General features: G+C 47.9%; 60 protein-coding genes and 2 pseudogenes (2 of these 62 only partly in view). 39 read left to right on the top strand and 23 right to left on the bottom strand.

The features are described 5' to 3' along the window. The 8 genes from hcaF to JZ784_RS11020 all read left to right on the top strand — a co-directional run. On the top strand, positions 1-504 hold the 3' portion of the coding sequence (gene hcaF / locus JZ784_RS10985) for a 3-phenylpropionate/cinnamic acid dioxygenase subunit beta (protein WP_346314902.1). 15 nt of this gene lie to the left of the window's left edge; the window shows 504 of its 519 coding nt (coding positions 16-519); its start codon lies off the left edge, out of view; the stop codon is at positions 502-504. Further along, positions 504-830, top strand: a complete 327-nt coding sequence (gene hcaC, locus JZ784_RS10990) for a 3-phenylpropionate/cinnamic acid dioxygenase ferredoxin subunit (RefSeq protein ID WP_219190199.1) — start codon at positions 504-506, stop codon at positions 828-830. Before hcaF ends, hcaC begins: the two co-directional genes overlap by 1 nt. 2 nt (positions 831-832) lie before the next feature. Then, positions 833-1,651: a 3-phenylpropionate-dihydrodiol/cinnamic acid-dihydrodiol dehydrogenase gene (gene hcaB / locus JZ784_RS10995; protein WP_346314903.1), complete on the top strand. Its 819-nt coding sequence runs from the start codon at positions 833-835 to the stop codon at positions 1,649-1,651. 65 nt (positions 1,652-1,716) lie between these two features. Further along, positions 1,717-2,679 (top strand): 3-carboxyethylcatechol 2,3-dioxygenase, encoded by a 963-nt coding sequence (locus tag JZ784_RS11000; RefSeq protein WP_346314904.1) that lies wholly within the window; start codon positions 1,717-1,719, stop codon positions 2,677-2,679. Between the two features lie 18 nt (positions 2,680-2,697). Then, positions 2,698-3,927 carry a 3-phenylpropionate/cinnamic acid dioxygenase ferredoxin--NAD(+) reductase subunit gene (hcaD, locus tag JZ784_RS11005; protein WP_346314905.1) on the top strand — a complete coding sequence of 410 codons (1,230 nt, stop codon included), beginning with the start codon at positions 2,698-2,700 and terminating at the stop codon, positions 3,925-3,927. Positions 3,928-4,238: 311 nt separating this feature from the next. Continuing rightward, positions 4,239-5,153 (top strand): EamA family transporter, encoded by a 915-nt coding sequence (locus JZ784_RS11010; protein ID WP_346314906.1) that lies wholly within the window; start codon positions 4,239-4,241, stop codon positions 5,151-5,153. 327 nt (positions 5,154-5,480) lie between these two features. Then, the gene (locus JZ784_RS11015; protein ID WP_346314907.1) at positions 5,481-6,419 is read left to right on the top strand and encodes a cation diffusion facilitator family transporter; all 939 of its coding nucleotides are present in this window, start codon (positions 5,481-5,483) and stop codon (positions 6,417-6,419) included. Between the two features lie 62 nt (positions 6,420-6,481). Further along, on the top strand, positions 6,482-7,537 hold the full coding sequence (locus JZ784_RS11020; protein WP_346315043.1) for an MBL fold metallo-hydrolase: 1,056 nt from the start codon (positions 6,482-6,484) through the stop codon (positions 7,535-7,537). Positions 7,538-7,685: 148 nt separating this feature from the next. On the opposite strand, the pseudogene JZ784_RS11025 reads toward JZ784_RS11020, so the two are convergent. Beyond that, positions 7,686-7,933: pseudogene (locus JZ784_RS11025) on the bottom strand (thiol-disulfide oxidoreductase); the annotation flags it as partial. A gap of 360 nt (positions 7,934-8,293) precedes the next feature. Between JZ784_RS11025 and katG the strand changes: the two are divergent. Next, positions 8,294-10,480 carry a catalase/peroxidase HPI gene (gene katG / locus JZ784_RS11030; RefSeq protein ID WP_346314908.1) on the top strand — a complete coding sequence of 729 codons (2,187 nt, stop codon included), beginning with the start codon at positions 8,294-8,296 and terminating at the stop codon, positions 10,478-10,480. A gap of 184 nt (positions 10,481-10,664) precedes the next feature. Then, entirely contained in the window at positions 10,665-11,114 is a 450-nt protein-coding gene (locus JZ784_RS11035; RefSeq protein WP_346314909.1) for a hypothetical protein, read from the top strand. A 252-nt stretch (positions 11,115-11,366) separates the two neighbouring features. Here JZ784_RS11035 and JZ784_RS11040 read toward each other — a convergent pair whose 3' ends face one another. Continuing rightward, a complete protein-coding gene (locus JZ784_RS11040; RefSeq protein ID WP_346314910.1) occupies positions 11,367-11,990 on the bottom strand; it encodes a TetR/AcrR family transcriptional regulator in 624 nt (207 codons plus the stop codon). A gap of 91 nt (positions 11,991-12,081) precedes the next feature. Here JZ784_RS11040 and JZ784_RS11045 point away from each other — a divergent pair, with 91 nt between their 5' ends. Continuing rightward, positions 12,082-13,743, top strand: coding sequence for an acyl-CoA dehydrogenase family protein (locus JZ784_RS11045; RefSeq protein WP_346314911.1), 1,662 nt, complete (start codon positions 12,082-12,084; stop codon positions 13,741-13,743). Between the two features lie 9 nt (positions 13,744-13,752). On the opposite strand, the gene JZ784_RS11050 is transcribed toward JZ784_RS11045, so the two are convergent. Next, positions 13,753-14,658, bottom strand: coding sequence for a LysR family transcriptional regulator (locus tag JZ784_RS11050; RefSeq protein ID WP_346314912.1), 906 nt, complete (start codon positions 14,656-14,658; stop codon positions 13,753-13,755). Between the two features lie 101 nt (positions 14,659-14,759). On the opposite strand from JZ784_RS11050, the gene JZ784_RS11055 reads away from it, so the two are divergent. After that, entirely contained in the window at positions 14,760-14,897 is a 138-nt protein-coding gene (locus JZ784_RS11055; RefSeq protein ID WP_346314913.1) for a hypothetical protein, read from the top strand. 145 nt (positions 14,898-15,042) lie between these two features. Further along, entirely contained in the window at positions 15,043-15,222 is a 180-nt protein-coding gene (locus JZ784_RS11060) for a hypothetical protein (protein WP_005007205.1), read from the top strand. Positions 15,223-15,234: 12 nt separating this feature from the next. Here JZ784_RS11060 and JZ784_RS11065 read toward each other — a convergent pair whose 3' ends face one another. The 3 genes from JZ784_RS11065 to JZ784_RS11075 form a co-directional block, all read right to left on the bottom strand. Beyond that, positions 15,235-15,687, bottom strand: a complete 453-nt coding sequence (locus tag JZ784_RS11065; RefSeq protein ID WP_346314914.1) for a hypothetical protein — start codon at positions 15,685-15,687, stop codon at positions 15,235-15,237. An 81-nt stretch (positions 15,688-15,768) separates the two neighbouring features. Then, positions 15,769-18,066 (bottom strand): phosphoenolpyruvate--protein phosphotransferase, encoded by a 2,298-nt coding sequence (gene ptsP / locus JZ784_RS11070; protein WP_005007207.1) that lies wholly within the window; start codon positions 18,064-18,066, stop codon positions 15,769-15,771. Positions 18,067-18,150: 84 nt separating this feature from the next. Then, the gene (locus JZ784_RS11075) at positions 18,151-18,630 is read right to left on the bottom strand and encodes an RNA pyrophosphohydrolase (RefSeq protein ID WP_005007208.1); all 480 of its coding nucleotides are present in this window, start codon (positions 18,628-18,630) and stop codon (positions 18,151-18,153) included. 182 nt (positions 18,631-18,812) lie between these two features. Here JZ784_RS11075 and JZ784_RS11080 point away from each other — a divergent pair, with 182 nt between their 5' ends. The 3 genes from JZ784_RS11080 (at position 18,813) to JZ784_RS11090 (ending at position 20,370) form a co-directional block, all read left to right on the top strand. Beyond that, the gene (locus tag JZ784_RS11080) at positions 18,813-19,463 is read left to right on the top strand and encodes an HAD family hydrolase (RefSeq protein ID WP_130143758.1); all 651 of its coding nucleotides are present in this window, start codon (positions 18,813-18,815) and stop codon (positions 19,461-19,463) included. Positions 19,464-19,555: 92 nt separating this feature from the next. After that, positions 19,556-20,026 carry a DUF2628 domain-containing protein gene (locus JZ784_RS11085; protein ID WP_005007210.1) on the top strand — a complete coding sequence of 157 codons (471 nt, stop codon included), beginning with the start codon at positions 19,556-19,558 and terminating at the stop codon, positions 20,024-20,026. Positions 20,027-20,127: 101 nt separating this feature from the next. Then, positions 20,128-20,370 carry a DUF2789 family protein gene (locus tag JZ784_RS11090; protein WP_005007213.1) on the top strand — a complete coding sequence of 81 codons (243 nt, stop codon included), beginning with the start codon at positions 20,128-20,130 and terminating at the stop codon, positions 20,368-20,370. 106 nt (positions 20,371-20,476) lie between these two features. On the opposite strand, the gene JZ784_RS11095 is transcribed toward JZ784_RS11090, so the two are convergent. The 3 genes from JZ784_RS11095 to JZ784_RS11105 all read right to left on the bottom strand — a co-directional run bounded on the left by JZ784_RS11095 (position 20,477) and on the right by JZ784_RS11105 (position 21,924). Next, a complete protein-coding gene (locus tag JZ784_RS11095; RefSeq protein ID WP_346314915.1) occupies positions 20,477-21,343 on the bottom strand; it encodes a LysR family transcriptional regulator in 867 nt (288 codons plus the stop codon). Between the two features lie 79 nt (positions 21,344-21,422). Further along, positions 21,423-21,593, bottom strand: coding sequence for a hypothetical protein (locus JZ784_RS11100; RefSeq protein ID WP_346314916.1), 171 nt, complete (start codon positions 21,591-21,593; stop codon positions 21,423-21,425). 115 nt (positions 21,594-21,708) lie between these two features. Further along, positions 21,709-21,924 carry a DUF2061 domain-containing protein gene (locus tag JZ784_RS11105; RefSeq protein ID WP_005007218.1) on the bottom strand — a complete coding sequence of 72 codons (216 nt, stop codon included), beginning with the start codon at positions 21,922-21,924 and terminating at the stop codon, positions 21,709-21,711. A 173-nt stretch (positions 21,925-22,097) separates the two neighbouring features. Between JZ784_RS11105 and JZ784_RS11110 the strand changes: the two genes are divergently transcribed. The 5 genes from JZ784_RS11110 to leuB all read left to right on the top strand — a co-directional run bounded on the left by JZ784_RS11110 (position 22,098) and on the right by leuB (position 26,775). Continuing rightward, complete coding sequence (locus tag JZ784_RS11110) at positions 22,098-22,289, top strand: hypothetical protein (RefSeq protein ID WP_005007222.1); 192 nt, start codon at positions 22,098-22,100, stop codon at positions 22,287-22,289. Positions 22,290-22,884: 595 nt separating this feature from the next. Next, entirely contained in the window at positions 22,885-24,318 is a 1,434-nt protein-coding gene (gene leuC, locus JZ784_RS11115) for a 3-isopropylmalate dehydratase large subunit (RefSeq protein WP_346314917.1), read from the top strand. 14 nt (positions 24,319-24,332) lie between these two features. Further along, positions 24,333-24,983, top strand: coding sequence for a 3-isopropylmalate dehydratase small subunit (gene leuD, locus JZ784_RS11120; protein WP_130143755.1), 651 nt, complete (start codon positions 24,333-24,335; stop codon positions 24,981-24,983). A 103-nt stretch (positions 24,984-25,086) separates the two neighbouring features. Then, on the top strand, positions 25,087-25,650 hold the full coding sequence (locus JZ784_RS11125) for a hypothetical protein (protein ID WP_346314918.1): 564 nt from the start codon (positions 25,087-25,089) through the stop codon (positions 25,648-25,650). A 45-nt stretch (positions 25,651-25,695) separates the two neighbouring features. Beyond that, entirely contained in the window at positions 25,696-26,775 is a 1,080-nt protein-coding gene (gene leuB / locus JZ784_RS11130; protein WP_346314919.1) for a 3-isopropylmalate dehydrogenase, read from the top strand. A 130-nt stretch (positions 26,776-26,905) separates the two neighbouring features. Here the strand turns inward: leuB and JZ784_RS11135 are convergent, their stop codons facing one another. After that, positions 26,906-27,310, bottom strand: coding sequence for a hypothetical protein (locus JZ784_RS11135; protein ID WP_005007231.1), 405 nt, complete (start codon positions 27,308-27,310; stop codon positions 26,906-26,908). A 264-nt stretch (positions 27,311-27,574) separates the two neighbouring features. On the opposite strand from JZ784_RS11135, the gene JZ784_RS11140 reads away from it, so the two are divergent. Continuing rightward, positions 27,575-27,937, top strand: coding sequence for a lysozyme inhibitor LprI family protein (locus JZ784_RS11140; RefSeq protein WP_346314920.1), 363 nt, complete (start codon positions 27,575-27,577; stop codon positions 27,935-27,937). Positions 27,938-27,999: 62 nt separating this feature from the next. On the opposite strand, the gene infA is transcribed toward JZ784_RS11140, so the two are convergent. Further along, positions 28,000-28,221: a translation initiation factor IF-1 gene (infA, locus tag JZ784_RS11145; protein ID WP_001284370.1), complete on the bottom strand. Its 222-nt coding sequence runs from the start codon at positions 28,219-28,221 to the stop codon at positions 28,000-28,002. A 231-nt stretch (positions 28,222-28,452) separates the two neighbouring features. Here infA and JZ784_RS11150 point away from each other — a divergent pair, with 231 nt between their 5' ends. After that, a complete protein-coding gene (locus JZ784_RS11150) occupies positions 28,453-29,460 on the top strand; it encodes an AraC family transcriptional regulator (protein ID WP_005007236.1) in 1,008 nt (335 codons plus the stop codon). 75 nt (positions 29,461-29,535) lie between these two features. Here the strand turns inward: JZ784_RS11150 and truA are convergent, their stop codons facing one another. The 5 genes from truA to asd form a co-directional block, all read right to left on the bottom strand. Beyond that, on the bottom strand, positions 29,536-30,333 hold the full coding sequence (truA, locus tag JZ784_RS11155; RefSeq protein WP_346314921.1) for a tRNA pseudouridine(38-40) synthase TruA: 798 nt from the start codon (positions 30,331-30,333) through the stop codon (positions 29,536-29,538). Positions 30,334-30,352: 19 nt separating this feature from the next. Then, the gene (locus tag JZ784_RS11160) at positions 30,353-31,318 is read right to left on the bottom strand and encodes an asparaginase domain-containing protein (RefSeq protein ID WP_346314922.1); all 966 of its coding nucleotides are present in this window, start codon (positions 31,316-31,318) and stop codon (positions 30,353-30,355) included. Positions 31,319-31,365: 47 nt separating this feature from the next. After that, entirely contained in the window at positions 31,366-32,676 is a 1,311-nt protein-coding gene (locus JZ784_RS11165; protein ID WP_346314923.1) for a fimbrial protein FimV, read from the bottom strand. A gap of 69 nt (positions 32,677-32,745) precedes the next feature. Then, positions 32,746-34,149: a hypothetical protein gene (locus JZ784_RS11170; RefSeq protein WP_346314924.1), complete on the bottom strand. Its 1,404-nt coding sequence runs from the start codon at positions 34,147-34,149 to the stop codon at positions 32,746-32,748. A 161-nt stretch (positions 34,150-34,310) separates the two neighbouring features. After that, positions 34,311-35,429: an aspartate-semialdehyde dehydrogenase gene (gene asd, locus JZ784_RS11175; protein ID WP_219190177.1), complete on the bottom strand. Its 1,119-nt coding sequence runs from the start codon at positions 35,427-35,429 to the stop codon at positions 34,311-34,313. Between the two features lie 186 nt (positions 35,430-35,615). Between asd and JZ784_RS11180 the strand changes: the two are divergent. The 3 genes and pseudogenes from JZ784_RS11180 to JZ784_RS11190 all read left to right on the top strand — a co-directional run bounded on the left by JZ784_RS11180 (position 35,616) and on the right by JZ784_RS11190 (position 37,423). After that, positions 35,616-36,743: pseudogene (locus tag JZ784_RS11180) on the top strand (endonuclease/exonuclease/phosphatase family protein). Positions 36,744-36,851: 108 nt separating this feature from the next. Then, positions 36,852-37,067 carry a hypothetical protein gene (locus JZ784_RS11185; protein ID WP_228128329.1) on the top strand — a complete coding sequence of 72 codons (216 nt, stop codon included), beginning with the start codon at positions 36,852-36,854 and terminating at the stop codon, positions 37,065-37,067. 38 nt (positions 37,068-37,105) lie between these two features. Further along, positions 37,106-37,423, top strand: coding sequence for a hypothetical protein (locus tag JZ784_RS11190; RefSeq protein ID WP_346314925.1), 318 nt, complete (start codon positions 37,106-37,108; stop codon positions 37,421-37,423). Between the two features lie 106 nt (positions 37,424-37,529). Here the strand turns inward: JZ784_RS11190 and JZ784_RS11195 are convergent, their stop codons facing one another. The 4 genes from JZ784_RS11195 to JZ784_RS11210 form a co-directional block, all read right to left on the bottom strand. After that, positions 37,530-38,636: a glycosyltransferase family 4 protein gene (locus JZ784_RS11195; protein ID WP_346314926.1), complete on the bottom strand. Its 1,107-nt coding sequence runs from the start codon at positions 38,634-38,636 to the stop codon at positions 37,530-37,532. Between the two features lie 51 nt (positions 38,637-38,687). Further along, positions 38,688-39,623 carry a lauroyl acyltransferase gene (locus tag JZ784_RS11200; protein ID WP_346314927.1) on the bottom strand — a complete coding sequence of 312 codons (936 nt, stop codon included), beginning with the start codon at positions 39,621-39,623 and terminating at the stop codon, positions 38,688-38,690. 89 nt (positions 39,624-39,712) lie between these two features. Next, on the bottom strand, positions 39,713-40,474 hold the full coding sequence (locus tag JZ784_RS11205; RefSeq protein WP_346314928.1) for a 3-oxoacyl-ACP reductase: 762 nt from the start codon (positions 40,472-40,474) through the stop codon (positions 39,713-39,715). Positions 40,475-40,685: 211 nt separating this feature from the next. Further along, on the bottom strand, positions 40,686-42,584 hold the full coding sequence (locus JZ784_RS11210) for an ATP-binding cassette domain-containing protein (RefSeq protein ID WP_346314929.1): 1,899 nt from the start codon (positions 42,582-42,584) through the stop codon (positions 40,686-40,688). 35 nt (positions 42,585-42,619) lie between these two features. On the opposite strand from JZ784_RS11210, the gene JZ784_RS11215 reads away from it, so the two are divergent. From JZ784_RS11215 to JZ784_RS11245, 7 genes are all read left to right on the top strand, one after another. Beyond that, positions 42,620-42,865, top strand: coding sequence for a SlyX family protein (locus tag JZ784_RS11215; protein ID WP_005007264.1), 246 nt, complete (start codon positions 42,620-42,622; stop codon positions 42,863-42,865). Positions 42,866-42,980: 115 nt separating this feature from the next. After that, a complete protein-coding gene (locus JZ784_RS11220; RefSeq protein ID WP_346315044.1) occupies positions 42,981-43,976 on the top strand; it encodes a hypothetical protein in 996 nt (331 codons plus the stop codon). A gap of 71 nt (positions 43,977-44,047) precedes the next feature. Beyond that, positions 44,048-44,497 (top strand): ammonium transporter, encoded by a 450-nt coding sequence (locus JZ784_RS11225; RefSeq protein WP_005007266.1) that lies wholly within the window; start codon positions 44,048-44,050, stop codon positions 44,495-44,497. A 37-nt stretch (positions 44,498-44,534) separates the two neighbouring features. After that, positions 44,535-47,174, top strand: a complete 2,640-nt coding sequence (gene topA / locus JZ784_RS11230) for a type I DNA topoisomerase (protein WP_346314930.1) — start codon at positions 44,535-44,537, stop codon at positions 47,172-47,174. 99 nt (positions 47,175-47,273) lie between these two features. Then, complete coding sequence (locus JZ784_RS11235) at positions 47,274-47,726, top strand: NUDIX domain-containing protein (RefSeq protein WP_005007268.1); 453 nt, start codon at positions 47,274-47,276, stop codon at positions 47,724-47,726. 23 nt (positions 47,727-47,749) lie between these two features. Next, positions 47,750-48,508, top strand: a complete 759-nt coding sequence (locus tag JZ784_RS11240) for a hypothetical protein (protein ID WP_130143736.1) — start codon at positions 47,750-47,752, stop codon at positions 48,506-48,508. 140 nt (positions 48,509-48,648) lie between these two features. Further along, positions 48,649-49,218 carry an HdeD family acid-resistance protein gene (locus tag JZ784_RS11245; protein ID WP_346314931.1) on the top strand — a complete coding sequence of 190 codons (570 nt, stop codon included), beginning with the start codon at positions 48,649-48,651 and terminating at the stop codon, positions 49,216-49,218. A 69-nt stretch (positions 49,219-49,287) separates the two neighbouring features. Here the strand turns inward: JZ784_RS11245 and JZ784_RS11250 are convergent, their stop codons facing one another. Continuing rightward, positions 49,288-49,737 carry a carboxymuconolactone decarboxylase family protein gene (locus JZ784_RS11250; protein ID WP_005007275.1) on the bottom strand — a complete coding sequence of 150 codons (450 nt, stop codon included), beginning with the start codon at positions 49,735-49,737 and terminating at the stop codon, positions 49,288-49,290. A 91-nt stretch (positions 49,738-49,828) separates the two neighbouring features. On the opposite strand from JZ784_RS11250, the gene JZ784_RS11255 reads away from it, so the two are divergent. The 6 genes from JZ784_RS11255 to JZ784_RS11280 all read left to right on the top strand — a co-directional run bounded on the left by JZ784_RS11255 (position 49,829) and on the right by JZ784_RS11280 (position 55,108). Further along, positions 49,829-50,980, top strand: a complete 1,152-nt coding sequence (locus JZ784_RS11255; protein WP_346315045.1) for a glycerate kinase — start codon at positions 49,829-49,831, stop codon at positions 50,978-50,980. 376 nt (positions 50,981-51,356) lie between these two features. Beyond that, entirely contained in the window at positions 51,357-53,345 is a 1,989-nt protein-coding gene (locus tag JZ784_RS11260) for an ATP-dependent helicase (protein WP_346314932.1), read from the top strand. 90 nt (positions 53,346-53,435) lie between these two features. Then, a complete protein-coding gene (locus tag JZ784_RS11265; RefSeq protein WP_005007281.1) occupies positions 53,436-53,687 on the top strand; it encodes an RNA-binding protein in 252 nt (83 codons plus the stop codon). 96 nt (positions 53,688-53,783) lie between these two features. Then, on the top strand, positions 53,784-54,146 hold the full coding sequence (locus tag JZ784_RS11270; RefSeq protein ID WP_346314933.1) for an ASCH domain-containing protein: 363 nt from the start codon (positions 53,784-53,786) through the stop codon (positions 54,144-54,146). Positions 54,147-54,221: 75 nt separating this feature from the next. Continuing rightward, complete coding sequence (locus JZ784_RS11275) at positions 54,222-54,725, top strand: DUF6586 family protein (RefSeq protein WP_005007284.1); 504 nt, start codon at positions 54,222-54,224, stop codon at positions 54,723-54,725. 104 nt (positions 54,726-54,829) lie between these two features. Further along, positions 54,830-55,108 carry a hypothetical protein gene (locus JZ784_RS11280; protein WP_005007287.1) on the top strand — a complete coding sequence of 93 codons (279 nt, stop codon included), beginning with the start codon at positions 54,830-54,832 and terminating at the stop codon, positions 55,106-55,108. Positions 55,109-55,181: 73 nt separating this feature from the next. Here JZ784_RS11280 and JZ784_RS11285 read toward each other — a convergent pair whose 3' ends face one another. Continuing rightward, positions 55,182-55,424 carry a hypothetical protein gene (locus JZ784_RS11285; RefSeq protein ID WP_346314934.1) on the bottom strand — a complete coding sequence of 81 codons (243 nt, stop codon included), beginning with the start codon at positions 55,422-55,424 and terminating at the stop codon, positions 55,182-55,184. A 199-nt stretch (positions 55,425-55,623) separates the two neighbouring features. Then, a protein-coding gene (locus tag JZ784_RS11290; RefSeq protein ID WP_219190160.1) for a cation:proton antiporter crosses the window boundary here: on the bottom strand, positions 55,624-56,031 show its 3' portion. Its footprint extends 1,311 nt past the window's final position; only the last 408 of its 1,719 coding nucleotides appear in the window; its start codon lies off the right edge, out of view; the stop codon is at positions 55,624-55,626.

The raw sequence follows: 56,031 nt of genomic DNA on the forward strand, positions 1-56,031 counted from the left end.
TTAGAACTTCAGCATCAAATCAGTCAGTTCCTATATCGCGAAGCAAAATTGCTTGACGATTGGAAGTTCCGCGATTGGTTAGATACGCTGGCAGAAGATATTTCTTATACGCTGCGTACAACACCAAACGCTCAAACGCGTGACCGCCGCCGTTCAGTTGAACCGCCAACCACTTGGGTATTCAACGATACGAAAGATCTTTTAGAGCGCCGTGTTGCCCGCCTTGAGACAGGTATGGCATGGGCTGAAGAGCCTCCGTCTCGCACAACGCACATGGTTTCCAATGTGATTGTTGAAGCGTCGGAAGTGGAAGGCGAGTATGACGTATATGTCACTTACCTGCTGTACCGCACTCAAAAAGAGAAAGATGTCACGATCTATTGCGGCAAGCGTCACGACAAAATCCGTAAAGTTGACTCTGAGCTAGGCTTCCAGATCTTTAACCGTAAGATCATCCTTGATCAGGTGACTTATAACTCACACAACCTGAGCGTGTTCTTCTAATGAATAAGATTTTTGTTTGCCAAGTTGACGATTTAGACGAAGGCGAAGCATTGAAAGTGGACTGCGGCGTAAACGGTATCGAAGCGCTTGCAGTATTCAACAACGGCGGTGAGTTCTTTGCAATGAACGACCGCTGCTCACACGGCAACGCGTCTATGTCCGAAGGCTACCTTGAAGACGACGGCACAGTTGAATGCCCATTGCATTCAGCGCGGTTCTGTTTGAAAACTGGCGAAGCGCTTTGCTTGCCAGCAACTGATCCAATCAAAACTTTCCCCGTGATTGTGGAAGATGGTCAGTTATTTGTTGAAATGGCAGGAGAGTAATCATGGGTTGGCTGCAAGGCGAAGTTGCGCTAATTACTGGCGGCGGTTCTGGCTTAGGCTGGGCGCTGGTTGAACGTTTTATTGAAGAAGGCGCGCAAGTTGCGGTGCTTCAGCGTTCTAAAGCAAAAGTGGATGCATTAAATGAACACTTTGGCGGTAAAGTTCTTGCGATCGAAGGCGATGTAGCCAGCTATGAAGACAATGTCCGCGCTGTGAATGCGACTGTTGAGCGTTTTGGCAAGCTGGATTGCTTTGTCGGCAATGCCGGCATTTGGGATCATTACGCAGATATCGTCAATACGTCAGGCGAGCAATTGGAAAAAGCCTTTGATGAAATCATGGGCATTAATACCAAATCCCTCATCCTTGGCGCTAAAGCTGCGCTGGATGCATTGATAGCTTCTGAAGGTTCTATCATATTTACTTTGTCTAATTCCGCGCTGTACTCTGCTGGCGGAGGCCCTGTATATACTGCATCTAAGCATGCAGGGGTCGGCATTATGAAAGAATTGGCGTATGAGCTTGCGCCTAAAGTACGAGTGAATGCTGTTGCACCGTCGGGTATGAATGTCAACATCAAAGGCGCTGCGTCTTTAGGTCAAGAAAACCTTGGTCTACTCGATGCGCGTGATCCTGAGAAGATTGCCCGCGGTATGCCGCTCAACTTCTTACCAGAACCCGAAGATATGACTGGTTCTTATGTGTTATTGGCTTCTCGTCAAAATAACCGTCCATTAACAGGCGTTTTAATTAACGCGGAATGTGGTCTAGGTATCCGTGGTTTACGTCAACCACGTGCTGGCTTCTTTGACGAGATCTAAATCGCCAAAAACGTAAAGGACTTACTCGGCAGCCGTTTTGGCTGCCTTCCGTTTAGGAGTCACCCATGGCCGTTAAACTTATTTGTGCATCGCACAGTCCCCTGATGGAATTTGCTTCTCCGCAAGAGGAATATAAAGAGGAAAAAGTTCGTGAAACTTTTGCCAAACTTGCGAAAGAAGTTGAAGACTATAATCCAACATTGATCATTACTTTCGGTCCAGACCATTTCAATGGCTTCTTCTATGACCTGATGCCAAGCTTTTGCGTGGGCATCCGTGCGAAAGCGGCAGGCGACTGGGACTACGGCAAAGACAATGATCGCATTGATGTGCCGGAAGACACTGTGCTGAATCTGGTTCGCCGTGTACTGGATGAAGGGGTGGATGTTGCATACTCATACCGTATGCAGGCGGATCATGGCGTGACTCAGCCTTTGCATTTTTTATGCAATGGCAAGCTGGACCGTTATCCAACCATTCCAATTTTCATCAATGGCGCAGCGGTGCCGATGCCAACCACCAAGCGCACTGTGGCTTTAGGCCGCGCAGTCGGTCAGTTCATTCAATCATTGAACTTGGAAAATGAACGCGTGCTTATTTTAGGCACAGGCGGCCTTTCTCATGATCCGCCGACACCGCAAATGGGCGCTGTGCCGCCAGAAGTGGAAGAGTTCCTCATCTGCGGCCGCAACCCAAGTGAAGAATCACGCAATAACCGTCAGTCTAAAATTATTGCGGTGGGTCAAAAGCTGGCCGCTGGCGACAAATCTGTCGCTGTTCCACTCAACCCTGAGTGGGACCGCGCACTGCTGCAGACTTTTGCCAAAGCAGATTTTGCAGCCATTGAAGCGATGACTGAAGATGAAATCCGCCGTGACGGCGGACGCGGCGGTCAAGAAGTGCGTTCGTGGATGGCGGCATTTGCTGCATTGCATGAAGTGGGCGAGTATGAAATGACAACGCACTGCTACGAAGATATTAGCGAGTGGATTGCGGGCTTCGGCATCGTATCTGCTGAATTGAAATAATTGTAAGAGTTTAAGCACATGAGCAACATCGAAACCATCGTCATTGTAGGTGCGGGTCAAGCAGGCGCAAGTGCAGTTTTAGAGCTTCGCGGCAACAAATATGCAGGCAAAATCATCTTAATCGGTGATGAGGCGCATCTTCCGTATGAACGTCCGCCGCTCTCTAAAGATGTGATTTTGAAGCCTGAAGAAACCAAGATAGAAATTCTGTCCGAACAAAAACTGGCAGAACTTGGGGTGGAAACCATTCGCGGCAACGGTGCGGTGAAAATCAATCCGGATGCGAAAACGGTTGAACTTCAAAACGGTGATGTTGTTGCTTATGACAAATTGCTGCTTGCCACAGGCGGTGCAGCGCGCCGTTTGCCAAACTTTGATGCCTTGGGCAAGCACGTGTACACCTTGCGCAATCTTGAAGATTCTCAAGCTTTAGTTCCTGTATTGCAGGCTGGCCGCCGCTTAATTTTAATTGGCGGCGGGGTGATCGGTCTAGAGCTTGCGTCATCGGCACGTTTCAAAGACTGCCAAGTAACTGTGATTGAAATGGGTCCAATGGTCATGGGCCGTTCATCGCCGCGTATTTTGAGCGAATTCCTGCTTGAACAGCAGCGTCTCGCCGGTGTGGATGTGCGTCTTTCAACCTCTATTGCAGACTGCCAGCTGGATGGTGAAGAAATCGTTGTGACTTTGGGTGATGGCGAAGAGTTGCGTGCAGATGCCGTGGTTTACGGCATTGGTATTGTGCCGAATGCACAGCTTGCAGTAGATGCAGGGCTAGATGTTGATGTTGCCATTAAAGTCAACGATAACTGCCAAACCTCAAATGCAGACATTTATGCGGCAGGGGACGTGGCAACGCAGCTACGTGACTGCGGCAATCACCGCCGCGTAGAAACGTGGGAAAATGCGAATCTGCAAGCAGGTATTTTCGCGCGTCACGTGATGGGTGCAGAACACCCTGCGCCAAACCCAGCGTGGTTCTGGACGGATCAATTAAATATCAATTACCAGTTTGTCGGCGATATGGCGGCGGCTGAATGGATTGTCCGCGGTGAAATTGCCCCTGAACAGCGTGCGGAATCATCTTTTGTCTTGTTTGGCGTAACGGATGGTGTAATCGTCGGCGGCATCACGGTAAACGCGGCCAAAGAAATGCGTCATTTGAAAAAATTGATCAGCAAGAATGCAGTTTTTGAAGCAGACAAATATTTAGATTTGAGCCAAGAGCTTCGCAAGCTGGTGAAGTAATCTGAGTTTGCAAGAGGGCAGACCTTGGGCAACCTGGGTCTGCTTTTTTATGTCTTTGGCTTTGTTGCCACTGCCCTAAATTTCAGTTTTGGTTATATGTCTTTGCGGAGGCTATGCCTGACTTTTCAAAGATGATGAGAACCTCAAAAATATATTTTTGGGTTCGCAAGGCAAAAATCTTCTGCTTATCTGAGGGTACATCCCTATACCCCAGATAAGCAGGCGACATTCATGTCGCCCCCCGCATAGTGAATGATGGGGAGGACTCGATTTTAGTCTTATCCCTAATTTAAATTACGATTGATGAGCTTATGAATTCCAACTCCTCGCCACTTTTTGTCACGGCAAGTATCTATGCTTTGCTGGTTTTGATTTGGGCCGCGACGCCGCTGGCGATTGTCTGGAGCGTGGCGGAAGTGCATCCGATGTGGGTGCTGATCATCCGCTATTTTGGCGCGTCCATCATTGCGCTGTTGGTATTGAAGCTGATGCGCGGCCCGCTGCCTTTTGACAAAGTATCGGTGCAAAGCTATATCGCAGGCAGCCTGAATTTAATCGGCGCGCAGTTGTTTATTTATCTGGCAGCCAATTATTTAACCTCGGGCTTAATGGCGCTGATTTTTGGTTTTTCGCCGCTGATTGCAGGCTTGATTGGCCACGTGATTTTAAAAACTCAAAAGCTGGTTGGACTGCAATGGCTGGGCATGGCCATTGCGGTCAGCGGCCTAAGCTTTGTCTTTATTGCTTCTGCTGACAGCAAAGTCAACCCATGGGGCGTTGTGCTGATGCTGATCAGCATGGTGTCTTATATCAGCTCCATCTTTTGGGTTAAACAGATTAATGCGCCGCTGAAGCCGATGTCGCAGGCCACAGGTTCGCTTATGGTGTCAGCACTGGGTTCATTGCTGCTGATGCCATTTATTTGGCAGCATTTCCCAACGCAGATGCCCAGCACGAATGCTATCATTGGCTTTCTGTTTACCATGATTTTGTCTTCGATTGTGGCGATGCTGTGTTACTTCTGGCTGATTCGTCGTTTGGCGGCGTCTACCGTCTCTTTAAGCAATGTGATGACGCCTATTATTGCCCTTGTGCTGGGTGCGGCGCTGAATAATGAACACATCAGCGGTCATGCTGTTTTAGGTATTGCTGTGGTCCTGTTCGGGATAGTGCTGTACTTTTGGAAAGAGTGGCGCATGCAATATTTTGCCAAAGCCAAAACATGAAAACTCAGGTAAAAAGGGAAGCAGGGCTTCCCTTTTTTATGCGCATTTGTCAGCCAGCAGATGAAAGGCGCTTATCCTGCGGACAAGTGAATCCATGTTCCACATGGAACCTTGCGTAATGCAGAGACAATCATGAAGGCTGAAACAGTCTCCCGCCAGCATCATAGGAATGTGCAAAAAGAGATTGAAATACAACAAAAAATAAACCTTTCTGCGCAATGCTTTGGTTATAAGATAGGGCAATACAGCGGGAGTGCGCCAGCAAGTGAAATCCAAGCCGCCGCTGATGATTATAATTTTAGGCCGTACTTTTTAGGACAGCATTCAATGTCGAGTACCAATAAAGCCGTAGTGTATGCAGCATTGCTGGGGAATCTGGCGATTGCTTTGGTCAAGTTTATTGCTGCTTACATCACCAACAGCTCTGCCATGCTGAGTGAGGCGGTTCACTCGGTGGTAGATACCCTGAATGAAATTTTGCTGCTGCACGGCATGAAAAAATCCCAGCAGCCGGCCAACTCCAGACATCCTTTCGGCTATGGGCGGGAATTGTATTTTTGGGCATTTATTGTCGCTTTGCTGGTATTCTCCTTAGGTGCAATAGTATCCATTTATCAGGGAGTGCAGCATATCCGTTATCCAGAAGAAATTAAAAATCCGATGGTGAATTATGCGGTGCTGGGTTTTGCCATTATTTGTGAAGGCGCATCATGGTTTGTCGCTTTAAAAGCCTTTCGCAAATCCAAAGGCGCGCTGGGCTATTTTGCAGCGTTCCGGCGCAGTAAAGATCCGACGGCTTTTACGGTGCTGTTTGAAGATACTGCGACCTTGATTGGTTTATTTATCGCCTTCATTGGGGTTTATTTGGCGCATGCATTGAATATGCCTGTGCTGGATGGTGTAGCATCTGTAATGATTGGTGCGGTTTTAGCTGTTTCGGCATGTCTTTTGGCGCGTGAAACCAAGGGCCTGCTGATGGGGGAGACCGCTGATCCGCAGCTGCGGCGCAATGTGCTGCACATTGCGCAGAAGGATCCGGCCGTGCTGTCTGCCAATGGCGTGCTGACAGAACAGATGGGGGCGCATCAGGTCATTGCATCTTTAAGCCTGGAATTTAAAGATCATTTAAGCGCCGATGAAATTGAGTCCTGCGTGAATCGGATTGAATCACAAATTAAACAGATTCATCCTGAAATTGTGGCACTCTTTGTCAAACCTCAATCTCAACAGGTTTGGCTGGAACGGATGAAAGGCCGTTTGGATTAAGTTCAGCTGCCTATTCAGCTGATTTTGTTTTGCTAGAATTTTTTGAAGAACTTTGAATGTCCATGAAGCACGAGTCGGAACAAAAGCATTTTCAATTGCCAGCAGAGGCGTGCTGGTCACATACTTGGCGTCAGCCGATGTTTGAGTTTCTCGCCTCAGCGCATTTTAATGGCGAGCATTTTTTTAATGCGCTGCGGCCGCCGGAAAGCCATAAGCGGTCCAATTTTATTAAGTGGATGCTGAAGCGCCGCTCATCGACTTGGAATGTAGACCGCAAGCAGGAATATCAGCAGTTTGCGCAAGCGTCGCGTTCCCTGCCGCAAAACCGCCCCAATGCCAAAATAGATGATTGGCAGGTCTGGTTCGTCGGGCATGCGACAGTGCTGATTCAAATCGGCCCTTATAACTTGCTGACAGATCCTGTCTGGGCGGAATATGCCGGCCCGAGCCAAGGCCGCGGGCCGCGCCGCGCATGCCCTGCAGGAATTGCCTTGGAAGAGCTGCCGGAGATTCATGCCGTGCTGCTGAGCCATAACCATTATGACCATATGGATTTAAGCACCCTCAGCTGGCTGCATGAACAGTTTGCCATGCCGATTTATACTGGGCTGGGCAACAGTTACTACTTACCTGAGCATTTTCAGGTTTATGAGCTGGACTGGTGGCAATCTGCGCTGCTGGGGGATTTAAAGCTGGTCTATACGCCTGCCCAGCATGGCTCAGGCCGCGGCCTGCGTGATCAGAACCGCGCGCTTTGGGGTGGCTTCTCTGTCTTGAATGGCGCAGATCACTGCTTTTTTGCCGGCGATACCGGCTATTCTCCGCATTTTAAAGAAATCTATGCCAAATATGGCGCGCCGCGGATTGCCCTGCTGCCGATTGGCGCCTATGAACCGCGCTTATTGATGCGCTATCTGCATATGAATCCAGATGAAGCGTTCCAGGCGCATAAAGACCTGCATGCCAAATGTTCATTGGCTATTCATTACCGCACCTTCCAATTGACGGATGAAAGCCGTGAACAGCCGGAAGAAGACCTGCAGAAGGCACGTCAAAAATCTTCGAAGCTGATGAATCCATTTATCTGCATCCGCGAAGGCAAGCGCTTAACGGTTTAAGCCGATGGCTGAGGTTCTTTGATGAGCGCAATGGCAAGCGATAGACTGCGTTGCCATTGTTGCGTTCATCACCAATGGCTGAACCGCCTGCTGGGAGTCGTGGGGATCGACTGCTAAAATTAAGGCGCTGAGAGCAAGCAGGCCGATAATATTCCCAAAAATGCCGCTGATGGTCTGCAGAAGGAATCAGGTATTGGCTGGCTGTGCCAAAGAGCTGATAACGGTTCAGCGCCACCCGGCGGTATAGATAGTCGCGCCAGAGGCGCGGCATGAAAGAGCCGACGTGCATCAGGGAGAAGGGGAGCCCTAAGTGCCGCATCACTTACAAATCACGCAAATGGCATCCAATAAAATAATAGCGTGCTGCTGAATAATCTGCGGAATATCGTATTGCATAGATCATCACCAGATGTTTTTGCTTTTATTTTCGAGGATATGAAATAAGAGGCGATTAAAAAGACCGATTTCTTCACTTTTCAGCGAATGGCGCTGGGCATCGGATTTTTCGAAAAACAGGATTCAGATAAGCCATCAGTCTCCAAAAACGCGCGTTAGCCTAATTTCTTCAAAAGTAAAATCATAACTTTTTGAAAAACAAAAAATCATTTATTTTTAATATTTTAAATTGAATAAACCGATTGTTTTGATTCGTTAAATTCGCTTGGGCTTCGGTCAAAAACAAGATATGTTCTTAATCAGCAGCAGATGTATTTTACGGTTCAATACAATACTTCATAATTATTTTGGAGACTTACAATGACACAAAATTCGCAAGCATCCGGTTGCCCATTTCACCAAGCCGGTGGGCAGACCAGCGTAGCCAGCACAAGTAATGCAGACTGGTGGCCCAACGCTTTAAACCTCGATATTCTTTCTCAGCATGATAAAAAAACCAACCCAATGGATCCGGACTTTGATTATGCAGCTGCCTTTAAATCACTGGATCTGGAAGCGGTTAAACAAGACCTCCGTGAATTGATTAACAGCAGCCAAGACTGGTGGCCATCGGATTATGGCAGCTACATTGGCATGTTTGTGCGTACTGCATGGCACTTGGCGGGCTCATACCGCAAGCAGGATGGCCGCGGTGGCGCCAATACCGGCAACCAGCGTTTTGCGCCGCTCAACAGCTGGCCGGATAACGTCAATACTGATAAAGGCCGCCGCCTGCTTTGGCCGATTAAACGCAAGTACGGCAACAAAATTTCCTGGGGCGATTTGATTGTACTTGCCGGTACGGTGGCGTATGACGTTGCCGGTTTAAAAACCTTTGGTTTTGGCGGCGGCCGTACCGATATTTGGGCGCCTGAAAAAGATATTTACTGGGGGGAAGAGCGCCAGTGGCTTGCGCCAACCAAAGAGCGCTATGCCAATGATGCAGACCGTTCATCTCTAGAAAACCCGTTGGCTGCGGTGCAGATGGGCTTGATTTACGTCAACCCTGAAGGGGTGGATGGTGTGCAAGACCCGCTTCGCACTGCACAGGATATGCGTGTGACCTTTGACCGCATGGGGATGGATGACGAAGAAACCGTAGCGCTTACGATTGGCGGCCATACGGTAGGTAAAGCGCACGGGAATGGTAAAGCTGAAAACTTGGGCGCCGATGTGGAAAGCGCAGATGTTGAATTCCAAGGCTTGGGCTGGCACAACCCGGAAGGTACAGGCAATGGTGCAAATACCATGGTCAGCGGCTTGGAAGGCGCATGGACCACGCATCCAACCAAGTGGGATAACGAATTCCTGTACTTGCTATTTACTTATGAGTGGGAAAAAACGCTGAGTCCGGCAGGCGCGAAACAATGGGAACCCGTCAACATTAAGGAAGAAGACAAGCCTGTTGATGCGCACAATCCGAATGTCCGCCGCAACCCGATGATGACCGATGCCGATATGGCGCTGAAATTTGACCCTGAATACCGAAAAATTGCAGAGCATTTCTATCACAACCCTGCAGAACTTGCGGATGTTTTTGCACGCGCCTGGTTTAAATTAACCCACCGCGATATGGGGCCGAAATCGCGTTATTTAGGTGCAGATGTTCCTGCAGAAGATTTAATCTGGCAAGATCCAATTCCGGCTGTTGATTACACATTAACAGATGCAGAAGTCGCTGAACTGAAAGCGAAACTTTTAGCAAGCGGTTTATCTTCTGCTGAGCTCATTGCAACGGCATGGGACAGCGCGCGCACCTTCCGCGGTTCGGACTACCGCGGCGGCGCGAATGGCGCTCGTATCCGCCTTGCACCGCAAAAAGACTGGGAAGGCAACGAACCTGCGCGTTTAGCGAAAGTACTCGCAAAACTTGAAGAAATTCAGGCGGGTCTTGCGAAGAAAGTCAGTATTGCCGACTTGATCGTGCTGGGCGGTACAGCGGCCGTTGAACAGGCAGCCAAAGCAGCAGGCGTAAACATTGCTGTGCCATTTACGGCTGGCCGCGGTGACGCCACTCAAGAGCAAACGGATGCGTACTCATTTGAAGACTTCGAACCCAAAGCTGACGGTTTCCGTAACTATGTGAAAGCAGATTATGCGGTACAACCTGAAGAAATGCTGCTAGACCGTGCGCAATTGCTTGGTTTGACTGCACCTGAAATGGTGGTGCTGGTGGGTGGCCTACGTGTATTGGGCGCGAACTTTGGCGACTCTAAACACGGTGTGTTCACAGACAAAGTGGGTACATTAAGCAATGACTTCTTCGTGAACCTGACTGACATGGCGTACAACTGGAAGCCTACAGGTAAGAACTCGTACAACATCGTGAGCCGTGCAACAGGTGAAACGAAATACACAGCAACACGTGTAGATCTGGTATTTGGTTCGAACTCAATTTTACGTGCTTATGCAGAAGTGTATGCGCAAGATGACAACAAAGAAAAATTTGTAAAAGACTTTGTTGCAGCGTGGACGAAAGTGATGAATGCAGACCGTTTTGATATTTGATTGATTTAAAATATAGAAAACCGCCTAAGGGCGGTTTTTTATGGAACAATGAAGTTTCAAGTAAAAAACCTTAGTTTGTTAAACCTCGGCTTTTTTTATGGGTTTCAACTTATTGAAATAATTAAACTAATACAGTCGATTTCGCATAACGCGTATTATGTTAATTTTAGGAAGATTAATAAATATGCAGATTTTTATTTATTTAGTTTTATCATTTTTACTTTTGGGATGTGCTTCAAATCCTCACTTTAAACCTACCAAAATGTATGCAGGTAATCAAAATAAGACTGAAGCTGACTTTTCTTTAATTTATATAGATTGGATGGAGTCTTCTATTGTTTATAAAGGAGTAGGGCAAACTGCAATTACGGAAATAAACAATGTTAAAGTAGAGGAAAGAGTTTCAAGTTTTGGTAGCAGATATCTATTTCAAGTATTGCCTGGTGAACAAAAAATTTCTATTTTTCTATACATTTTTAAAAATTATATAGGTATGGGCTACTATAAAACAGAACAGGTAAATTTGAAATTAGATGCATTTAACACAGAACCAAATAAAATTTATGTACTATGTCCTCAAAAAGGTAATGATATAAAATTTAACGTTAATATATATCTCGTGAAGAAATCTTAAAAAATAAAGGAATGACTGATTTTATAGTGCGTCCTTGCAGAACTATGAATAATCTTTTAGTTAGATAACCCCCCGCCATTTAACATAATGGGTGTTATACGAAACGAAAAATAAATAGTTTTATATTTCAAAAAGTTATTCTATAAGAAATTGGGGACGCAAACCTAAAAAGCCTACTTGGAAACAAGTCGCTTTGTTTTTAATCAGTTTTGGTCGATTTTGCCACTAAAAATACATATTTATGTACAAAATTTAGCTACGGTAATCTAAATTTTTTAGGAACTGAACAATATCCATCTCCAAAACATCCAAATCCTTAAATGTAGGCTCAATCAACAAAGTCTGCGACACAAAGCCATAACATACCCGTTGCATATTTAAAGCCATCTGCTTGAGCTGTTCTTCATCTTTGATAAACGGCTCAAGAATGCTGCGCCACATCTGCACCATCATGGCATAACTCTTACGGTAGCTTTCAATATCTGAAATTTGCCGTTCCAGTAAAAACACCTGCGACCATAAAAACTGCTGCACTTGAATTTGCTCAATTTGAAAGTGAATAATTTGCTGTAAATAATCCTGAAAATCCAAATCTGTGGATAACTTGATCAGGCTTTGTGCATAACTTTTCAGGCTTTCCGCATTGTGTTTGACATGCAAATGAATGGTCAGCGCAATCAAATCTTCCTTTTTGGAGAAATACTCATAAAAGGTCCCCAAGCCCACACCGGCAAGGTCAGTGATTTCCCGAATGGTAATTTGGCTGGCAGGGCGTTCATGCAAAAGCCGAACAAAACTTTCCTGCAAAGCTTCTTGAGTCAGTTTTGCCCGTGATTGGCGCGGTTTACGCCGTATTTGAATGACTGAATTCTTCATATTTTTAAGCTGTAAAAACCGAACGTCTATGCTTTAAATTGTCTCTATACTGAAATGAAAAGCCAAGAACAACAAGCGGAAAATATAGACGATGAATACATTAGAACAGACATGGATGACGCATCAAATCAGCAATCAATTTGATGAACTGGAAAACTATAATCTATTTTCAAGCGATACAGTTTTACACGAAATATTAAAACGCTGCGGTAGCCATGATCAGGCCACTCTATGTGAAATGGGCAAGGTCGCAGGTTCGAGTGAATATTATCTGCATGGCGCTTTAGCCAATCAGCACACGCCAATTTTACATGCCTTTGATGCCCGAGGCCGCCGTAAAGACTTTATCGAATTTCATCCTTCATGGCATAAATGGATGGGCCTCAACCGCCAGTTTGATACCCATGCACATCCATTTAATCATCCGAACTCCAATACAAAATGGGTGGATTGGGCTGCGCGTTTTTATCTTGCCGGACAGGTGGAATGCGGCAACTTATGTCCAAATTCGATGACCTTAGGCAGTATTCCGCTGATTCAGCGTGAACCTGAACTGTGGGCCAAAATTGGAGAGAAACTACTTTCGACCGAATATGATGAACGCGATGTGCCGATGGCTCAGAAAAAGTCGATTTGGCTGGGCATGGGCATGACCGAAAAGCAGGGCGGTTCGGATGTGCGGGCCAATGAAACCATTGCTGTGCCTGTCGCTGAGTCAGGCCGCGGCAGAGCCTATTTGCTCACAGGGCATAAATGGTTTTTTTCTGCACCGATGTGTGATGCGCATTTGGTGGTGGCGAAAACCGAGCAGGAGGGGTTGGCCTGTTTCTTTGTGCCGCGCTGGCTGAAAGACGGAACGAAAAATCAAATACACATACAGCGTCTGAAAGAGAAAGTTGGCAACCGCAGCAATTCCAGTTCTGAAGTCGAATTTAAAAATGCCTGGGGCATCATGATTGGAGAAGCAGGGCGAGGTATTCCGACCATTATTGAAATGGCAAACTATACCCGCTTAACCTGTTCGGTCGGCAGCAGTGCCATGCTGCGTCAAGCCTTGGTGCAATGCATTACCTATACCCGCCAGCGTCAGGCTTTTGGCAAGCCTTTGATTGATCAACCATTGATGCGTGCAGTCTTGGCCGATTTAGCTTTAGAGAGTGAAGCCGCGACTCAGCTCAGTTTCCATTTGGCGCAGTGCTATGAATCGGATGATGCGCTGTCTGTAGCATGGAAACGCATTATGACCCCAGCCGCCAAGTTTTGGATTTGCAAACGTGCGGTTGAGCTGACGGGGGAGATGATGGAAGTCTTTGGCGGCAATGGCTATGTCGATAACGGCATCATGGCGCGCATTTTTAAAGAAGCACCTGTGAATACTATTTGGGAAGGTTCGGGCAATGTCATGTGCCTGGATGTGCTGCGCGCGATTGGGCGTGAACCTGAATCGATTGAAGTGCTGTTTAAAGATCTGGCTGCAACTGCAAGCACAGATGCAACGCTGCAAACTGAGCTGCAAAATCTATTCAAACTGTTCCAGCAAGCGCCAGAAGATCTGCAGTTTATGGGACGCAGCCTGGTCAGCCGTGTGGTGATTTTGGCGCAGGCGGTATTGCTGAAACGCTATGCCCCAGCCTATGTGGCGGATGGATTTATTCAAAGCCGTTACAGTGCATTTCATGGCCGTGTTGCTGGAATGCTGGACGCTAAAATGGTGGATGCAGAGCGCTTGCTGGAAAGAGCTTTCGCGCTCTAAATTCAGCTTTTAAGTTTCCAGTGCGGCGGTCAATGCAGGCAGAGAAGGAGATTGCTCGGTATGCAAATGTTTAAAAAATAAATGCATATTCGAACTCCATTGATTTTGATCTCCGGCAATTAAATAGGTCGGCATGCGGGCAAGCGGCGCTTCAAGCGCATGGATTTGTATGTGCGGATAAAAATACGACTGCTGCACATATTTAAGCGGCAGAATGGCAATGCCGACATCTAAGCTGACACAGCTGACAATCCCGTCCAGACTGCCCATTTCAAGAATATTCGCTGCGGGGAGCTGCTGTATAGAAAGGTAATGATCAATCACTTTCCTGTAGCTGCAGCCTTGCTTGAAGCTGATGAATTTTTTATGGCTTAAATATTCTGCCGATAAGGGATTTGGAGAATTTTTCGCACTAATCAGGACCAGTTCTTCCGTCCAGACATGAAAATTAAATAAACCTGCAACCGGCGCAGGATTGGCGATAAATGCACAATCGAGCTGCCCGGCCTGAACTGCATCAATCAGCTCACGCGTTGGAGCCGTGGTTAAGGTGTAGGGAAATTGCAGATCACGTTTTTGAAGATTTTGGAAAAGCGCCGGCAAGCGAATTGCAGCCGTGGTTTCCATGCTGCCAATTTCTAAAGGAAGATTCGAATCTAAACTGGAATGATTGAATTGATTGAGCACCTCCTGATGCAGCTGCAGCATCTGTTCCGCCGCGCGGAAAAGCTGCATGCCTGCACGTGTCGGGCGGATGGGATGCTGCCGATGCAAAAGCTCAGCCTGCAGCTCCGTTTCCAGCTTCTTGATATGCGCGGTGACATTGGATTGCACCGTATGCAGGTGCTGTGCAGCAGCAGAAAAACTCTGCAGCTTGATGACGGCAGTAAATATTTCCAATGATTTAATTTGCATTATGATCACGTTTTAAGATAGATGGCATCACTTTAAATCATTGTACATGATAACCCGCGGCTGTTTTAATTTCACAGTATTGAACGGCAGGGGAGCTTGTTATGGATCATGTTTTTAGTGTGGGCAAGTTATTGCTGATTTTATTTTTTTCGGCGGCTTTCGCCAGCGGGCTGTCGCATTTTGATGCGCTGATTTTAGGGGGATCAGTACAGCAGGATTTACATCAGCATATGGATTAGGCTTTAAAAATACTGCTGTTTTTGCCCTGCAGGCTGGATGCATGGCGTGATTAATGATGTAAAGATAATGCTTGAATTTTTGATAAAATAGCGCAATATATGCACTGCATGCGTCAGATAGGCAAGCTGAAAACAGGTGAAGAAAATGGCAAAGAGAAAAGCAGCGCCAGAGGTTGTCATCAACAACTTTGTGGCAAAACACATGAACGATTTTAACAAAAGCCAAACTTTTGTAGACCGGAAGAAAAACGCAAAACGCGGCTACAGCAAGCACAAAAAAGGGGGATATTCGAATGAGTATCTCCCTTTTTTAATGGCGGCTTAACCGCCAATGCAGTTATTTTTTATTAGAAAATAAATCATTCAAGAGTGTCGCTAAATCTTCTTTCTTTAACGGCGCGGCTGCGGTTTTTTGCTGTGCAGCTTCATTCATGTCAAGCACGGCTTTTTCAATCTTTTTCCCCATTTGCTCGAAGAATGACGGCGCTGCAGCATGCGTATCATGCCGTTTTGCGCGGTTGGCTGCCTGTACCGATGGATCATTCTTGCCTAAGCGCCGCTGCTGAATGCGGGTAATTTCAATGCCTAAAAGCGCTGGAATGGCTGCCCGTGCAGGGCTGTGGCTGGAATTTCGAACCGCGGCCGCTTTGATTTTCTGTGCTGGCGCCTGCGGTCTAGATTTGAGTTGTTTAAACGGCTTTGCGGTGATTAAAAAGATAATCCCGGCAAAGACAAGAAACAGAATAAAATCCATATGCACCTCATCAACAGGCAGTGAACAATAGATCACGGCCGTCACTGCTGATTAAACCGCTTCGTCTTTTAAACTCAGCCAAAGCAGCGCGGTTAAAACAAGTTTTGGGTGCTGAAGTCAGGCGCTTACAATACGCGTAGATGCTTTGACCATATCCGCCAGGCCATGCGTTTTAAAGTAATACTCCATCCAGCTTTTCACCATCAGCGGATTGCTCATGTTCAGCACGTGTTCCAGCTGTTCCTGCGCTTCAGTCATCGGCACATGGCAAATCGCTTTGCGCACCCGCAAAATGTTGCTTGAACTCATCGACAGGGTATTGAAGCCCATAGCCATCAGCAGTACCGCAGACAGCGGATCGCCTGCCATTTCTCCGCAGATGCTGATGGGTTTGTCATATTTATGGCATTCTTGCACTAAGCGCGCCAGCGCGCGCAAAACAGCGGGATGCAAGTGCGAATAGACGTTGGCGACACGCGGGTTGTTGCGGTCAACCGCCAGCAGATACTGGGTCAAATCGTTGGAGCCGACCGAGAAAAAATCCACCAGTTCAGAAAATTCTTCAATCTGCAGCAGCACGCTGGGCACTTCGACCATGATGCCGATTTTAGGCTTGTTGATTTTAACCTGTTCTTCTTCCTGTACCGCCTGCCAGTCACGGTCCAGCAGGTACAGCGCTTCTTCCACTTCACTGACGCTGGTCACCATCGGCAGCAGAATATGCAGGTTGTTCAGGCCGATGCTGGCTTTGAGCATGGCGCGGATCTGCGAAGAAAAAATTTCAGGATGATCCAGCGTAAAGCGGATGCCGCGCCAGCCCAAGGCTGAGTTTTCTTCTTCAATCGAGAAATACGGCAGGTCTTTATCCGCGCCGATATCCAGTGTGCGCATGACTACCGGCTTATTGGCAAAGTGGCTCAGCTGCTGGCGGTAAATCAGGCGCTGCTCTTCTTCACCCGGAAAACGGTCACGCAACATAAATGGAATTTCAGAACGGTACAGGCCAACCCCTTTGGCGCCGCGCTGAACTCCGCGCACCACATCAATCATCAGGCCGGTATTCACGTAGAGTTTCACCGCGACACCATCAGGCGTGACGGCATCTTTAGTTTCGTACTGCTTCAGATCTTTGGCGAGCTGCTCTTCTTCTTTTTGAATCTCTTTGTAGCGGGTGCGCAGGCGGCGCGGCGGGTTAATGAAAACACGGCCTTGGTGCGCATCGACAATCATCTCGACATCATCAAGGGTATTGATCGGCAGTTCAGTGACGCCAACGACTGTTGGAATGCCAAGCGCCCGCGCCACAATCACCATATGCGAATTCATTGCGCCTTCGGTGGTGACAATGGCGGCGATCTTGTCGACCGGCAATTCCACCAGCGCGGCCGTAGAAATTTCATCGCCAATCAGGATGCTTTCATTGGTAATTTCGCGGTGACTGGCATCGGCTTCCTGCAGGAAGGCTAAAATGCGGCGGCCTAAATCTTTCAGGTCTGATACGCGCTCACGCAGGTAGTCATCTTCCATTTGCGCAAACAGCGCGATGTGCTTATCAATAACATTGCGCACGGCGCCTTGCGCCCAATTGCCGTCACGGATTTCTGATTTAATTTCTGCCGGCAGGGCGTTTTCATCCAGCATGCGCAAGAACACACTGAATAAGGCGCGTTCTTCCGCCATGAGGGCATCCTGCATTTTGTCATCCAGCGACTGAATTTCCAGCCGTACTGAATTTAGGGCATTGTCCAGCAGCTCCAGTTCTTCACTGATGTCATCCGCTTCGCGGTCTGGCACTGCGGCTAAGTCTGCTGGCGGATAGAGGATGACCGCGCGGCCAAGCGCAATGCCGCCAGAGCCGGAAACGCCCTGAAAGGTTTTATACGCGGGCAAATTGTTCGGCTTGCGGAAAACATCAATATTGCCGACGGCATGCGCATGCGCAATGACGCCGGACAGCTGTGCGCACAGGGTGACCAAAAAGGATTCGGCGGCTTCACTGAAATCCTGTGACTCTTTATTTTGCACCACCAGCACGCCCATCACTTTGCGGCGGTACATGACGGGAACACCAAGGAAAGAATTGTAAATTTCTTCCCCAGTTTCCGGCAGGTACATAAAGCGTTCATGTTTCGGCGCATTGTCTAAATTGACAATTTCCTCGCGCTGGCCGACCAAGCCGACCAGGCCTTCACTGGTATGCAGGGACACATTGCCGACAGCTTCGGCATTCAGGCCTTTTGAGGCCATGAGCAGGTAGCGGTGATTGCGCTCATCCAGCAGGTAAATGGAGCAGACATCGACCTGCATGGCCTCGGCCACCTGCTTGACCATGATGTCTAAGGATTCATGCAGGCTGGTGGACGCATTAATCTCTTGGACAATGCGTCTTAAGGTATCCAGCTGCATATTCGACATCGTGTCTGCTCCTAAAATGTTCCGTTCTATATGACTTAATTTATAACAATAGTTCTCTCAAAAATCTGCATTTTTCTGCAATTTTTAAGGTTTTTGCGGCAGCTGATTGCACAGCTCCATCATCGCTTTGCGGTAAACATCGCGCTTAAAATTGACCACTTGGCCCAGCGGGTACCAATAACTCACCCATTGCCATTGGTCAAATTCAGGCGGATCGGAGAGATCCAGCTGAATATGCTGTGCTGAAGCCGTCAATTTCAGCAAAAACCACTTCTGTTTTTGACCTATACATACGGGGTCAGAGTCTGGGCGTATATATCGATTCGGCAAACGGTAACGCAGCCAACCTTTAGTTTGCGCGATAATCTGGACATGTTCGGGCAATAAGCCAACTTCTTCTCTCAGTTCACGAAAAAGTGCCTGTTCGGGGGTTTCACCATACTGAATACCTCCTTGCGGAAATTGCCATGCATTGTGACCAATGCGTTTTGCCCATAAAACTTGACCAGATTCGTTTGCCAAAATGATCCCGACATTGGGTCGGAAACCTTCTGAGTCGATCATTTGGCTACCTAAATATTGTGTAATTTATAGCTTTGCCTCCGGGGATTGTTATTTCTGCATCCAACTCGGAAAAGCAAAGTGTAAATAATGTTAAAATTGATATGATCTTAACGAATTTCTATCGACTAGCGGAGATAGATTTACAAATTTTTTCTTAAATTTAAGCTTTTACGAGTATTTTCATGAAATTGGCGCTGTTTGACTTAGACCACACCTTATTAAATACAGATTCTGACCATTCTTGGGGGGAGTTTCTAGTCAATGAAGGCTTGGTGGATCCAATTCGCCATCGCGCCATGAACGATAAATTTTATGACGATTACAAAGCTGGCCAGCTTGATCCGATTGCCTATAATGAATTTGTTTTTGAGTTTTTGACCCAGCACGACAATGCCTATTTAACTGAACTGCATGAGCGCTTTATGCAGAAGGTCATCCGTCCGCAAATGCGCCCCGAAGGCTTTAAAGCCATTCAGCGCCATCAAGAGGCAGGCCATGCTTTGGTCGGAATTACCGCAACTTCAGATTTTATTACGGCGCCGATTTTCCGCGAGTTCGGCATTAGTGAAATTATTGCCACCAATGCTGAAGTGATTGAAGGCAAATATACGGGCAAAGTGGTGAATATTCCCTGCTATCAGAAAGGCAAGCTGGCGCGTTTGGATCAGTGGCTGGAAGGCCGCGATGTTACCGAATCCTGGGCCTATTCAGATTCCATCAATGACCGGTTTTTGCTGGAATATGCAGACCATGCCATTGCAGTGAATCCAGATGACCGGCTTGAAATCTTGGCCAAAGAACAGGGCTGGGCGATTCAAGACTGGTCAATTTAAATTTTTGCAGCTTGAATTGCACAGCAGCGCAATAGCATGCGGCATTTCAGGATGCTGCTTTTCAATGAAAACAACTCAAGATTAAATTGCAGATGACAAGTGAATTATCCACCCCAGTACGTTCTCAGGCAGAGTTATTAGCGCTGTTCATGGGCCCGCGCGCGCAGTCTTATTTAAATCTTCCGCAGGGCCAAACCGCCGCTTTCAGCTGGGCCGGCCTGATCTTTGGCATCTACTGGCTGCTGTACCGGAAAATGTATGCGTACTTTTTCTTGGCGCTGGCTTGCGGCTTATTTTTTGGCGTGATTTCACAGATTATTGGCGTGAGCGCGCAATATGCGGTGTGGCTGGGGCTGATGCCCAATCTGGTCTTGGGCTGCATCGGCAAGCGCTTATATGCGGAATTCGCTGCAGGGAAAGTCAAAGCTTACCTGCAGAATGCCCAATACAGTGAAAAGGTCTTTGCAGAAGCAGGCGGGACTGCGCTGAGCATGCCGCTGCTTTGGCTGTTTACCCAGATTGGCTTGGTAATGATGCTGACCACGCCGTTTTTGAAATATTAAGCGCCAATTTAAGCAATTGAGTGCTGTGGGCTTCCATGCTATACCCTTAATAAGAAAAAAATTGCCAAGCAATCATGAGTAATGAAATAAGGAGAAAAGCAATGAGTGTACGTCCAAGAATGACCAACCTTTTTGAGCAGCTGGGCTTGGATTCGAGTGAAGAGGCAATTGCGCTGTTTATTGCCACCCATCAGCTGAATCCGCAGACCAAAATTACAGAAGCGGATTATTGGACAGAGGGGCAGCGCCAGTTTTTAGCGGAAAAAATCAAATCCGACGGCAGCTGGGCCATTACTGTGGATCAGCTGAACGAATCTTTGCATGAAGACTCAGTTGAAAAATAATGGCGGATAAAAGAAGGCGGCGTTGCTGAATGCGGGTAGCCTTGCTCTGCATGATGCAAAAAAACCGCCAGTTTGGCGGTTTTTTTGATGCATTGAACAGCTGATGCTAGGGCAGCTGTTTCATAATATTGACCAGCGCTTCAGCGGCTTTGGACTGCGTGCGCGCAGGATGCCACACCATGCCCAGCTGGCGGTTCATTTCCAGCGGAATATCCAGCTGTTTTAAATCCTGATTCAGCAGTGTTTTGGGCAGCACCGACCAGCCTAAGCCAATAGAGACCAGCATGCGGATGGATTCCAGCGGGTTATTGCTCATGGTGATTTTAGGCTTGACGCCCTGCTTTTCAAATTCGGCCAAGGTGATTTGGCTGGTATAGGTTTGCGATGCCGGCAGCAGGCTAGGATATTGAATTAAATCTTCCAGGCTGAGATTCTGCTTCTGCGCTAAAGGATGAAAGGGGGATGCAGCAAAAACCAAAGGGTCATTCCAAATGGTGACATATTTGAGGCGCTCATCCAGCTGCGGCGGCAAGGTCAGAAAAGCCAGTTCTAAATCGCCGGCAAGCACTTGTTCATGCGCCTGTTCAGAATCGACAAAATGCACATCTAAAGTGACCTCAGGGAACTGCTGCACGTAGCTGCGCAAATGGCTTGGCAAATGATGCAGGCCAATATGATGGCTGGTGCCGATTTTCAGCTTGCCCTGCACTTGGCCTTGCTCATGGCTCAAGGTGTTGTGAATGTCGCCAAGCTCGTTCAGCCAGCTTTTGACTTTCGGCAGCAGGGAATGTGAAGCATGGGTTGGCTGAACACCGCGGCCTGCGGATTCAAACAGTTTCACGCCAAAATATTCTTCCAGGCTGTGAATGCGTTTGGTGACTGCGGGCTGGGTAATAAAAAGTTGATCGGCGGCCAAAGAAATCGATCCTGTTTCCATGACTTTAACAAAGGCTTCAAAGGCGGCGAGATTCATCTTAAATTACCTATAAAGATTTTTTATGGTAATTTTATTATTCAGAAATTTTAAGAATTAATCAAAGAAAAAGTTGTATCTATTGGTCTAATAGTAGGCATTTATCAAAAAAGCTTAAATGGCGAGCGGTGATGTTTCCGCCGGGCGGAAGCGCGGCATTCAGTTCTGCCCGAAATTTGACCTCTTTGGAGGGCTTTGAAATTGCAGCGATGAACCGTTCAAAGGCAAACCGCAGCGCGATGTTTTGCATGCATCTGAACCGTGATAGTTCCGAAATCTAAAATGATGAATGGGCCAAAGCCAAACTGCCCGCGGGCTGTTTTTAGAGCAGCGCCGCTCAGAGATCAGTGAGTCATTCACTGATTTTACTGGGCTGATTTTTTTTCCCAAACTTTTTCGTGGAAGAAGAAAGCCACCGCCTGCACAGTGGGTTCCAATAAGCTTAATGCAATGGCCATCGTTAAACTGCCTGTTACAAAGTAGCCTACCAGCATTGCCACGGTGATGTGCATAATGTAGTAACTGAACGTCTTTTTTAAGGTTTTTTGGTTGCAGTCAACAAACCTTTGAATGTTCGCCATGGGAGAGCCTCTCAATCTTTGCCTTAGAATGCTTTAATAATAATGATTATCATTTAAGAAGTAAAAGCGGATTTTGTTTTCTTTAGCATCGCTTTTGCAAATTATAAATTGAACCTTTGGAATTAAGGGGAAAGGGTATCTCGGTCAGATACATTTCCTGCAAGGTGAATGCAATGGACATTAAACATATAAAAAACCTTCTGGATATTTTTGAAGGAACCGTGGAACGGCGCTGCGCAATCTATGAAATCGCAGATGATGAAGATGATGAAAACAGGGCTGCTGCTGAATGCGGCGCAGCCAAAGCTGAACTCATCCGAGCCATTGAGCAGCTGGCGCAGCATCAAGAAGATTCATCGGCTTAATGCAGATTGTGCGGCGGCTGTCTGGGGCAATGCGCTGCATTCTGATGCGTTTTGGCTGTTGACGCACGGCATGGGCGCTGTGCAGGGGAAATTTGGCCTCAAAATCTGTGCGGCTGCATAGTTCAGCTGTAAAACTGGACAGAATACAGCTGAATAGCCGTTGATGACGGTTTGCAAATTGAGGGACAATCAGCCGTAAAATGCATCGCGATCCGTTCAGGCCTATCGGGATGAGCTGCTGATAAAGATGCTTGAAGGAACCGAAATGGCCCGGATTATCCGCTGATGAGGACGGCTGTGGATCTGATCCACAGTCAGGGCAATAGGGCTTTAACTGAATTGGGTTTATTTAGAAGCGCGGGTGCGCCGTGTGCAACAGGCCTGCCAAAGTATTGTGAGGCGTTTGAAGCTGGTATTGGCTGGCCGCTCTTAAGAAGGGTTGATGAAAAAAATCATTCGGCATCCGCGCTTTTTCTATCCTTGATTAATTCTAAAAAGTTTTTAAATTAATAAAAATGATAAATTAGATTTATGTAAAAACGCAGTTATAATTAATTTAATGACAGAATTACCCAGTCTAGTGGAGCATATCGACATGGCAGGCGAAACCCCAAAAGCTAAAACATTGTATGACAAATTGTGGGATGACCATTTAGTAAAACAACGAGATGATGGCTCTTCACTTTTGTATATCGACCGTCATTTATTGCATGAAGTGACGTCTCCGCAAGCCTTTGAAGGCCTGCAATTGGCCGGCCGCAAGCCGTGGCGCTTAAGCGCGAATGTAGCGACGCCAGACCATAATGTGCCGACCTCGAAAAAAGAGCGTTCTGAAGGCATTGCCGGCATTGAAGATGATACTTCACGCATTCAGGTGCAAACCTTGGATGACAACTGCAAAACCTTCAATGTGGTTCAATTTGACATTAATGATGTGCGTCAGGGCATTGCGCATGTGGTGGGTCCAGAGCAAGGCTTGACTTTGCCGGGCATGACCGTAGTGTGCGGCGATTCGCATACTGCAACGCATGGCGCATTCGGCTGTTTGGCGCACGGCATCGGCACTTCAGAAGTTGAACATGTATTGGCCACCCAATGCTTAGTGCAAAAGAAAATGAAGAACATGCTGGTGCGTGTGGACGGCACATTAGGTCAAGGCGTGACATCCAAAGATGTGGTTTTAGCTATTATCGGCAAAATCGGCACTGCAGGCGGCACCGGCCATGCCATCGAATTTGGCGGCCAAGTGTTCCGGGATATGTCCATTGAAGGCCGCATGACGGTTTGCAATATGGCCATTGAAGGCGGCGCGCGCGTAGGCATGGTTGCTGTTGATGACAAGACCATTGAATATGTCAAAGGCCGTCCGTATGCGCCAACAGGCGAACAGTGGGATGCTGCGGTTGAATACTGGAATACTTTACATTCAGATGAAGGTGCACATTTCGATACCGTTGTTGTATTACAAGGTGAAGAGATTGAGCCGCAAGTGTCTTGGGGCACCTCTCCTGAAATGGTGATTCCGGTGTCTCAAGCTGTGCCGACTTTAGAACAGGCCAAAGATGACGTGCAGCGCAATGACTGGACGCGCGCTTATCAATATATGGGCTTAACTGCAGGCCAGGCATTGGCGGATATTCAGTTGGACCGCGTATTTATCGGTTCTTGCACCAACTCGCGTATTGAAGACATCCGCGCCGCGGCTGAAGTGGCGAAAGGCAAAAAAGTTGCTTCCAGCATTAAGCAGGCCATGGTGGTTCCGGGTTCTGGTTTAGTGAAAGCGCAGGCCGAAGCGGAAGGCTTGGATAAAATCTTAATCGAAGCCGGTTTTGAATGGCGTGAGCCGGGCTGTTCGATGTGTTTGGCGATGAATGCCGACAAATTGCAGCCGGGCGAGCACTGCGCATCAACCTCAAACCGCAATTTTGAAGGCCGTCAAGGCAACGGCGGCCGGACACACTTGGTGAGCCCTGCTATGGCGGCTGCGGCGGCAATTGCAGGCCACTTTGTAGATGTGCGTACATTCTAATAGGAGCAAAAGACATGAAAAAATATACCGTTGAACAGGGTATCGTTGCGCCATTAGACCGTGCCAATGTCGATACCGATTTGATCATTCCAAAACAGTTTTTGAAATCCATTAAACGCACAGGTTTTGGCGACAATTTATTTGATGAATTGCGCTATTTGGATGAAGGCTTTTTAGGTCAGGATAATTCTAAACGCCCTAAAAACCCGGATTTTGCTTTGAATCAGCCGCGTTACCAAGGCGCAACGATCTTAATTTCCCGCGCCAATTTTGGCTGCGGTTCAAGCCGTGAGCATGCTCCGTGGGCATTGGAAGAATACGGTTTCCGTACCGTAATTGCGCCGAGCTATGCAGACATTTTCTTCAATAACAGTTTTAAAAACGGCATGCTGCCGGTGATCTTGCCTGAAGCGATTGTTGATCAGCTATTCAAAGAATGTGCGGCAAGCGAAGGCTACCAGCTCACGATTGATTTGGCCGCGCAGGAAGTGCGTACGCCAAATGGTGAAGCGTTCAAGTTTGAAGTGGATCCATTCCGCAAGCATTGCCTGTTAAACGGCTTGGATGATATTGGTTTAACTTTGCAGGCCGCAGATGATATCCGCGCTTATGAAGAAAAAACCAAGCAGGCCCGCCCTTGGGTTTTTGCGGAAATTCAGGGCTAAACCATTGTTGCATGGAGCTATAGTCATGCCGGTGAAGACTTGTTAATATCGGTGAATAATTAAAGTCATATTTTGCCAAATTTTGTCAGGTTGGATTCGGGTCATGAATAAGCTTTTGGGACGATTTGCTTTGCTCGGGGCTTTGGCTGCCGCATTAACGGCATGTCAGAGTATAGATACTGCACAATTAAACAAAGTGAAAGAAACAGAAGGCACCAAAAGCCATGCGCAGATTTATTGTGCAGGCACGGAAGATTGTGAGTTTGAACGTTATGATCAAATTCGCATTTTGAATGCCGAAAATCAGCGTTTGGAAAAATCTGCCATCAAGTCCGGCATTTTGCGTATGCGGGCCAAATCACTGCAGGATCCAAATGCTTTGTACCTTTCAGTGCCGGCGGGACAGCATGAAGTCGTGATCCGTTTTTATCCAATTTCTAGGGAAAAAGCGGAACAGCTGCATGTGATTCACCAGTTCAATCCCAGCCAGCGCTATGTTTTTAAAATGTATCGGAACCGCAGCAAGCAGCGGGGCAGCTTGCTGAATGTTTCAGCGCCAGATCCTTTATGTGTGGATTTGATGCAGGAACAAAAAACTATTCGACGTTTCTGCAAACCGTACAATGTCTTAAATGGACTCGGCGAGTTTGTAGAAAAGAAACTGTAAAAAAACTTGTTGGTTAAAAAACTGACCTTATAAATGGAAACCCTCATGTCAAAACAAATCTTGATTTTAGCTGGCGACGGCATTGGCCCTGAAATTGTAAAAGCTGCAGAGCAAGTGCTGGCCCGCGTAAATGAGAAATTCAATTTGGATTTGACTTGGGAGCAAGGTTTGCTGGGCGGCGCCGCAATTGATGCGCATGGTTCGCCGTACCCGGATGTAACTTCAGAACAGGCGAAAAAAGCCGATGCGATTCTGCTGGGCGCCGTGGGCGGTCCAAAATGGGATGCGATTGAGCGCTCAATCCGTCCAGAGCGCGGCTTGCTGAAATTGCGCAGTGAATTGAACCTGTTCGCAAACTTGCGTCCGGCAATTTTATATCCGCAACTGGCTGATGCTTCCAGCTTAAAGCCTGAAATTGTTGCGGGTCTGGATATTTTGATTGTCCGTGAATTGACGGGCGGCATTTACTTTGGCCAGCCTCGCGGTATCCGTGAATTGGAGAATGGCGAAAAGCAAGGTTTCAACACAGATGTATATTCAGAGTCTGAAATTAAGCGCATTGCCAAAGTCGCTTTTGAAATGGCCAATTTGCGCGGCGGCAAAGTCTGCTCAGTGGATAAAGCCAATGTGCTTGAAGTGACTGAATTGTGGAAACAAACCGTAACTGCAATGAAAGAGGCGCAATATCCTGAAATCAATTTATCGCATATGTATGTCGACAATGCAGCAATGCAATTGGTGCGCGCGCCGAAGCAGTTTGACGTGATTGTAACGTCTAATTTATTCGGCGATATTCTGTCCGATGAAGCCGCCATGCTGACGGGTTCTATCGGCATGCTTCCTTCTGCCTCTTTGGATGAAAACGGCAAAGGTATGTACGAGCCATGCCATGGTTCAGCGCCGGATATCGCCGGTCAAAACCTGGCAAATCCATTAGCGACGATTCTGTCTGTTGCGATGATGCTCCGCTATACTTTCCGTGCAGAAGCGGCTGCCAAAGCGATTGAAGATGCTGTAGGCAATGTCTTGGATCAAGGCCTGCGCACAGCAGACATTATGTCTGAAGGCATGAATAAAGTGGGTACGGTGGAAATGGGCCAAGCGGTTGTCGCTGCATTGAACTAAGCCCTGCTGAGCACTATAAAAAACGCAGCCTTTTGGCTGCGTTTTTTATGCAGACTATTTAGATCACGCTAAAGTCAATGAATACCGAACTCAGCTTTCAGTATCTATTGACTCTATACAGCGCGGCAGACTAACAAGTCCGTCCGGTCAAATAAACAGCTTGAGCGATATTCTGTTTCAGCTGAAAACGGATTTGGCAGCTTAAATTCACATCATAGCGGTCGGCCGCTGTGCTGGGGATTGGAACTGCGGAGCCGGCGCCTAGGCCCATGGCTGGATTTTGCGCCATAGGTACTGGAATGCTGACAGCGCGCGCAGCGCTATAGGTTAAGGTATTTCCGCTGAGAACGGGAGCGCCGGCCTGCTGATAGCCGATACGGCTTAAATCCAGCTGGCTGCGGATTTGATCACTGCTTAAGCCAATGAACTGCTGCAGATAGGCTTCACGCTGCGAGGCATTCATCGCTGGGCTGGACATGCATCCATAAAGCGCGGACAGCGCTGTCAGCAGCAGAAAAGATAACTGAAGTTTCATAAGATTGCTCCAGCAAATAAATTCAGTTTAGGCATAAGCCAGAAGCTTTATTGTTGTGATTTGATACACGGTAATTCAGCCGAGTGCCGAAGACACAGCTGACCTGAGGCCATATGCCTGCTTTCAATCAGCGGATGCCAGCCGCATTTGGTGTGAAGTTAACACTTTTTAATTTTCTGCAGGGCGTATTCGTTTAGAATATGCAGGACGCGTCCGTCATATTTTTAAGCGGGCCGCAACAATAAAAAATAGAGGATGCAGAACATGAAAAGAATAGCTTTGCTGCTGGGCAGCTTGTGGATAAGTGGCGCGGCATTTGCGGATAACTGCGAGCAGGCGAGAAACACTTATGATGATGTGTATTGTACCAATAAGCTGTATGCGAGCGCAGATGCGGAGCTGAATAAAAATTATCAGGCTTTGCGGGGCAAGCTGTCGGAAAATCAGAAAAAAATTCTGAAAAAATCACAGCTGGCATGGATCAGGGAAAGGGATGCACAGTGTACAACAGACACAGGGATTGATGTGCAGTGCAGGCTGAGCACGACTCAAGAGCGCAATAACTGGCTGCGTGAACGGCTGCGCGAATGCGCGGCGATAGGCTGTAAAACCAATATGCTGTATTGAATTAAAAATGCGGCGATAAAAAAAAGCCACTGATGCAGTGGCTTTTCCGCTTTCGCTAAAACTTAACGCGCACGGTAAGTGATACGACCCTTAGTCAAGTCATAAGGTGTCATTTCAACTTTTACACTGTCGCCAGTCAAAATGCGGATATAGTGTTTACGCATTTTGCCAGAGATGTGGGCAATCACTTCATGACCGTTTTCTAAACGTACACGGAACATAGTATTAGGAAGCGTCTCGGTGACAACGCCTTCGAACTCGATGAGTTCCTCTTTATTGGCCATAGCCTACCTGAATGAATAAATTGGAAAGGCGCAAATTATAGTCAATTTTTTTGCTAAAAACAAGATGAAATGGGCGTCAGAATAATCATCTGCCATTTAAATAGGCGAACACTGCGGTTAAAATTTTTCTTCAAAAAAGCATTCCAGCATGTTGTCAGTTTGGTCAATCACAGTTAATCTAATTTGAATCTTTTTAGGTATAAATGAAGTACATACAAGGAAGGTTTTTGAGTGGGTCAGCTAACCGATGCATCCGTAGTACTGCGATTGGGTTACCAGGCGATTCGTCGAGCCGGTTTGCCAACAGAAGAAATATTAACAAAAGCAGGTGTGGCTTTAGGACAGGTGGAAGCCAATGACCGCACGCCTTTAAATGCGCAATATGCTTTTTGGGTCGCTGCTGAAGAAGTCAGCAAGGATTCAGACATTGGCCTGCATTTGGGAGAACATTTGCCGCTTTACCGCGGCCAGGTGATTGAGCATCTGTTCATTTCATCTGAAAATTTCGGTGAAGGCCTAAAGCGCGCTTTGGCTTATCAGCGTCTGATCAGCGATGCATTCCATGCTAAATTAGTGATTGAAGATGACCGCTGCTATCTGACCAACGGCGTACAGCCCTGGGCGGAAAATCTGGTCAACCGCCATTTTTCAGAATGCGCAATGTCCGGTGTGCTGCGGTTTTTTAAATTTATTACGGAAGGTCGCTTTCAGCCGATTTATATTGACTTTAACTTCAGTCAAGGCGCGCCGGATGATGAATACTTCCGGGTGTATGAATGTCCAGTAAGCTTGGGGCAAAAAGAAACCCGCCTGTACTTTGATCCAGCAATTTTGGATTATCCATTATGGCAGGCCGAGCCTGAATTGCTGCAGCTGCACGAACAGCTGGCAATTGAAAAGCTGCAGGAGTTGGCGCGTTATGATTTGGTTGGAGAGGTCCGCCGCGCGATTGGTTCAACGCTGGAAAGCGGTGAAACCACGCTGGAAACTGTGGCTGCCCAGCTGAATATCACGCCGCGGCGCTTGCGCACTCAGCTGTCTGAAGCAAATACCAGTTTTCAGCAGATTCTGTCTGACTACCGCTGCCGCTTGGCGAAAAAACTTTTGGCGAATACTGCTGAAAGTGTAGAGCGGATTGTGTATTTAACCGGATTCTCTGAGCCAAGCACGTTCTACCGCGCCTTTAAGCGCTGGACCAATGAAACCCCAGTGGAATACCGTAAGCGCAAGCAGCGTTAGTTTTAATCCTCTTCCTAACCCCTCCTTTTTTAAAGGGAGGTTGGGAGGAATTTAATATATTTAAATAAAATTGAATTATTCCGGCATATTCAGCCAATGCGGCCCCAGTGGCGCTTTCGGCAGCTCAAACTGTTCCGGGTAATCGGCATGAATGAAATACAGTCCATCCGGCGCTGCTGTCACGCCGGCAGCTTTACGGTCTTCTGCTGCAAAAATTTCGTCAATATGGTCAATTGCATACATGCCTTGGCCAATTTCCAGCAGGCATCCCATGATATTGCGCACCATATGATGCAAAAAGCCGTCTGCCTGAATGTCCAAAACCAAATAGCAGCCGTGGCGGATTAAACGGCAGTGGCTAACATGGCGCACTGGCTGATTGGATTGGCAGGCGGCAGCGCGGAAGCTTTCAAAATTATGCGTGCCTTCAAACTTTTTCGCCGCCTGAATCATTTTATCGACATCCAGCGGAGCATACACGTGCGTCACCTGTTTATGCAATAAAGCTGGCCGCTGCGGATTGTTGTAGACCACATAGCGGTAACGCCGTGCCTGCGCCTTAAAGCGCGCATGGAAGTCCGAATCCATTTCCTTAATCCATTGAATAGAAATGTCTTTTGGCAGGATGCTGTTGGCGCCCATCATCCAGCCCCGAAGCGGGCGGATGGCTTCGGTATCAAAATGAGCGACCATATTGGTCGCATGCACGCCCGCATCAGTACGTCCAGCGCCATGTATGGCAATGGGTTCATTTGCGATTTTACTGAGGGTATTTTCGAGTGTTTCTTGCACACTGGGCACGCCCGGCTGCTGAGTTTGCCAGCCTCTGTAATGTACGCCGCAAAATTCTATACCAATTGCAAAACGCTGCATATTTACCTCAGTGTGTTGTTCAGTCCTGCCAATGCGCAAGCCATTGGTCTACAGCATCATATTGTAAATACATTTTTAACGCTTTTGCATAAAGATCTGCATGGCTGCTGCAATTGCTGATTAAAATTTTGGCGTCAGTAATCCATTGGCTGACGGCATAGCGCTGATCTGTTCCGCCAAAGGGCACTTGTGTGGTGACAATGACTGCGCATCCTTGCTGCCTCAGCGCTTGCAATAGCGCGATGATGTCTGCGCTGACGGCGATGTTGCCTGTGCCATAGCCTTGCAAAATAAGTACATGCGGAGGTTTGGAAGCAATTGCCTGCAGATTGGCAAAGAGCAGTTCTGGCGCTATAGGCTGCATCATCAGGCTCATGCAGTTAAAGTGGCGCGCTTTTTCTATGAGCGGTTCATGTACTGCCAGCGGTTGCCAATCGGCCTGGTATTCATTGTCTTCTGTTGAACCTGCAAAAGCGTTGAGGGCCGTGGTATGCACTTTTAAGGCGGTTGATGCATGGATCAATTGATGATGAAACGCTAAGTAGACGCCAGCCGGCGCTTGCACTGCTGAGTCCAGTGCAAAATTCAGGTTATCAATCGCATCCGTAAATTCACGGCTGTCGGACCCTTGGACATTCAGCAGCGGGTATTGGCTGCCAGTCAGCACGACATGCGCTGATTGGCCCATAAAGCGGGATAAAACGGCGCTGGCGTAGCTTAGGGTATCTGTGCCATGAATAATCACAAAATGCTGATACTGCTGCAGCTGTAAGTGCTGAATCTGTTCCAGCAGCTGCAGCCAGTCACTGGCAATGCACGCGCTGCTGTCCCGTATAACGGGCGCAGTAAAGCAGTCAATTTCAAGATGCAGCGGCAGAATATGCTGCAGCTTGGGGATAAACTGCTCCGCAGGCATTGGGCTTAGCGGTTCACCAATACAGCCAAAGGTGCCGCCCATGTAGATCAAGGCTATTTTTTTCATCATAAAAAAAAGCAGTCAAGGATGACTGCTTTAGTTTAAATCGAATCGGGTTAAGATGCGATTTGATTCAGTAACAGATCTGCCTGCTGACGCTGCTCAGTTGAATACTCGTTTTCTTTTTCTGCCAGCAGTTCACGGGCAGCATCGAAAGCGCCGAGTTTGATATATTGCTGGGCAAGTTCAAGATTAACCTCAATGTCATTGCTTTCAGCCAATGCTGGGAAGGATTGAATCAGCGGGTCGCTGCTGTCGGCAGGCGCTGCGGATGGAGAGCTGACGCTGCTGATGTCAAAATTCACGCCTGTCTGTGCAGGCTTTACTGCAGCAGCAGGGGTTTCTGTAGCCGCAATATCCAATGAATTCAGGTCAAAACTCAGCGGCGATGCGCTTTCAGGCTTTTCGGCCGGCTGCGGCGCATCCAAGGAGAATGAGAAATCTAAAGGCTGAATTTCTGCTTGGGCAGGCGCTTCCGGTTCAGCTTTGGCTGCAGGCGCTAAATTTAAGGAGAAATCTAAAGGCTGAATTTCTTCCTGAGCAGGCGCTTCCGGTTCGGCTTTGGCCGCAGGCGCTGCTTCTTCTAAAGAGAAAGAGCCAAAATCGATGGATGGTGCAGGCGCTTGCGCTGGTGCCGGAGTTTCGGCCTTAGGCGCGCTGTCAAAAGAGAGGTTAAACTCTAAAGGTTGAATCTCTTCAGCGGCCTGCTGCACGGGCTCTGCCGGCTTTGGCGCTGCTTGTGGCTCAAGCTGTTCAAAAGCGAGATCTGCCTTAGGTTCAGCAGGCGCGGCAGATCCAGCCATTAATGCATCAAAATCAGCAGTATTTTGCGCTTTTGGCGCAGCAGCGGCAGGTTCTGGATTTATCGTCGGGCTGACAAAAGCAATTGCTTCATCCGACTTATGCTGTGATTTGTCAAATTCGGCTTTTTTTGCTTCCGCCTGCGCTAAAATATCATCCAGCTCTAATGAGCGCACATGATTGAGCAGCTGGCTGATGGCGAATTCATCTTTTTGCAGAATATGAATATCCAACAGATACAAATACAGCTCATGCTGCGAGTTGTCTCTTTTCAGCACCTGATTAATTTGCGCTTCTGCAGAGAAGAAATTGCGCTCTTGAATTAAGCTTTCAATTTTATTGCGGGTTTCCGCAGTCAGCGGCGTAGTCTGCTTTTTTTCGACTACTGAATCTTGAACAGCTTGTGTCTTATTTGGGGCAACTTTCGCTGATGAGCTGGCTTTTTTCGCCTTACTTTTTTGTGTTGCCGTGGTTGCAGTGGATTTTTCAGAACCCTGTGCGTCTTGACGTTTTTTTAAGACCACCAAAACGATCAGCAAGATCACAAATGGAATCACATACAGCATGTTATTACCCCTTGGGGATAGGGCGCAGAGAAAGTGCGCTCATCCTTTTAAATCATCATATGTAACTTTTTAGTTGATTGGCTTTTTCTCTGCCTGGCGTGCTTTCAGCTGCTGCTCAAGCTGCGCAAGACGAGTGTTTAATAATTGAATTCTATGATCCTTTTGATTTAGCGCCAATTCTAATTGGGTTACGTTTCTCTGTAATTTAACGGTTTTTTCACGAGATGTCATAACTTTTAATGATAACTCGTTCGAAGTTTGATTTTTTTCTGTGCTTTTATTTGCAGAAGCATGCGCCGAATCTTGCGTTTTCTCCGCTACCAGGCTCATTTCCGCTTCATTCAGGCGGTATTTGGTCTTGCCGGATTGCGTGGACGGCATCTGTTTCAGCGCGGCTGCGGAAATTTTCTGACGTTCCTTAGAAAGGGCAGCTCCATTCAAATTCAGGGCTACGCCGCGTTTCAGCCGGTTGGAATCCCCCTGAATGAACGCATGTGCATTGTTGGCTTTAATCTGCTTCATTACGTCGCCCACAGGACGGTTTTCAGTGGATGCGATACGTGAAGCAATGCCCCAGAGGGATTCATTTGATTGAACCACATATTTTTGCGCAGCAGATTGCGGCGCGGGTTTTACGGACGGCGCACGTGCAGCGTCTTGCGGGCTTTTTACCGCTGCTGCAGGCGCTTTGAGCTGTGCAGCCTGCTGTTCCGCCGCATATTTTTGAGCCAGCGGGTCACTGGAGACTTGCTTTTGCACAGCTTTATCTTGCGGCGCTGCATGCGCATTGGCATTATTTGACGCCAAGGCTGCAGGCGCGGCTTCAGCAGATACGGCTGGCTGCGGCGCAGGTGCAGCGCTTATCGAGGGTGCAGAAAACGGCGCTGAAGCGCTATTTTTATCCATGCTCGGCGGCAGCGATGAATTTAAAGAAAGAAGGGTTTCTTTGGGTTTGCCGGCGGCATTCGGCTTAAGCGCGGCATATTGGGCGCTGACAGGCAAATTCAGCGCAATGTCGCGCTCATTGCTGATGATTACCGGTGCAAGGGTGCGTTCGTTGCGCGCGGCATTCATTTGCTGGCTGATTGGCATGCTGCGCTTCAGCGGTGTTTTGATATGCTGCAGCCGTGAAGAATTGCCTTCACTGATTTTGACAATAATATTCAGTTCAGCATCGGTCAGCGGCCGCGATGATGTAATGGTAATCACGCCCGAACCAGAGCTGTCTTTGCGGGTAAAGAAATTCAAATGGCCCGGAGGCTGATGCCCGGCGCCCATTGCAATTAAGTCTTCGGCAGACGCTAAGTCGGCGCGAATTGATGCGTTCGGATCCGCATTGCGGAAATTGATTTCCGCATACAGAAGTTCCCCGGGTGCCGACTGAATTTGAATCGGGTCAAGTGTCATCGCATGAATGTTCTGCGATGCAATTATGGCTAAAATGGCGATCTTTAATTTGTTATATACATTCATCTTAATCTTTAGCTCAGGCGATGCCGCATAGCGAAAATGATAGAGTAACGGCATGTTGAAGAATTGTAAAATAATTACAAGACTGCTACACAAAAAAGCCGATCAATTGAGATCGGCTTTTCATATTTTGAGATTAGTTACATGATGCTCACCATGTAAAATCAGGCATTTTTATAGTCGATTAAAATGCGCAGCATGCGGCGCAGCGGTTCAGCCGCGCCCCAAAGCAATTGGTCGCCGACGGTGAAGGCGCCCAGATACTCTTTACCCATGTTCAGCTTGCGCAGGCGGCCCACTGGAACAGACAAGGTGCCTGTGACTGCAACTGGCGTCAAATCTGTCATGGATGCTTCACGGGTATTTGGAACCACTTTTGCCCACTGGTTCGCGCTGCGTAACATATCTTCGATTTCATCCAGCGGAACGTCTTTTTTCAGCTTTAACGTCAGGGCTTGCGAATGGCAGCGCATTGCGCCGATACGCACGCAGTGGCCATCAATAGGCACGATCTGCTGATTGCCAAGAATCTTGTTGGTTTCAACTTGACCTTTCCATTCTTCTTTCGACTGGCCGCTTTCCAGCTGCTTGTCGATGTACGGAATGAGAGATCCCGCTAAAGGCACGCCAAAGTTTGCGGAAGGGAAACCTTCGCCACGTTGCAATTGCGCAATTTTAGAGTCGATGTCTAAAATTGGAGAACGCGGATCATCCAGCAAATCTTTAGTGTTGTTATATAAATAACCCATGCCGGAGATCAATTCACGCATATTTTGCGCGCCTGCACCCGATGCCGCTTGATAGGTCATTGAGGTTGCCCATTCCACCAAATTGTTTTGGAATAAACCGCCTAGGCCCATCAGCATTAAAGAGACCGTGCAGTTGCCGCCCACGAAAGTTTTCGTGCCTTTGACTAAGCCGTCTTTAATCACGTTCATGTTCACTGGGTCAAGCACGATGATCGCTTCATCATCCATGCGCAGTGTGGATGCAGCATCAATCCAGTAACCGTTCCAGCCTTCCGCTTTTAATTTAGGGAAAACGTCAGTGGTATAGTCACCGCCTTGGCAGGTAATAATGACATCCATTTGCTTCAGACTGCTAATGTCTGACGCATCCATAAGTGCTGGGGCGGTCTTGCCGCCAAACGCAGGCGCTTCACCGCCAGCATTACTGGTAGAAAAATAAAATGGCTCAAAATGAGCAAAATCATTTTCTTCAACCATACGTTGCATCAGGACGGAACCAACCATCCCGCGCCAACCGACCAGACCTACTTTCATGTCACTTTGCCTCGGTGCGTTAAAAAATAAAAGGGGGTTCGAGTGTATCAAAAGAGCGCTCAACTGCAAGCGCTACAGAATGAAAACAGCAATTATATTGTGCAATATATCTTGTTTATGTTACATGCAAAATTGATATAAATTTATGAGTCAATAAAAAATTAAGAATATAAAGCGGAGGCGCCAATGATTTGGGTGGAAGTGCTGTCAGCGCTTGTAATTTGGCTCAGCGCCTGGTCATTGATCCGCCGCGATGAATGGTGGTTCCGCGGCGCGGATTTCCCGCGGCTGCAGATTTTGGCGCTGGGCATGCTTGCACTGATGCTGATGCTGTTTTGGCCTGAACCTTGGGATATCTGGCGTGAAATCCTGTTAGTCGGGCTGATCGCGGCGCTTGCTTTTCAGCTGAAAATGGTGCTGCCCTATACTGTTCTTTGGAAAAAGCAGGTCAAGAAAGTCCGCGGGCATCAGCTGAATCCTGAGCGGCAAATCTCTGTAATTGTCTCAAATGTGTTAACGCCCAATCATCAATATCATTTGCTGCTTGCTGAAATTGAAAAATATCAGCCGGACCTGGTGCTGACTTTAGAGTCGGACCTCCGCTGGGAATAGGCCTTGAGCGCGCTGGGAGATGACTATCCCTACCGGGTTGCAGTGCCGCTGAATAATCTGTACGGCATGCATTTATTCAGCCGGCTGCCGCTGCATGGCACGCAGGTCAAATTCATTTTAAGCGATGAGATTCCATCTATTCATACCGCTGTGACTTTGCGTTCCGGCGAGACTGTACAGCTGTATTGCCTGCACCCGAAGCCGCCCAGCCCGACAGAAGCAAAGGATTCCACCCTGCGCGATGCTGAGCTGCTGATCGTCGGCGATCAGATTAAAGATCTGGATGAAAGCTGCATTGTGATGGGAGACTTAAACGATGTGGCGTGGTCGCGCACCACACGCCTTTTTCAGCGCATCAGCGGCCTGCTGGACCCGCGGGTGGGGCGGTATTTCGTGAATACCTTTCATGCGGATTATCCTGTATTGCGCTGGTCGCTGGATCATGTATTCCACAGCACCGATTTTGCTTTGGTCAGAATGAAGCGCTTAGCTCACGTAGGTTCAGATCATTTTCCTGTATATGTCTCACTGCAAACCGGCCGTGTGTTTGCACAGATACAGCAAGAGCTGGAGCAAAGCGATGCGGATGAGCGGGAAGCGCAGGAGGCGATACAGGAAGGTATTGAAAAAGCGGAGAAAGAAGAAAAAATAGTGACTGATGACATTGCGCAGGACTATAAGGACGGCACCAAGGCGCCCTGAGCGGCTCTGTGATTTTAAGAGAAAAGTGTAAGAAATAGCTTACATTGATTTCGGCTGATGGCGCATAGGCAAGCTTGAGAAAACCGCCTATCCTACATTCATCGGCAAATGGAACAGGGAACGGATTATCCCGCTAAGGAAGACGGCGCCGATGGCAATCATCATGGATATGATGCAGGAAAGGAAAGCCACCCGAAAAGAATAATAAGACTTGTGAAAGCACAACCTCATCAACCCGAGTTTTGCAGGATGCAGAACTCGGGTTTGGTCTATCTGCAGGCCGCATTTTTTGCTTTGCATTTGGCGCCCGGCATTTTAGAGTAGGGCGCAGAACAACGAAATGAAAAAAATAAGTGAGTTTTATGAGCATCTCTCTGCTTTATGAATGGCGCACCGCCTTTCTGCAATTGACCCAATTGTCCCATGATGCTTTGCTGATTTATCTGGGTGTGCTGCTGTTTTTCTTGATTGCCTTTTTTCATCAGCGCCAATTGAAATCCAATTATGCTGTATGGGCTGTGATTCTTGCTGCCGTTGCATTCGAGCTGTTCGGCGCGCGCCACGATATTGTAGACAGAGGCTATTGGAAGGTAGGCTCCAGCCTGCGTGATATTGTGAGTATGATTTTGATGCCGCTGCTGATTTGGCTAATGGCGAAATATCGGGTCTGGAAGGGATGAAATCCGGTCAGAATGCTGAGCGGAAAGTCTGTTGATTGCCTGGGAGGCGCCGGTCAGAATGGAATGACAGCGCTTGATTTAAGCGCTGTCCCGGGCTTCCCTGCTTCTAATCTTTGCCTGATACTTGTTTGTACAGCGCCAGCGTCTGATCACACATATCTTTTAAGCTGAACATGCTGACGGGGGCAACCTGCTGCGGCGCATCAATATGCTGTTTCACCGCGCTGAGCAAAGCGGTTTGGTCATCCACTGCAATTAAGCCTTGCGGATAAACATGGGATAAAATTTCTGCAACGCCGCCGCGGTTCCAGCCAATCACGGGTGTGCCTACGGACAGCGCTTCTAAGGCGGTGCGGCCAAAAGTTTCCGCCTGATTCGACAAGGACAGCACAGCATCGCTCAAAGCCAGCCATTCGCGGATATCGGAACGGTGGCCGGTGAAGGTGAATTTATCACTCAGGCCTTTGGCCTGAATGCTGTCGTGCATTTCTTTTAAATAGGCTGCTTTTTTCGGGTCAGCGCCGCCGACGACGACAGCATGCAGCCGCGGGTAGTGCGGATGCAATTGCTGCATCAAGGCAATTAAGGTTTCATGGCCTTTCAGGCGGGTAATGCGGCCAGGCAGGCAGATCAGGAACTTATTTTCCAATTCTGGAAAATCTTTAAAAGTCTGATTGAGCCATTGCGCGGATGGCTGATAGCCGTGCGGAAATGCCTGCGGGTCAATGCCGCGGTAAATGCGCACAATATCTTCTGGCGGACAGTTTCTGTAGTTGTCCTTGATGTATTGCACCACGCTGTCGGATACCGCAATGACTTTTTCCGCTTGGGTCATAATTTGACTGTAGCGGTTAATGGAGTAAAAGCCATGTACTGTACTGATGAGATGCGGGCGCTGATTTGCCGGCATGCCGTTGAGCGCAAAGTGCGCCAGCCATGCCGGAACGCGTGAGCGCACATGCAGGATATCCGGCTGATGCTGCGCAATCAGTTTGCGCAGCGGGCGGATTTGCCAAAGAGAGGACAGCGCTTTTTTATGGATCGGCAGGGTTAAGTGGGTTGAGCCCTCAGCTTCCAGCTGAGCCACCATACGCCCGCCGTTCGACACCACCAAGGACTCATGGCCATCGGCAATCAGCGCGCGGGCAATTTCTAAAGTGCCGCGTTCCACACCGCCGCTGTTCAGTTCAGGCAAAAGCTGCATCACTTTCATTGCGTGTCTCTCTCTATTTTTTGTCAGGTCTATGAGTATGTTGAGCAGAACTCAGTAAATTTCATCAAAGCCTTCTGGGCGGGTTTTAAAGCGGCGGTGAAACCACATGTACTGCGTCGGGGCAATCCGCAGCTGGTTTTCGATGATTTTATTGACGCGTATAGCATCGGCCACTTCGTCTTCGCTGGGGAAGTGATCTAAAGCGGGCTCAAGGCGGACATGGTAGCGCGGGTCTTTAATGTCGCCATCGCGGTAAAAATAGAGGGGAACCGCTACGGCTTTCGAGATTTTCATTAAACGGCGGTGCGCAGTCACGGTGGCTGCATGGACGCCAAAAAATGGCGCCATTACGCCTTGCTTCAAACCGAAGTCCTGATCGGGGCTATACCAGATGGCGTGTCCATTTTTTAACTGGCGAATCAGCCCGCGCATATCATCATGATCAATTTGATGCTCATAAATGGTTGCGCGGCAGCGGTAAATCAGCATGTCCAAGAGCGGATTGTTTTGCGGGCGGTAGACCACGCCCAATTTGAAAAACTGATCGCAGAGATAACCGCCCGCATCGAGAAGCGTTGAATGAGTGCCTAGCAATAACACACCTTGACCCTCTGCCTGCGCCTTTTGAAGGTGCTCTAAGCCTTCGATACTGAAGCGGCCTTTAAACCAATACGGGCAATACCAGGCATTCAAGGTTTCAAAGATGCCAATCATCTGGTCAATAAAAACTTGGCGGGTGTTGTCCTGTACTTGCGCGGCAGACCATTCAGGAAAGCATACTTCAAGATTGCGGACTGCGGTTTTTCGGCGTGATTTTAAATGCTTAAAAGCGGTCTCGCCCAAGAAGACAGCCAGACGGTACTGCAGCGCCCACGGCAAAAGCGCTAAAATCATCAGGAAAACAATGCCAATCCAAATACCCCAATATTGCGGCAATAGAAAGGACCATTGAAAGGCGCCGGGCTGATAATCTGGCTTTTGACTCATAAGCACTAAATCAAATTTAAAAAAATAAGGTACAGTCTAGCATGAAGCTGAAATAAAAAAGAAAGTTCAGGCAGAACTGGGCGCCCAGTTTAGCCTTTGACTAAACCGCCATCCACAATTAAGTTTTGGCCTGTGACCGCGCGTGAATAGGGCGACAGGAACATCATGATGGCGGATGCAAATTCTTCAGGCGTCGTGACGCGGCGCAGCGGGGTAGCGGCCGCAATCATCTCAAATACCGCATTCGGAGTGGCTTTGCTGGCATCCGTGGCCTGCAGCAGGCCGCCCGACAGCATATTGACATTAATGCCGAACGGCCCCAAGTCCTGCGCCGCGGTGCGGGTAAACGCCAAGAGCGCCGCTTTGGCTGCGGTGTAGTCATGGTAAGGCACCACGGGGTTCTGAACCAAGTTGGTGCCGATATTGATGATGCGCCCGAAGCCGGCCTGTTTCATATCATCCAAAGCGGCCTGTGTCGTATTGATGGCGGCCAGCACAGCGCCATCAAACTGCTGCAGCATGGTTTCAGCGGTCAGGTCTTCGACTTTGGGGCGGGCATCGCCATTGAATTCGAAGCGGATCAGGGCATTATTCACCACCGAGGTGATGGCGGCGCCAAAATGATTTTTTGCAGCGGCAAATAGGCGCAATACTTGTGCTTTATCGGTGACATCGGCTTGGCAGGCAAAGACTTGCTGCGGGTGCTGCAGGGCTAATTGTTCCGCTTGGGCTTTGCTGGCGTGGTAATTCACCACGACGCGCGCGCCTTCAGCAATTAAGCATTGGCTGATGGCTAAACCCAAACCGCGCGCGCCGCCTGTGACTAAGACCACTTGATCATGAATTTGCATTTCTTGAGCCCGAGTAAACGATTTATTTGAAACCTTAGCAAGCTTTAAAAACAAATGCCAAATGAAAATTTAAGCGCTGTAAATGATCTTCACCTTTCTGCGGAAGAAGGGGCTGCAGAAGCGGAGAGTGCGGCAGCTGCAAGCAAAGCGGTTAAAAAATTCAAAGCTTAAAAAAGCCGTCAAAGTGACGGCTTTTTTGGCAGGGGGAAATTTAGCCTTTGGCCATATTTTCCAGTTCTTCCAGCCGTTCCATTTTTTCCAGCATTTGATCATCAATTTCTGCAAGGCGCTGCGAGGCCTTCGCTGCCGCGCCTGCATCCGTGATAAACCAGGAGCCGTCGGCCAATTTTTCTGACAGCTGCGCCTGTTCTTTTTCCAGCGCTTCTATTTCAGCAGGCAGCTGATCTAAAGTGCGCTGATCTTTATAGCTGAGTTTGACTTTTTTAGCAGGGGCTGCGTTCGCTTCAGCTTTCGCCGCTGCTTTTTTCACAGCACTTTTTTGATCAACCGCAGTTTGATCTGGTCGTTGTTGTAAGTAATCTTGGTAACCACCGATGTATTCATCGATATTGCCTTTACCATCGAACACCCAAGTTGAGGTTACCACGTTATCCATGAAGGCACGGTCATGCGAAATAAGCAGTAAGGTACCTTTATAGTCGGACAACATTTCTTCTAATAGCTCTAATGTCACCATATCCAAGTCATTGGTGGGTTCGTCCATCACGATTAAGTTAGATGGCTTAAGTAGTAACTTAGCTAAAAGAATACGGTTACGCTCACCGCCTGAAAGAGCTTTGACTGGTGTACGCGCACGTTCTGGTGAGAACAAGAAATCTTGCAAATAGCTGTAAATATGACGACGGTTACCATTCACATCGACATGGTCCGAACCTTCTGACACGTTATCTTTGACTGATTTTTCAAGGTCGAGGGCATTACGTAATTGGTCGAAGTAAGCCACTTCCAATTGCGTACCTGTTTTCACCGTACCCGTATGTTCTTGTTCCCCTAAAATGGCTTTAATGAGGGTGGTTTTACCGACACCGTTGTCACCAACAAGACCAATACGGTCACCACGGAGCACCAATGCAGAGAAGTCTTTGATGATCGGCGCATCATGACCAAAGCGAACACTTAAGTTTTCAATTTCAAAGACCACTTTACCTGAACGGCTAGCGTCTTGTGTTGCCATGCTGACTTTGCCTTGCTGCGAACGGCGCGCTTTCGACTGTTCACGTAATTCTTTTAAGGCACGTACACGACCTTCGTTACGGGTACGACGCGCTTTAATGCCTTGGCGAATCCACACCTCTTCTTCAGCTAAACGTTTGTCAAACAGGGCATTCTGCTTTTCTTCCGCTTCCATTTGTTGCGCTTTCAGCTCGAGGTAACGTGAATAGTTGCCTTCATAGCTGCGCAGGGTGCCGCGGTCGAGTTCAACAATTCGGGTTGCAATGCTGTCCACAAATGAACGGTCATGCGAGATGAACAGTAAAGTTAAATTATTTTGATCGAGTAAAAACTTTTCCAGCCATTCAATACTTTCAACGTCCAAATGGTTAGTTGGTTCGTCCAATAACAATACATCCGGCTGTGTGAGGAGGGCGCGGGCCAGCAGCACACGGCGCTTACGGCCGCCCGATAAATCAGCCAAATCGGCATCCGGGTCCAGGCCCATTTTGCTCAGGATGGAGTTCACTTTAGTTTCTAAAGCCCAGCCATCCAGCTGATCTAGTTTGTGCTGCAGTTCACCCATGCGGTCGCAGGCGTCCATATCACCCAGTACGCAAGCGTCACTGGCTTCATGATAGGCTCTGAGCACTTCGGCGGCTTCGCCTGCGCCATCGGCCACAATATCCGCGACTTTGCCCGAGTCCATCGGCACATCCTGCGCCAGCATGGAAATGGTGATGCCATTTTGCAGAGAAACTTCACCAGAATCGGGCAATAAACTTCCCTCAATCAGTTTAAGTAAAGTAGACTTGCCTTCTCCATTACGGCCGATTAAACACACCCGTTCGCCGCGCTCTAATGAAAAGTTCGCGCCGTCGAGCAGGGCAGGTCCACCAAACGCAAGTTGGACATCCCTTAAAGTAATATAGGCCATAATGTTTCCTGAAAAATCTCAAATGAGGACTTGAAGTGTCTAAACAACAAAATATTGATAATCAAGCGCCATTGTCCGCACCCATTGAAGATTTGCAAGTCCGAATTGCATTTTTAGATGATTTAGTTGATCAGCTGAATGACCAGGTTGCGCGCCAGAGCATTGAAATTGCTGATTTAAGAGCGCAAATGCAGCTGATTTACCAACGCATAGAATCTGCCGACTTATCTGAAGGCATTGCGGCTTTTGACCCAATGACCAACCGCCCGCCGCATTATTGATTGCAGGCCTTGGTTCATTGGAGAATGACTGGAAAAAGCCTTTTAGTTATTGACCTTTTTACATCGAACCGCTGTAATGCACAGCAACCGCTATCCACCAAACAGTTCTCCCTTTATGACCGCTAAAGCCGTACTGCTCGATCTTGAAAACAATATGCCGACAGCGCAATTGCTGAGAGATGTGACTGAACACTATCCCGTGCTGTATTTATTTAATTGCCAAGGGAAATTTGAATATGCTTTGGAAGATTTAACGGAATTTTCCAGCTGGATCAGCAGCGGTCAAATCGTCATTTTAGATACTCCGGAAGCCCCGCAGAAAGAATTTGAATATGCAGTGGTGGTGGGGCAATTAATGGCGCTTCTGGATGTGGACACTCATGTTGAAGTCATTTCAGCAGCGGCGGGCAGCAAGATGCTGCTGGAAATGATGCAAGGTTCCAATATCAGCTGCAGCCTGATTCAAATTCAGCCTGAACAGCAGGCGGCATCTGATCGTCCGAAATATAAAATCCCAAGTTTGGATACAATTAAAGCCACGCCGCATCTGCAAATGGTGAAAAAATATTGCGATGCCATGGTTCAGGCCGCTGGAAAGCCAAACACTCTGGAATCGTTAAAAAATTCGGTGGCGAATATTCTGCAGCTGCTGCCGGAAAATGCGCAGCAGGTGGTCGGCATGCTGATTAACTTGAAAATTGTGAAGCGCGATGACGCGCATGTAAATTTCCGCAAAAAAGTCCTCAAACACTGGGCGCAGTTAAATTTAGACGCAGATGCTGCGCCATTGCAGCACAATATGCAGGATGCTTTTGCCCAGCTGGATTTACCGCAGCGCAGCGCGGATGAGGCAGAGCCTGCAGCGCAGAATCCGCAGCAGAATTTATATGCCAATTTTCAGAAAGTTGATCCTGTGCAGCTGGAAGTGATTAAGAAACTGCATGAATTAAAACAGGAAAAACCCAAGGATATTTATGCGCTGCGGGACCTGCTGGAGCAGCTGTTTCCAAAATCAGACATTCGCCTGCTGCTGAAAGAGTTGATTGATAAAGGCTATATTTATTGGAATGGTCACGAAGTGCTCTACAGCCACGAGATGTTCTTGAATTAATTTTTGTCGCCACAACTTGCCTTTTATATTGCGCTTATGCAACTCTAATAAAGGAACATTAAGGTTGTACTATGGAAAACACGGGTATTTGGGTCATTGGTTTCATCATTCTTTTTGTTTTGGGCTCTATTTTAGGACTTCGCGTCAGCCCGAGAGAAAAGGCGTTAGGCATCATGCGCGATAAAGCGCGCAAGATGGGTTTGCATCCGCGTTTAGTGGTTGCGCCGGACTGGACAAAAATTCCAATGGTTTCTGAAAAGCGCGCCAGCATGGTGGCGTATTACAGCATCCTGCTTCCAGAAGCCCGCTTGCCATTAATGCGCGCGCGCGTAGCAGATCAAAAATTGCAGCTGGTGCATGGTGATGACAAGTTTAAAGATTTGCCCATTGCATTAAAGGGCATTTATGCTATTGATATGCAGGCAAACTGTGTAGGACTCTATTGGGACGAAGAATCCGATTTGAGAGCCACCCAGCTGGATGACATCAAAGCCTATTTGAATTCTTTGGCTGAACTTTAATTTTAGACCCATTAAAAAACAGGATTAACGGTTAATTATGGCGAACGCTCCTCGGTCCACATCCAAAAGCGCGGCAGCAAAAACTGATGCTGGAAAAAAACGTGCCTTAGTGATTGTGGAGTCGCCTGCAAAAGCGAAAACAATCAATAAATACCTTGGTTCAGACTACATTGTAAAGTCGTCGGTTGGCCATGTTCGTGATTTGCCTACAGGCGGTTCAAGCAAAACGGCAGAAAAGAAACCTGCAGCCCGCACCAAACTGACCGATGCGCAGAAGGCTGAAAAAGCCCAGTCCGCATTGGTAAACCGCATGGGTATAGATCCCGAAAATGACTGGAAAGCGCATTATGAAGTGCTGCCTGGCAAAGAAAATGTGGTTTCGGAACTGAAAAAGCTTGCTTCGCAGGTTGATGAGGTTTATCTCGCAACGGATTTGGACCGTGAAGGGGAAGCGATTGCCTGGCATTTAAAAGAAGTCATTGGCGGTGATGATTCACGCTATCAGCGTGTGGTGTTTAACGAAATTACCAAAAATGCCATTCAGGAAGCCTTTAAGCATCCATCGCGTTTAGATACCAATAAAGTCAATGCCCAGCAGGCGCGCCGTTTCCTGGACCGTGTTGTGGGCTTTATGATTTCTCCTTTGCTGTGGGAAAAAATTGCCCGCGGCTTATCGGCTGGCCGGGTTCAGTCCGTTGCGGTGAAGCTGGTGGTTGAGCGCGAGCGTGAAATCCGCGCGTTTATTCCAGAAGAATACTGGCAAGTTTTTGCAGACACGAAATCGAAAAAAGATGACATCCGTCTGGAAGCGGTGAAGCAAAACGGCAAAACATTAAAGCTGCACAACAAAGCAGAAACTGATGCTTTATTGAATCTGATTAAAGATGCGGACTATACCGTTGCAGCACGTGAAGATAAGCCGACCAAGGTTAATCCGAGCGCGCCGTATATCACCTCAACCCTGCAGCAGGCGGCGAGCACCCGTTTAGGTTTTTCTGTGAAGAAAACCATGATGCTGGCGCAGCGTTTGTATGAAGCGGGTTTCATCACCTATATGCGTACCGACTCAACCTTCCTGAGCGACGATGCCGTGAATATGGTGCGTCATCATATTGAGACTGAGTTTGGCGCGAAGTATCTGCCTGCCAAGCCGAACCGCTATGGCAACAAAGCGGGTGCGCAAGAAGCCCATGAAGCGATTCGTCCGTCAAATGTGGCTTTAAAAGGCGACAGCTTAGTGGGTGTGGAACGTGATGCGCAGCGTTTGTATGACCTGATTTGGCGTCAATTCGTCGCGTGCCAGATGACGCCTGCTGAATACCTGTCTTCAACGATTTTAGTCAACGCGAACGGCGTAGAGCTGAAAGCCAAAGGCCGTACCTTGGTCTTTGACGGCTTCACTAAAGTCCGCGGTCAAAACAAGTCAGATGATGATGTATTATTGCCTGCGGTGAAAGTGGGTGAAGTATTGAAGCTTGAAAAGCTTGATCCTTCTCAGCACTTTACCAAACCGCCTGCGCGCTTTACCGAAGCCTCTTTGGTGAAAGAGCTTGAGAAAAAAGGCATCGGCCGTCCGTCGACCTATGCTGCCATCATCTCGACGATTCAAGATCGCGGTTATGTGAAACTGGAAAACCGCCGCCTGTATGCAGAGAAAATGGGCGAAATCGTGACAGACCGTCTCGATGAAAGCTTTAATAACCTGATGAACTATGACTTTACCGCAGACCTTGAAGGCCAGCTGGATAAAGTGGCGGAAGGTGAGCGCAATTGGAAAGAATTGCTGAACAGCTTCTATGGCGATTTCAAGCAGCGCCTGACCAATGCGCAGGGTGAAAGCGGCATGCGCCGCAACCTGCCGGTCGAAGTGGCGGATGTGCACTGTAAAGAATGCGACCGTCCAATGCAGATCCGTACGGGGACAACCGGCGTATTCCTGGGCTGTTCAGGCTATAACCTGCCGCCGAAAGAGCGCTGTAAAGGCACGCTGAACTTAACGCCTGTGGAGTCTTTGGCTGCGCTTTCTGATGATGACAGTGCTGAAACGGCAGATTTGATGTCGAAAAAGCGCTGTCCAATCTGCGGCACCGCGATGGACAGCTATGTGATTGATGGCGGCCGAAAACTGCATATCTGCGGCAACAACCCGGACTGCAGCGGTTTTGAAGTTGAAGAAGGCGAGTTTAAGATTAAGGGCTATGATGGCCCAACCATTCCTTGCGATAAATGCGAAGGTGAAATGCAGCTGAAGACTGGCCGCTTTGGCCCTTATTTCGCGTGCATGAGCTGTGACAATACCCGTAAAGTCTTGAAGAATGGCCAGCCTGCGCCGCCGCGTGTAGACCCGATCAAAATGGAACATTTGCGTTCAGCGAAGCATGATGACTTCTTTGTGCTGCGTGACGGCGCAGCGGGGCTGTTTTTAGCCGCCAGCAAGTTCCCGAAAATCCGTGAAACGCGCGCACCGAAAGTAGCGGAACTGCGCAGTGTTGCAGAGCAGCTGGATCCAAAATATCAATTTATTTTGCAGGCGCCGGATCAAGACCCGGAAGGCAATCCAACATTAGTGAAATTCAGCCGGAAAAATCAGGCGCAATACATTGGTTCGGAAACGCCGGAAGGCAAGCAAACCAAGTGGTCTTTGGTTTACCAAGACGGCAAATGGGTTGAAGCTTAAAGCTTAAGATGTGACAAAATGCTGGCGGATGCCGGCATTTTTTATAGGATGGCGGAAATTTGCCGCTGATAAAATTGATTATATTTGATGGGGATGCTGATGATTCCAATCCGCTCAATTGTTGTTTCTGCCGTGCTGCTTTCTGAGTTTGACGGCCAGTTCAAAATTTTATTGATGAAGCGGGTCAAAGGCCGGTTTTGGAGCCACATTGCCGGAAAAATAGAATCAGGTGAAACAGCTAGCCAGGCTATTGTCCGTGAAATTTGCGAAGAAACAGGCATTCAGGTTCAGCAGCTGTACAGTGCGGATTATCTGGAGCAGTTTTATGAAGCCAGCGCCAATGTGATTGAGCTGATCCCTGTATTTGCTGTTTATTGCGATAAACAGCAAGCCGTGGTTTTAAATGATGAACATACAGAATATGGCTGGTTCAGCTTAGATGAAGCTGTTGAAAAGGCTGAATTTGGCGGGCAGCGCTTACTTTACCAGTATCTTTGGGAAAATTTTGTAAATCGGCAGCCCTCTGCATTATTGAAAATAAATACTTATTAAATAAATAGATCAGAGTTTCAGCTATGTGGAAAAAAATTCGGATTTTGTGTCTGCTGGTTATTTTGCTGATCGTTGCCGTCAATGCATGGAAAGATAAAAACCAGGATTGGCGCAAGCCGGTTTTTGTGCTGCTGCATCCGATTAATGCAGATGGCTTACCCAGCACGCAGCGGTATATTCAAAAGCTTAGCGTGCAGGATTTTCAGGGTGCGCAAGCGTACCTGCAAGAATATGCGCAGCAGTACCGCGGTCAGCCGATTTATTTTTATTTCAATATTGGGCGGGAGCTGAAAGTATTGCCGCCGAAGGTGCCCGATCAGGCCCGATTGTGGGATGTCGTCCTATGGAGTTTAAAATTCCGCTATTACGCGTGGCAGCAGCATCAAAAGGCGGATGGCGCACCGAGCCTGACCCTGTTTTTAAATTATTATGACCCTGCGAAGACCCGTGAACTGAAGCATTCGACGGCGCTTGAAAATGGCCGGATTGGCTCGGTCAATTTGTTCGCATCCAAAAAGCAGGCGGCGCAAAATAAAATTGTGCTGGTGCATGAGCTGCTGCATGCCTTTGGCGCTACCGATAAATATGAGATAGCGACAGGACAGCCAATCTATCCAATCGGCTATGCTTTTCCAGATCAGAAGCCATTATTTCCGCAAGCCAAAGCAGAATTGATGGCCGGGCACATTCCAGTCTCCCAAACCAAGAGCAAGATGCCTGATAGTTTGGAACAGACACTAATCAATGCACAAACGGCAGCTGAAATAGGCTGGGTCAAATAAGCGGATCTCTGCGGATAACTCAAAAGTTATCCACAAATTAAGGCGCTTAAATTGCTACATTTTGACTAACTTTTTGGGCTTTAGATCGTCAATAAATCATGTTAAAACTAAATCATCCCTATTAAAACTTGAGAATAAGTATGAAAACTGTAGGAAATGATTTAATCCGTAGCCAGCTGCATCAAAACCGTAAGTGGTACATTGGCTTAGGTGTTTTATTGACCATTTTTGGTATTGTGCTGCTGGCGTCTCTTCCTTTTGCCACCTTATCCGCTATATTTATCTTCGGCACATTAATGATGATCGGCGGCATATTGCACTTGCTCGCAGCCTTTAAAATTTTTGAGGGCGGCTTCCGGTGGCTTTGGGCGCTGTTTGGCGTATTGTATTTGGTTGCTGGGTATTATGCGTTTAGCACCCCGGTAAAAACTGCGATTGTACTCACCAATGTTTTGGCGATTATTTTAATTGTTGCGGGTGTGATTCGTATTTTTAACGCCATTTTATTTCGAGGATTGCCAGGCTGGGGCTGGACATTATTTTCAGGCCTATTGACCTTAGCTGCTGGCGTCATAATTTTAAAATCACCCGATGCGCCGTTCTGGGTGTTAGGTTTGTTCCTTGCGATGGATATTCTATTTCAAGGCATTAACTATCTCAGTTTTGCATCTTATATTAAACATGAAATCCCTAAAAGTTCTGCGGATTGATGCTTTGGTTTGAGCATTGATTGATAAAAAATGCCCAAGTTGATGACTTGGGCATTTTTTATTGCAGCCTTAAGGTTTGACGCTGTAGCGGCTGCTGACGGCAATCCGGTTCCATGCGTTAATGACAACCGCCAGCCATTCCACTGCGCTGATTTGCGCATCGGTCAAAAAAGGCAGGGCATCTTCATAAACCTCATCAGGCACTTGACCTTCAGCGACTAAAGTAATGGCTTCCATCAAGCTGAGCGCAGCGCCTTCCGCCTGATCGTAATATTCAGTTTCACGCCATGCGCTGAGCAGGGCAATACGTTCGGCCGTTTCTCCTGTTTTGAGCGCATCCTGCGTATGCAGGCGGATGCAAAAAGCGCATTGGTTGATTTGCGACGCGCGCAGTTTGAGCAGATGCGCAAAGCCTTCGCTAAGCTGCGCTTCTTGAACTTTTTGCATAGCCAAGGCGTCCAGCTCTGCAACTTTTTTGTATAAATCGGGGGCGGATTGGCCTAGATTGATTCGAGACATGATCGTTCTTCTGATGCTGAATTTTATTTAGTCTAAAGGAAAATTGCGTTAAAACATGCTTAACTGAATGCCGCTTATGAAAAAAGATCCTATGAAAATATTTATCCTTGCTCCCGATTCATTTAAGGAAAGCATGACGGCTGAACAGGCGTGCGCTTCAATGCAGCGCGGTATTTTGCGGGCTATGCCCGATGCGCAGTGCATTCATGTGCCTATGGCAGACGGCGGTGAGGGCACCGTGGATGCCTTGATTGCGGCTTTAGCCGGTGAGCGCATTGCATGTGAAGTGACAGGCCCTTTGCCGCATCAGCAGATCAAAACCTATTTTGGCCTAATCGATGGGGGGAGCACTGCCGTCATCGAAATGGCCAAAGCCAATGGCATTGATTTATTAAAGCCTGAACAGCGCAATCCCTTGCTGACCTCAACCTGTGGTACCGGTGAAATGATCATGAAAGCGCTGGATTTAGGTGTGACGAAAATGATTTTAGGCCTGGGCGGCAGTGTGACCAATGATGGCGGTGCGGGCATGGCGCAGGCATTGGGGGCAAAATATTTTGATGCTGCCGGCAATTCTGTTGCTGCTTGCGGAGGCAGTCTGAACCGCATCCAAAGCATGGATTTGCGCCGCTTAGATCCACGCTTAAATGCGGTTGAGATTGTCATTGCATCAGATGTGAATAATCCGCTGTGCGGGCCAAATGGCGCATCTTATGTATTTGGCCCGCAAAAAGGCGCCAATGATGAGATGGTGCAAATCTTAGATCGCAGCCTCGGTCATTTTGCCGATGTTGCTGAACATGCAGCGGGACATGCATGCCGAAATTTTGCCGGTGCTGGAGCAGCAGGTGGTTTAGGTTTTGGACTGATGGCATTTGCCGGAGCTAGGGTTCAATCGGGCGTGGAGCTGGTGATTGAACAGTGCTGCTTGGCGGAGAAAATTGCGCAGGCGGATTATGTGCTGACGGGCGAGGGTAAAATTGATTTTCAAACTAAGTTTGGCAAAACGCCGTATGGCGTGGCGCAGGTGGCGAAGCAGTTCAATAAGCCGGTAATTGCTTTTGCGGGTTTGGTGGGGGAAGGCATTGATGAGCTGTATGATTTAGGGTTTAGTCAGATTATTGGCATTAATCCGCCAGACTGTGTTTTGCAGGATGCGCTGAAAAATGCAGAAATGAATTTGGAAAAGGCAGTGGGCGCCTTTGTTCATACACTGGCTGATTCTATTCCATTGAAACCATAATGCTGCGCGGTTTTTTGTAGAGAGTGATGATTGGCGTCAATGGGGCTGAGGATTTATAGAGGATTTTAAAATTTCATCCGCAGAAGCATGTCTTTGCTTCAAATTATTGGCATGGAGCTGCGCCTCCGAGCAAGCCTTTCTTGCTTATGAGGGCTGAGAAGTACTGCTTCGTAAGGCAACAAGATCCTTTGTAGGTACATCTGGATATGCGCCAATTCAGCGGACGGCAAAGATGCCGCCCAGCACGCGCATTTGAGCCCTGTGAGAATTATTTTAGTCATTGGCGCTTCGCTAAAATCTCAGCAGAGATTTCTCTGCCAAGTTTTCTGCAGTCAGCTCTGTTAAACTACCCGCCTCCCTAGCGCGATGAGACACTATGAGTTTAGCCAGCCTGATTGATGAATTAAATCCTCAACAACGACAAGCCGCCATTACCGAAACCCAGCACAGTCTGGTCTTGGCCGGCGCAGGCTGCGGCAAAACCAAAACCATCGTAGCGCGGGCTGCCTACCTGATTGATCAAGGTGTGCCAGCCAACAAAATTCAAATTTTAACCTTTACCCGCCGCGCCGCCAGTGAAATTGTGGCGCGGGTAGAGCTGGCCTTAGGCGACCAAGCCAAGGGCCTGCGCGCATCCACCTTTCACACCTTCTGCATGTACCTGCTGCGCCGGATTCCAAATGCCTTTGGCTTAGAGCAGTTTTCGATTATTGACCGTGATGATCAGATGATGCTGTTCCGCCTGATCCGCGGCAAAGACGACAAAAAAAATCCGAATCAGCTGCCGAAACCAAAAGAACTCTGCGACCTGTATTCTTTTGCGCGCAACACCCGCCAGAAACTCAGCCTGGCTTTAGAAAAGCAGCTGCCGGAATTTTTGGACATGAAAGATGAAATTGCCGAGATCATGAAAGAATATGAAAAGCGCAAGCGCGACCGCAGCTTTCTGGACTATGACGATATTTTGGCGGTGGTGGCCTCGGCTTTGGCGCAGTCCGAGGGCTTAGTCGATTATGTGTCTTCAATTTGCCAGCACATGCTGGTGGATGAAATGCAGGACACTAATCCTTTGCAGTGGGCGCTGCTGGAACCGCTCAAAGACAAAGTGCATTTGTTCTGCGTGGGGGATGATGCGCAGTCGATTTATGGCTTCCGCGGCGCAGATTTTGAAAATATCCACCATTTTAAAGAGCGCGTGCCGAATGCACAGATCTTTAAACTGGAAAAGAATTACCGCTCAACGCAGGAAATTTTAGACCTGTCGAACTGGCTGCTGGATCAAAGTCCAATCAAATATGATAAGCGTTTAGAAGCTTACCGCGGCGATGGCACCAAGCCGAAAATGCATATCTTTCCCAATGAATTTGATGAAGCCAAATGGATTGCGGTGGATATTAAAGAGCGCCATTATCTGGAAGGCGCGAAATGGAAGGACCACATGGTGCTGGTGCGTTCCAGCTTTGCCGCGCGCCATATTGAAGCCGCCTGCATTGCCGGCAATGTCCCTTACCGCTTTATTGGCGGCATGAAGCTGCTGGAAACCGCGCATGTGAAAGATCTGCTCAGCCTGCTGCGCGTGGTGGCGAATCCGCTGGACGATATTGCATGGATGCGCTTTCTGACGCTGTGGAATGGCGTGGGTGATGTAGGCGCGAGCAAGCTGTCGCATCAGCTGCTGCAGGAACCGGAAATGGACGCGATTGGGCAGAAACTGGAAAAATTCGGCAAAGTGCCAGATCAGGCCATTCTGATGATGAAGCAGATGATGGTGATCCGCCACGAAGTGAAAGAATGCGTCAGCCTTGCGATTCAGGCCATAGAAGAACAGCTGGCTGAAAACTATAAAAAAGACTGGCACCGCCGCCAAGGCGATTTTGAACTGGTGAAGCAGCTGGCGTCCAAGCATGGCCAGTTGGCTGAATTCCTTGAAGAATACGTGCTGGATCCAGTGTCGATCAGCGAGATTGAGCGCCAGTCCGAAGATGATGTGGTCACGCTGATTACCATCCATTCCGCCAAGGGAACCGAGCAGAAAGTCTGCTACGTGGCCAATGTCTCTGCAGGGCAGTATCCGCATGCGCGCGCGCAGGGAAATTTTGATGACGTGGAAGAAGAACGGCGCGTACTGTATGTCGCGCTGACCCGTGCGCAGAACGAGCTGATTTTAACCAAGCAGAATTTAAATATGTGGGCGCGCGATACGGTCGATGAGCAGGGCCGTACAGTGCAAAGCTATTTCCTGAATGATTTAACCCGCAATTTATGCACTTCTGAGACGCATTACAGGCCGCGTGAACAAACCGTGAAAAGCGCTTTAATTGAACGCAAGTCGATTAATTTAGATTTTGGCATCGATCTCGATTAAAATAGTCCTTTGACGTGATTTTGCACGCAAGTTCAAAAAGCAAAAAATAGGCAAATGCTTTTTGATGATGCAGCCTATTTGGAAAAATGAATGAATATTTTAGTACGTAACTTAGAGCGCTCAATTACAGAGGCTGAATTGGCGGAGCTGTTTAAGCCATTTGGCAAAGTGGAATCTGCTGTGGTTGTGATGGACAAGGAAACGGGTAAATCTAAAGGGTTCGGCTTTGTTGAAATGCCGAATGGCCGGGAAGCGATCAAAGCGATTAAGGGCTTGAACACGCTTAAAGTGAAAGGCATGGGCATCCGCGTGAAAGCCGCGGACGATAAGCCGAACGCGTAAATTAAAAAGGAGCAGTCACTGCTCCTTTTTTATGCAGGCATTCATTCACACAGCATTTGCTGCTCGCAGGCCGGACATTATGTTGAAACTGAAGTCATGACATCAGCATACTTGGCGCTGTCTATTGTTGCCCCGAACGGCACGCGTATTGCACAAGGCATTAAAACACTGGAGGTCCGATCATGGACTCCTGAGCAGCTGCCGTTAAAAGATGTCGTCATTGTCGAAAATCAGCACTATTTGAAGCGTGATGGCGATGAAGAGCAAGGCTTGGCTGTCGCGATTGCGGATATTATTGATGCGCATCCCTGGCGCAAGGATGAGTTTGTGGCGGCTTGCGCAAGCTATTGGGCTGAAGGCTATTCTGCGTGGGTGCTGGACAATGTCCGGCCCATTGATCCGCCAATAGCCGTGCCCGCTAAGCGTAAAATCTATTTAATTGACATCGATCATCCGTAATATTTATTGTGAATTGCAGAATATTGCGATTAAGCTAAAGAGCAGACTCAAAGCCAAAATTTAGGAAATTGAACCATGTCCCGCGTTGCCCGTTTTCATGCTGACCGCACCAATCAGAAACTGTATTTTGCCCGCCTTGCCTGCCAGCAGGCTGAGCAGGTTGACCATGTTCAGCAAGCGCAGGCATTGCGTGAATCGGCTGTCTTTCATCTGCAGGGCGCTGTTTTGGCGTTCTTGCAGGAGCTGGTGCGCTATTACCGCCTGAATGATGCTGCGCCGACGCTCAAATCCATTGAAGAGCATATGGCCGCCAAAGGCCAGGTGTCTCCTGAAGTCACCGTCATGCAGCAGTTGGCGCAGCGGGGCTTTATCGCTGAATTGAAGCGCGCATACCGGATGTGCCAGTATGCGCCGGAACCGACGGCGCCGGAACCGGAAGATGAAACCTCTTCTAATCTCATCATTAAAGTTACGCAAACACCGCAAGCGTGGCTGCCGGATACGAAAATTCTGCGCGAATGGCATCGTGAATTGACTCAGTTGATAGACGGCTTCAGAAACGAGATGGTTGAATTCTAATCCGATGCTTGGCGCTTGAATTTCAATAATCGGTCCCGATATATATTAGTCTAAGCAATGCAAGGCGCTTGTGCCTTTGCCACCATGTTGCACATGGAGGAACTATGTCTATAGAACAATTGAAAGAATTATTTGGAAATCAGGAAGCGGTTTTGGAACTGGTTCAGCTGGAAGGCGGTGAATTGGCATTGCGTAATGCTGGGTCTGACAAAGAGCCCTTGGTCACAATTCATTTTAATGAAGAAGTGAAAGCATTATTGGGGGAGGAAACTCCTGTGGTTGCGCAGCATATGATTCAGGCAGCCTTGTTCAGTCTGCTGGAAAAACAAGTCAATGAATGGCAAGCTGAAGTCGTGGATGAAAAACCGCAGTTTATGAGTTGATGATTTTAAAGAATTTTGAAAAAACGCGCCTTTGGCGCGTTTTTTATTATGGGTGAACAAGAGAGGTTCAGCGTTAAGCGCCGCTGATGTGCGCAGGCGAAATAAACATTGACCCTAAAAAAACAATCAAAATACCGATCAGCTGCAAGAAAAATGGATTCTTGGCATCTTGCCAGTACAAAATTAAAAATACGATGGATATTGGCGAAAACAGCAGGCAGCCCAGTCCCCATAAAATGCTGTTTTTAAAGGCGGCAATTAAAAAGCCAATGGAACCGATCAGAATAACGGCAAACCCCAGATACATAATGAACATTTTTTTCTCTCTTGAGTGCACTGAATATGCTGTATTTTTTTATTGATTGTATTGAATTATAAAATAAATTCAATGTTACGCATTTTATGTGAATGAATTCAGATGCTGTGGGCTGGCAGGCTGCCAGTCGCCAATCTCAGATAAAAAAATAAGGCTGATGCTTAACAGCACAGCCTTATTGGTAGCGCATATTAAAGGATTAATGCGTTGGCGCTTCATGATGCGCAATCTGAATTTGGTTCAAAATATGATTGCTCATATTCTTCGCCATTTCTTCTTTGGCAAAATAGACTTCGCCAATATTTTCCCTGCGGATCACTTCAGCTTCTTCCTTGCTTTCTGCACACACCAAAACTTGAATTTGGGGATTTAAGGTTTTGGCAATATCGACAATTTTATGGATGTCTAAAATATCCATAGGGGACAGCACCAGCAAGCGGGCATGCTGAATATGCGCCTGAATGAGCACACTCGGCTCAGTCGCCATGCCGCACACGGCAGCGATGCCTTTTTCCCGCAGGTTTTCGACAATTTCCCGGTTTTCTTCCGCAATCACCACTTTAATGCTCTCTTCCATGAGGCTGCGGGTAATGCGGCGGCCAACTTC

It is taken from the genome of Acinetobacter sp. CWB-B33 (assembly GCF_039655955.1).
Taxonomy (GTDB): domain Bacteria; phylum Pseudomonadota; class Gammaproteobacteria; order Pseudomonadales; family Moraxellaceae; genus Acinetobacter; species Acinetobacter bouvetii.

Bases quoted from the DNA above. Each gene is read 5' to 3' on its own strand.
- hcaC (WP_219190199.1), top strand. From the start codon at position 504: ATGAATAAGATTTTTGTTTGCCAAGTTGACGATTTAGACGAAGGCGAA.
- hcaB (WP_346314903.1), top strand. From the start codon at position 833: ATGGGTTGGCTGCAAGGCGAAGTTGCGCTAATTACTGGCGGCGGTTCT.
- JZ784_RS11000 (WP_346314904.1), top strand. From the start codon at position 1,717: ATGGCCGTTAAACTTATTTGTGCATCGCACAGTCCCCTGATGGAATTT.
- hcaD (WP_346314905.1), top strand. From the start codon at position 2,698: ATGAGCAACATCGAAACCATCGTCATTGTAGGTGCGGGTCAAGCAGGC.
- JZ784_RS11010 (WP_346314906.1), top strand. From the start codon at position 4,239: ATGAATTCCAACTCCTCGCCACTTTTTGTCACGGCAAGTATCTATGCT.
- JZ784_RS11015 (WP_346314907.1), top strand. From the start codon at position 5,481: ATGTCGAGTACCAATAAAGCCGTAGTGTATGCAGCATTGCTGGGGAAT.
- JZ784_RS11020 (WP_346315043.1), top strand. From the start codon at position 6,482: ATGAAGCACGAGTCGGAACAAAAGCATTTTCAATTGCCAGCAGAGGCG.
- katG (WP_346314908.1), top strand. From the start codon at position 8,294: ATGACACAAAATTCGCAAGCATCCGGTTGCCCATTTCACCAAGCCGGT.
- JZ784_RS11035 (WP_346314909.1), top strand. From the start codon at position 10,665: ATGCAGATTTTTATTTATTTAGTTTTATCATTTTTACTTTTGGGATGT.
- JZ784_RS11040 (WP_346314910.1), bottom strand. From the start codon at position 11,990: ATGAAGAATTCAGTCATTCAAATACGGCGTAAACCGCGCCAATCACGG.
- JZ784_RS11045 (WP_346314911.1), top strand. From the start codon at position 12,082: ATGAATACATTAGAACAGACATGGATGACGCATCAAATCAGCAATCAA.
- JZ784_RS11050 (WP_346314912.1), bottom strand. From the start codon at position 14,658: ATGCAAATTAAATCATTGGAAATATTTACTGCCGTCATCAAGCTGCAG.
- JZ784_RS11055 (WP_346314913.1), top strand. From the start codon at position 14,760: ATGGATCATGTTTTTAGTGTGGGCAAGTTATTGCTGATTTTATTTTTT.
- JZ784_RS11060 (WP_005007205.1), top strand. From the start codon at position 15,043: ATGGCAAAGAGAAAAGCAGCGCCAGAGGTTGTCATCAACAACTTTGTG.
- ptsP (WP_005007207.1), bottom strand. From the start codon at position 18,066: ATGTCGAATATGCAGCTGGATACCTTAAGACGCATTGTCCAAGAGATT.
- JZ784_RS11075 (WP_005007208.1), bottom strand. From the start codon at position 18,630: ATGATCGACTCAGAAGGTTTCCGACCCAATGTCGGGATCATTTTGGCA.
- JZ784_RS11080 (WP_130143758.1), top strand. From the start codon at position 18,813: ATGAAATTGGCGCTGTTTGACTTAGACCACACCTTATTAAATACAGAT.
- JZ784_RS11085 (WP_005007210.1), top strand. From the start codon at position 19,556: ATGACAAGTGAATTATCCACCCCAGTACGTTCTCAGGCAGAGTTATTA.
- JZ784_RS11090 (WP_005007213.1), top strand. From the start codon at position 20,128: ATGAGTGTACGTCCAAGAATGACCAACCTTTTTGAGCAGCTGGGCTTG.
- JZ784_RS11095 (WP_346314915.1), bottom strand. From the start codon at position 21,343: ATGAATCTCGCCGCCTTTGAAGCCTTTGTTAAAGTCATGGAAACAGGA.
- JZ784_RS11100 (WP_346314916.1), bottom strand. From the start codon at position 21,593: ATGCAAAACATCGCGCTGCGGTTTGCCTTTGAACGGTTCATCGCTGCA.
- JZ784_RS11105 (WP_005007218.1), bottom strand. From the start codon at position 21,924: ATGGCGAACATTCAAAGGTTTGTTGACTGCAACCAAAAAACCTTAAAA.
- JZ784_RS11110 (WP_005007222.1), top strand. From the start codon at position 22,098: ATGGACATTAAACATATAAAAAACCTTCTGGATATTTTTGAAGGAACC.
- leuC (WP_346314917.1), top strand. From the start codon at position 22,885: ATGGCAGGCGAAACCCCAAAAGCTAAAACATTGTATGACAAATTGTGG.
- leuD (WP_130143755.1), top strand. From the start codon at position 24,333: ATGAAAAAATATACCGTTGAACAGGGTATCGTTGCGCCATTAGACCGT.
- JZ784_RS11125 (WP_346314918.1), top strand. From the start codon at position 25,087: ATGAATAAGCTTTTGGGACGATTTGCTTTGCTCGGGGCTTTGGCTGCC.
- leuB (WP_346314919.1), top strand. From the start codon at position 25,696: ATGTCAAAACAAATCTTGATTTTAGCTGGCGACGGCATTGGCCCTGAA.
- JZ784_RS11135 (WP_005007231.1), bottom strand. From the start codon at position 27,310: ATGAAACTTCAGTTATCTTTTCTGCTGCTGACAGCGCTGTCCGCGCTT.
- JZ784_RS11140 (WP_346314920.1), top strand. From the start codon at position 27,575: ATGAAAAGAATAGCTTTGCTGCTGGGCAGCTTGTGGATAAGTGGCGCG.
- infA (WP_001284370.1), bottom strand. From the start codon at position 28,221: ATGGCCAATAAAGAGGAACTCATCGAGTTCGAAGGCGTTGTCACCGAG.
- truA (WP_346314921.1), bottom strand. From the start codon at position 30,333: ATGCAGCGTTTTGCAATTGGTATAGAATTTTGCGGCGTACATTACAGA.
- JZ784_RS11160 (WP_346314922.1), bottom strand. From the start codon at position 31,318: ATGATGAAAAAAATAGCCTTGATCTACATGGGCGGCACCTTTGGCTGT.
- JZ784_RS11165 (WP_346314923.1), bottom strand. From the start codon at position 32,676: ATGCTGTATGTGATTCCATTTGTGATCTTGCTGATCGTTTTGGTGGTC.
- JZ784_RS11170 (WP_346314924.1), bottom strand. From the start codon at position 34,149: ATGAATGTATATAACAAATTAAAGATCGCCATTTTAGCCATAATTGCA.
- asd (WP_219190177.1), bottom strand. From the start codon at position 35,429: ATGAAAGTAGGTCTGGTCGGTTGGCGCGGGATGGTTGGTTCCGTCCTG.
- JZ784_RS11185 (WP_228128329.1), top strand. From the start codon at position 36,852: ATGGAACAGGGAACGGATTATCCCGCTAAGGAAGACGGCGCCGATGGC.
- JZ784_RS11190 (WP_346314925.1), top strand. From the start codon at position 37,106: ATGAGCATCTCTCTGCTTTATGAATGGCGCACCGCCTTTCTGCAATTG.
- JZ784_RS11195 (WP_346314926.1), bottom strand. From the start codon at position 38,636: ATGAAAGTGATGCAGCTTTTGCCTGAACTGAACAGCGGCGGTGTGGAA.
- JZ784_RS11200 (WP_346314927.1), bottom strand. From the start codon at position 39,623: ATGAGTCAAAAGCCAGATTATCAGCCCGGCGCCTTTCAATGGTCCTTT.
- JZ784_RS11205 (WP_346314928.1), bottom strand. From the start codon at position 40,474: ATGCAAATTCATGATCAAGTGGTCTTAGTCACAGGCGGCGCGCGCGGT.
- JZ784_RS11210 (WP_346314929.1), bottom strand. From the start codon at position 42,584: ATGGCCTATATTACTTTAAGGGATGTCCAACTTGCGTTTGGTGGACCT.
- JZ784_RS11220 (WP_346315044.1), top strand. From the start codon at position 42,981: ATGACCGCTAAAGCCGTACTGCTCGATCTTGAAAACAATATGCCGACA.
- JZ784_RS11225 (WP_005007266.1), top strand. From the start codon at position 44,048: ATGGAAAACACGGGTATTTGGGTCATTGGTTTCATCATTCTTTTTGTT.
- topA (WP_346314930.1), top strand. From the start codon at position 44,535: ATGGCGAACGCTCCTCGGTCCACATCCAAAAGCGCGGCAGCAAAAACT.
- JZ784_RS11235 (WP_005007268.1), top strand. From the start codon at position 47,274: ATGATTCCAATCCGCTCAATTGTTGTTTCTGCCGTGCTGCTTTCTGAG.
- JZ784_RS11240 (WP_130143736.1), top strand. From the start codon at position 47,750: ATGTGGAAAAAAATTCGGATTTTGTGTCTGCTGGTTATTTTGCTGATC.
- JZ784_RS11245 (WP_346314931.1), top strand. From the start codon at position 48,649: ATGAAAACTGTAGGAAATGATTTAATCCGTAGCCAGCTGCATCAAAAC.
- JZ784_RS11250 (WP_005007275.1), bottom strand. From the start codon at position 49,737: ATGTCTCGAATCAATCTAGGCCAATCCGCCCCCGATTTATACAAAAAA.
- JZ784_RS11255 (WP_346315045.1), top strand. From the start codon at position 49,829: ATGAAAATATTTATCCTTGCTCCCGATTCATTTAAGGAAAGCATGACG.
- JZ784_RS11260 (WP_346314932.1), top strand. From the start codon at position 51,357: ATGAGTTTAGCCAGCCTGATTGATGAATTAAATCCTCAACAACGACAA.
- JZ784_RS11265 (WP_005007281.1), top strand. From the start codon at position 53,436: ATGAATATTTTAGTACGTAACTTAGAGCGCTCAATTACAGAGGCTGAA.
- JZ784_RS11270 (WP_346314933.1), top strand. From the start codon at position 53,784: ATGACATCAGCATACTTGGCGCTGTCTATTGTTGCCCCGAACGGCACG.
- JZ784_RS11275 (WP_005007284.1), top strand. From the start codon at position 54,222: ATGTCCCGCGTTGCCCGTTTTCATGCTGACCGCACCAATCAGAAACTG.
- JZ784_RS11280 (WP_005007287.1), top strand. From the start codon at position 54,830: ATGTCTATAGAACAATTGAAAGAATTATTTGGAAATCAGGAAGCGGTT.
- JZ784_RS11285 (WP_346314934.1), bottom strand. From the start codon at position 55,424: ATGTTCATTATGTATCTGGGGTTTGCCGTTATTCTGATCGGTTCCATT.